This is a genomic window from Pseudomonas sp. GW458-11-26-14-LB4 (genome assembly GCF_059423925.1).
Genome location: NZ_JBWKYU010000003.1, coordinates 286,450 through 343,978, shown reverse-complemented (window position 1 = coordinate 343,978; position 57,529 = coordinate 286,450). Strand labels below are relative to the sequence as shown.

51 protein-coding genes (2 of these 51 running past the window's edge) are annotated in these 57,529 nt (G+C 60.6%); 4 read left to right on the top strand and 47 right to left on the bottom strand.

Going from position 1 to position 57,529, the window contains the following annotated elements; genetic code table 11:
- The 9 genes from AC07XZ_RS06595 to argH all read right to left on the bottom strand — a co-directional run.
- Positions 1–232, bottom strand: partial view of an HPP family protein gene (locus AC07XZ_RS06595; RefSeq protein WP_102686096.1) — the beginning only. The gene continues 455 nt to the left of window position 1, outside the view; only the first 232 of its 687 coding nucleotides appear in the window; the start codon lies at positions 230–232; its stop codon lies off the left edge, out of view.
- 157 nt (positions 233–389) lie between these two features.
- Positions 390–1,568 (bottom strand): MFS transporter, encoded by a 1,179-nt coding sequence (locus AC07XZ_RS06590; protein ID WP_102686097.1) that lies wholly within the window; start codon positions 1,566–1,568, stop codon positions 390–392.
- A gap of 16 nt (positions 1,569–1,584) precedes the next feature.
- Positions 1,585–2,937: an MmgE/PrpD family protein gene (locus AC07XZ_RS06585; protein ID WP_102686098.1), complete on the bottom strand. Its 1,353-nt coding sequence runs from the start codon at positions 2,935–2,937 to the stop codon at positions 1,585–1,587.
- The gene (locus AC07XZ_RS06580) at positions 2,934–3,824 is read right to left on the bottom strand and encodes a polysaccharide deacetylase family protein (protein ID WP_102686099.1); all 891 of its coding nucleotides are present in this window, start codon (positions 3,822–3,824) and stop codon (positions 2,934–2,936) included. The genes AC07XZ_RS06585 and AC07XZ_RS06580 overlap by 4 nt, the downstream gene beginning before the upstream one ends.
- Positions 3,817–4,662, bottom strand: coding sequence for a polysaccharide deacetylase family protein (locus AC07XZ_RS06575; RefSeq protein ID WP_102686100.1), 846 nt, complete (start codon positions 4,660–4,662; stop codon positions 3,817–3,819). The genes AC07XZ_RS06580 and AC07XZ_RS06575 overlap by 8 nt, the downstream gene beginning before the upstream one ends.
- A 310-nt stretch (positions 4,663–4,972) precedes the next feature.
- On the bottom strand, positions 4,973–5,797 hold the full coding sequence (locus AC07XZ_RS06570; protein WP_102686101.1) for an ABC transporter substrate-binding protein: 825 nt from the start codon (positions 5,795–5,797) through the stop codon (positions 4,973–4,975).
- A gap of 39 nt (positions 5,798–5,836) precedes the next feature.
- Positions 5,837–6,601, bottom strand: coding sequence for an amino acid ABC transporter ATP-binding protein (locus AC07XZ_RS06565; RefSeq protein ID WP_039768627.1), 765 nt, complete (start codon positions 6,599–6,601; stop codon positions 5,837–5,839).
- 10 nt (positions 6,602–6,611) lie between these two features.
- Positions 6,612–7,490: an amino acid ABC transporter permease gene (locus AC07XZ_RS06560; protein ID WP_085610364.1), complete on the bottom strand. Its 879-nt coding sequence runs from the start codon at positions 7,488–7,490 to the stop codon at positions 6,612–6,614.
- A gap of 61 nt (positions 7,491–7,551) precedes the next feature.
- On the bottom strand, positions 7,552–8,979 hold the full coding sequence (gene argH / locus AC07XZ_RS06555) for an argininosuccinate lyase (protein ID WP_085745592.1): 1,428 nt from the start codon (positions 8,977–8,979) through the stop codon (positions 7,552–7,554).
- A gap of 297 nt (positions 8,980–9,276) precedes the next feature.
- On the opposite strand from argH, the gene AC07XZ_RS06550 reads away from it, so the two are divergent.
- Complete coding sequence (locus tag AC07XZ_RS06550) at positions 9,277–10,242, top strand: LysR family transcriptional regulator (protein ID WP_102686102.1); 966 nt, start codon at positions 9,277–9,279, stop codon at positions 10,240–10,242.
- On the opposite strand, the gene AC07XZ_RS06545 is transcribed toward AC07XZ_RS06550, so the two are convergent.
- From AC07XZ_RS06545 to arnB, 10 genes are read right to left on the bottom strand one after another with little or no spacing between them, the layout of a single operon-like run.
- Positions 10,226–10,753, bottom strand: a complete 528-nt coding sequence (locus AC07XZ_RS06545) for a GNAT family N-acetyltransferase (RefSeq protein WP_102686103.1) — start codon at positions 10,751–10,753, stop codon at positions 10,226–10,228. The two genes, AC07XZ_RS06550 and AC07XZ_RS06545, sit on opposite strands and share 17 nt — an antisense overlap.
- 36 nt (positions 10,754–10,789) lie before the next feature.
- Positions 10,790–12,409, bottom strand: coding sequence for an ArnT family glycosyltransferase (locus tag AC07XZ_RS06540; protein ID WP_173892697.1), 1,620 nt, complete (start codon positions 12,407–12,409; stop codon positions 10,790–10,792).
- Positions 12,382–13,761 carry a UDP-glucose dehydrogenase family protein gene (locus AC07XZ_RS06535; protein ID WP_102686104.1) on the bottom strand — a complete coding sequence of 460 codons (1,380 nt, stop codon included), beginning with the start codon at positions 13,759–13,761 and terminating at the stop codon, positions 12,382–12,384. Before AC07XZ_RS06535 ends, AC07XZ_RS06540 begins: the two co-directional genes overlap by 28 nt.
- A complete protein-coding gene (gene arnF, locus AC07XZ_RS06530; protein ID WP_085745596.1) occupies positions 13,758–14,162 on the bottom strand; it encodes a 4-amino-4-deoxy-L-arabinose-phosphoundecaprenol flippase subunit ArnF in 405 nt (134 codons plus the stop codon). Before arnF ends, AC07XZ_RS06535 begins: the two co-directional genes overlap by 4 nt.
- Positions 14,159–14,503, bottom strand: a complete 345-nt coding sequence (gene arnE / locus AC07XZ_RS06525; RefSeq protein ID WP_102686105.1) for a 4-amino-4-deoxy-L-arabinose-phosphoundecaprenol flippase subunit ArnE — start codon at positions 14,501–14,503, stop codon at positions 14,159–14,161. Before arnE ends, arnF begins: the two co-directional genes overlap by 4 nt.
- Positions 14,500–16,149, bottom strand: a complete 1,650-nt coding sequence (gene arnT / locus AC07XZ_RS06520; protein ID WP_102686106.1) for a lipid IV(A) 4-amino-4-deoxy-L-arabinosyltransferase — start codon at positions 16,147–16,149, stop codon at positions 14,500–14,502. Before arnT ends, arnE begins: the two co-directional genes overlap by 4 nt.
- Complete coding sequence (arnD, locus tag AC07XZ_RS06515; RefSeq protein ID WP_085745599.1) at positions 16,146–17,030, bottom strand: 4-deoxy-4-formamido-L-arabinose-phosphoundecaprenol deformylase; 885 nt, start codon at positions 17,028–17,030, stop codon at positions 16,146–16,148. The genes arnT and arnD overlap by 4 nt, the downstream gene beginning before the upstream one ends.
- Positions 17,030–19,021 (bottom strand): bifunctional UDP-4-amino-4-deoxy-L-arabinose formyltransferase/UDP-glucuronic acid oxidase ArnA, encoded by a 1,992-nt coding sequence (gene arnA / locus AC07XZ_RS06510; protein WP_102686107.1) that lies wholly within the window; start codon positions 19,019–19,021, stop codon positions 17,030–17,032. Before arnA ends, arnD begins: the two co-directional genes overlap by 1 nt.
- Positions 19,018–20,040, bottom strand: a complete 1,023-nt coding sequence (gene arnC, locus AC07XZ_RS06505) for an undecaprenyl-phosphate 4-deoxy-4-formamido-L-arabinose transferase (RefSeq protein WP_102686108.1) — start codon at positions 20,038–20,040, stop codon at positions 19,018–19,020. Before arnC ends, arnA begins: the two co-directional genes overlap by 4 nt.
- On the bottom strand, positions 20,037–21,185 hold the full coding sequence (gene arnB / locus AC07XZ_RS06500) for a UDP-4-amino-4-deoxy-L-arabinose aminotransferase (protein ID WP_102686109.1): 1,149 nt from the start codon (positions 21,183–21,185) through the stop codon (positions 20,037–20,039). The genes arnC and arnB overlap by 4 nt, the downstream gene beginning before the upstream one ends.
- Before the next feature lie 431 nt (positions 21,186–21,616).
- Here arnB and AC07XZ_RS06495 point away from each other — a divergent pair, with 431 nt between their 5' ends.
- Positions 21,617–22,507, top strand: coding sequence for a site-specific integrase (locus AC07XZ_RS06495; RefSeq protein ID WP_102686110.1), 891 nt, complete (start codon positions 21,617–21,619; stop codon positions 22,505–22,507).
- 14 nt (positions 22,508–22,521) lie between these two features.
- Here the strand turns inward: AC07XZ_RS06495 and AC07XZ_RS06490 are convergent, their stop codons facing one another.
- The 5 genes from AC07XZ_RS06490 to AC07XZ_RS06470 all read right to left on the bottom strand — a co-directional run bounded on the left by AC07XZ_RS06490 (position 22,522) and on the right by AC07XZ_RS06470 (position 28,704).
- Positions 22,522–23,073 (bottom strand): PqiC family protein, encoded by a 552-nt coding sequence (locus tag AC07XZ_RS06490; RefSeq protein WP_102686111.1) that lies wholly within the window; start codon positions 23,071–23,073, stop codon positions 22,522–22,524.
- A 16-nt stretch (positions 23,074–23,089) separates the two neighbouring features.
- On the bottom strand, positions 23,090–24,745 hold the full coding sequence (locus tag AC07XZ_RS06485; protein WP_102686112.1) for a PqiB family protein: 1,656 nt from the start codon (positions 24,743–24,745) through the stop codon (positions 23,090–23,092).
- Between the two features lie 113 nt (positions 24,746–24,858).
- A complete protein-coding gene (locus tag AC07XZ_RS06480; RefSeq protein WP_102686113.1) occupies positions 24,859–26,160 on the bottom strand; it encodes an NAD(P)/FAD-dependent oxidoreductase in 1,302 nt (433 codons plus the stop codon).
- Positions 26,157–27,245, bottom strand: a complete 1,089-nt coding sequence (locus tag AC07XZ_RS06475; protein ID WP_102686114.1) for a polyamine ABC transporter substrate-binding protein — start codon at positions 27,243–27,245, stop codon at positions 26,157–26,159. Before AC07XZ_RS06475 ends, AC07XZ_RS06480 begins: the two co-directional genes overlap by 4 nt.
- 100 nt (positions 27,246–27,345) lie before the next feature.
- Entirely contained in the window at positions 27,346–28,704 is a 1,359-nt protein-coding gene (locus tag AC07XZ_RS06470; RefSeq protein ID WP_102686282.1) for a glutamine synthetase family protein, read from the bottom strand.
- A 162-nt stretch (positions 28,705–28,866) separates the two neighbouring features.
- Here AC07XZ_RS06470 and AC07XZ_RS06465 point away from each other — a divergent pair, with 162 nt between their 5' ends.
- Positions 28,867–29,775: a helix-turn-helix domain-containing protein gene (locus AC07XZ_RS06465; RefSeq protein WP_085745609.1), complete on the top strand. Its 909-nt coding sequence runs from the start codon at positions 28,867–28,869 to the stop codon at positions 29,773–29,775.
- A 114-nt stretch (positions 29,776–29,889) separates the two neighbouring features.
- Here AC07XZ_RS06465 and AC07XZ_RS06460 read toward each other — a convergent pair whose 3' ends face one another.
- The 15 genes from AC07XZ_RS06460 to rfaH all read right to left on the bottom strand — a co-directional run bounded on the left by AC07XZ_RS06460 (position 29,890) and on the right by rfaH (position 47,754).
- Positions 29,890–30,939 carry an acyltransferase family protein gene (locus AC07XZ_RS06460; protein ID WP_102686115.1) on the bottom strand — a complete coding sequence of 350 codons (1,050 nt, stop codon included), beginning with the start codon at positions 30,937–30,939 and terminating at the stop codon, positions 29,890–29,892.
- Positions 30,940–31,029: 90 nt separating this feature from the next.
- Positions 31,030–32,508, bottom strand: coding sequence for a family 16 glycosylhydrolase (locus AC07XZ_RS06455; protein WP_102686116.1), 1,479 nt, complete (start codon positions 32,506–32,508; stop codon positions 31,030–31,032).
- A complete protein-coding gene (gene galE, locus AC07XZ_RS06450; protein ID WP_102686117.1) occupies positions 32,508–33,563 on the bottom strand; it encodes a UDP-glucose 4-epimerase GalE in 1,056 nt (351 codons plus the stop codon). Before galE ends, AC07XZ_RS06455 begins: the two co-directional genes overlap by 1 nt.
- 29 nt (positions 33,564–33,592) lie before the next feature.
- The gene (locus tag AC07XZ_RS06445; protein WP_102686118.1) at positions 33,593–35,011 is read right to left on the bottom strand and encodes an oligosaccharide flippase family protein; all 1,419 of its coding nucleotides are present in this window, start codon (positions 35,009–35,011) and stop codon (positions 33,593–33,595) included.
- A gap of 13 nt (positions 35,012–35,024) precedes the next feature.
- Positions 35,025–35,945, bottom strand: coding sequence for a glycosyltransferase family 2 protein (locus AC07XZ_RS06440; RefSeq protein ID WP_256590503.1), 921 nt, complete (start codon positions 35,943–35,945; stop codon positions 35,025–35,027).
- A 49-nt stretch (positions 35,946–35,994) separates the two neighbouring features.
- The gene (locus AC07XZ_RS06435; RefSeq protein ID WP_102686120.1) at positions 35,995–37,308 is read right to left on the bottom strand and encodes an O-antigen ligase family protein; all 1,314 of its coding nucleotides are present in this window, start codon (positions 37,306–37,308) and stop codon (positions 35,995–35,997) included.
- Positions 37,305–38,417 (bottom strand): glycosyltransferase, encoded by a 1,113-nt coding sequence (locus AC07XZ_RS06430; RefSeq protein ID WP_102686121.1) that lies wholly within the window; start codon positions 38,415–38,417, stop codon positions 37,305–37,307. The genes AC07XZ_RS06435 and AC07XZ_RS06430 overlap by 4 nt, the downstream gene beginning before the upstream one ends.
- Positions 38,414–39,490 carry a glycosyltransferase gene (locus AC07XZ_RS06425; protein ID WP_102686283.1) on the bottom strand — a complete coding sequence of 359 codons (1,077 nt, stop codon included), beginning with the start codon at positions 39,488–39,490 and terminating at the stop codon, positions 38,414–38,416. The genes AC07XZ_RS06430 and AC07XZ_RS06425 overlap by 4 nt, the downstream gene beginning before the upstream one ends.
- Positions 39,491–39,492: 2 nt before the next feature.
- Positions 39,493–40,197, bottom strand: coding sequence for a WecB/TagA/CpsF family glycosyltransferase (locus AC07XZ_RS06420; RefSeq protein ID WP_085745617.1), 705 nt, complete (start codon positions 40,195–40,197; stop codon positions 39,493–39,495).
- A 13-nt stretch (positions 40,198–40,210) separates the two neighbouring features.
- Positions 40,211–41,551 carry a UDP-glucose dehydrogenase family protein gene (locus tag AC07XZ_RS06415; protein ID WP_102686122.1) on the bottom strand — a complete coding sequence of 447 codons (1,341 nt, stop codon included), beginning with the start codon at positions 41,549–41,551 and terminating at the stop codon, positions 40,211–40,213.
- A gap of 67 nt (positions 41,552–41,618) precedes the next feature.
- Complete coding sequence (locus tag AC07XZ_RS06410; RefSeq protein WP_102686123.1) at positions 41,619–43,010, bottom strand: undecaprenyl-phosphate glucose phosphotransferase; 1,392 nt, start codon at positions 43,008–43,010, stop codon at positions 41,619–41,621.
- 148 nt (positions 43,011–43,158) lie between these two features.
- Positions 43,159–45,471 carry a GumC family protein gene (locus AC07XZ_RS06405; RefSeq protein WP_102686124.1) on the bottom strand — a complete coding sequence of 771 codons (2,313 nt, stop codon included), beginning with the start codon at positions 45,469–45,471 and terminating at the stop codon, positions 43,159–43,161.
- A 2-nt stretch (positions 45,472–45,473) separates the two neighbouring features.
- Positions 45,474–46,007, bottom strand: a complete 534-nt coding sequence (locus AC07XZ_RS06400) for a polysaccharide biosynthesis/export family protein (RefSeq protein WP_085745621.1) — start codon at positions 46,005–46,007, stop codon at positions 45,474–45,476.
- 12 nt (positions 46,008–46,019) lie between these two features.
- On the bottom strand, positions 46,020–47,180 hold the full coding sequence (locus AC07XZ_RS06395; RefSeq protein WP_039768571.1) for an outer membrane beta-barrel protein: 1,161 nt from the start codon (positions 47,178–47,180) through the stop codon (positions 46,020–46,022).
- A 37-nt stretch (positions 47,181–47,217) separates the two neighbouring features.
- The gene (gene rfaH / locus AC07XZ_RS06390; RefSeq protein WP_085745622.1) at positions 47,218–47,754 is read right to left on the bottom strand and encodes a transcription/translation regulatory transformer protein RfaH; all 537 of its coding nucleotides are present in this window, start codon (positions 47,752–47,754) and stop codon (positions 47,218–47,220) included.
- A 603-nt stretch (positions 47,755–48,357) separates the two neighbouring features.
- On the opposite strand from rfaH, the gene AC07XZ_RS06385 reads away from it, so the two are divergent.
- A complete protein-coding gene (locus AC07XZ_RS06385) occupies positions 48,358–49,335 on the top strand; it encodes an NAD-dependent epimerase (protein WP_102686125.1) in 978 nt (325 codons plus the stop codon).
- A gap of 27 nt (positions 49,336–49,362) precedes the next feature.
- Here AC07XZ_RS06385 and tspO read toward each other — a convergent pair whose 3' ends face one another.
- From tspO to AC07XZ_RS06345, 8 genes are all read right to left on the bottom strand, one after another.
- Positions 49,363–49,818 (bottom strand): tryptophan-rich sensory protein TspO, encoded by a 456-nt coding sequence (gene tspO / locus AC07XZ_RS06380; RefSeq protein ID WP_085745856.1) that lies wholly within the window; start codon positions 49,816–49,818, stop codon positions 49,363–49,365.
- Between the two features lie 58 nt (positions 49,819–49,876).
- The gene (locus AC07XZ_RS06375) at positions 49,877–52,822 is read right to left on the bottom strand and encodes a PAS domain-containing hybrid sensor histidine kinase/response regulator (RefSeq protein WP_102686126.1); all 2,946 of its coding nucleotides are present in this window, start codon (positions 52,820–52,822) and stop codon (positions 49,877–49,879) included.
- Positions 52,823–52,985: 163 nt separating this feature from the next.
- Positions 52,986–54,524, bottom strand: coding sequence for a cryptochrome/photolyase family protein (locus AC07XZ_RS06370; RefSeq protein WP_102686127.1), 1,539 nt, complete (start codon positions 54,522–54,524; stop codon positions 52,986–52,988).
- Between the two features lie 8 nt (positions 54,525–54,532).
- Positions 54,533–55,075: a DUF3833 domain-containing protein gene (locus AC07XZ_RS06365; protein ID WP_102686128.1), complete on the bottom strand. Its 543-nt coding sequence runs from the start codon at positions 55,073–55,075 to the stop codon at positions 54,533–54,535.
- Between the two features lie 376 nt (positions 55,076–55,451).
- Entirely contained in the window at positions 55,452–55,613 is a 162-nt protein-coding gene (locus AC07XZ_RS06360; protein ID WP_165369533.1) for a hypothetical protein, read from the bottom strand.
- Positions 55,614–55,714: 101 nt separating this feature from the next.
- Positions 55,715–56,716, bottom strand: coding sequence for an NAD(P)H-quinone oxidoreductase (locus tag AC07XZ_RS06355; protein ID WP_102686129.1), 1,002 nt, complete (start codon positions 56,714–56,716; stop codon positions 55,715–55,717).
- Positions 56,713–57,051 (bottom strand): carboxymuconolactone decarboxylase family protein, encoded by a 339-nt coding sequence (locus AC07XZ_RS06350; protein ID WP_102686130.1) that lies wholly within the window; start codon positions 57,049–57,051, stop codon positions 56,713–56,715. Before AC07XZ_RS06350 ends, AC07XZ_RS06355 begins: the two co-directional genes overlap by 4 nt.
- Before the next feature lie 10 nt (positions 57,052–57,061).
- Positions 57,062–57,529, bottom strand: partial view of an NAD-dependent succinate-semialdehyde dehydrogenase gene (locus tag AC07XZ_RS06345; RefSeq protein WP_102686131.1) — the 3' portion only. 969 nt of this gene lie beyond the right edge of the window; 468 of the gene's 1,437 nt are visible here — the last part of the coding sequence; its start codon lies beyond the right edge, outside the window; the stop codon is at positions 57,062–57,064.

Below are 57,529 nucleotides of genomic sequence, written 5' to 3'. Positions count from 1 at the left end.
ACAGGTAGCCGCCGATGATCGACCACGGCTGGGCGAGGGCGCCGGACGACACCGCGAATAGCAAAACCGCCGAAGCGCCCAGCGGGCCGATCAGGTGGTAGGCCACTTCAATGCCGAACACCTGACTGCATGCCCACACGCTGAACAACGTGCCCAGGGCCATGCCGATGGCGGCGCGGCTCCATTCGGTGGGGCGGGTGTTGATGGCGGCGGGCAACCAGCGAGCGAGCATGCAGAATCGATCCTTGGTGAAATTCAGGGCAAAAAAAAGGACTTGTCCGTAAACGCGGAAAGTCCTTCGAAGTGTTCCAACTATTGGGGGAGGAACGCGCACAGTGTGCCAAGCAATCACGATGCTGACAAATTCATATAAATGCAGTTTCAGTGCATTATTTATGCAGTAAAGCCACGCGTCGCCCGCTCATGAAACAAAGGAAACCGCCCATCGCCGTCAATGCGCTGAGGGCATAGAACATGGTCGGCGCCGGCGTGTGCATCAGCAGGAAGCCGCAAATTACCGGGCTCAGCGCGCCACCCAGCGCCGCCAGATTCTGCGCGCCGTAATAGCTGCCGCGCAGTTCTTCCGGGGCCAGGGTGTCGACGAACAGGAATTCCGACGGGTAAATGATCATCTCGCCGAGGGTGAAGATGAACATCGCGATGCACCACGTCACCAGGCTGTCGGCGAGGCTGAAGCCGATCAAACCGAGGATGAACAGGCTGGTGCCGGCGGCGATCCAGTAGCGCAGTTTTTCCCGGTTGAGGAAACGACCGATCTGGTATTGCAGCAGGATCACCGCGATGGCGTTGCAGGCGAGCAGGGCGGCCATGGTTTGCAACGCACGCTGCGAATCCTCGACCACCAGCAGGTATTGCGACAGGTACAGGGTGAAGCGGCCATGGACCACGGTGCTGAGCAGACAGCCGCAGGTGAACATGATCAGCGTGCGGTCGTTTTTCAGGGTGATCAGGGTCTTCAGGAAGCTTTGCGGCTGGCCGATGGCGGCGACCGGGCTGGCGTCCTTCGGGATGTCGATCATCAGGAAGATGCTGCCGAAAGCGATGCCCGCAGCAATCAGGAACGGCGCAATCGGGTAGACCCCGGCGATTACCACGCCGAGCATCGGGCCGGTGGCGTAGCCGATATTGGTCAGCGTATAGCGCAGGGAAAACGCCTTGGCCCGTTGGCCCATGGGCAGGTTTTCACTGAGAATTGCTTTTGAGCCGATCAGGAACAGCGCCGAGGCGGTTTCGGTGATGACCAGAGTCGCGGTGGTCAGGTACAGGTCTTTGGCGAAGGTCAGCAATACGAAACCAATGGAGCTGGAGAGCATCGCCAGAATCAGCAATCGACGCTTCTCGAGCCGGTCGATGATGTAGCCGCCGTACAGAGCGAGCAGGGTGGCGATGAACACCGCGATGCCCAGCAATAACCCGACATCCTGTTGGTTGAGGCCGAGCTTGTTGCTCAAAAACAGGGTGAGCAACGGACTGGTGATGGCGCGGCTGACGACGATGGTCAGCGAGACGATCATCAGGCGGCGGATAACGAGCGAGTAGGTGGCCACGGAAAATCAAATGTCCTTATTCGGTTAACAGGTGCTCGAGATCGCGCACGGAATCCAGCGTTTGCAGTTGCCGCAGCTGCGCCAGTAAAGGCTCAGCCTTGACCGGTGAAATGACCCGCAACGCCAGACTGAAAAACTTCTCCTCCAGCGCCGCCTCGCTCAGCGGATTGCCCGGCGCCCCCAGCGGCACATCGACACACATACTCGCCTCACGCCCGTCGCGGGTTCGTACAACGACCACTGGCTCGCCATCCTCCGACAGTCGCTCATCCACTTCAAGGCGAATGCGCGTCAGCCAGTAAGCGATGCGCGGATCGTTGCGTGGCTGTTCGTCGTAAGCCTCCAATCGGCAATGACCATGCACCAGTCGCGCGGCGAGGGCGTAGGGCAGGCTCATCTGCGCAGCGGCCAGACTGCGGGTGTCGCGACCGCCGCACATATCGAGCAGAAACCCGCACAGGTTCACCTGAACGTCTTCCACCTGATCCGCGCCGATCTGCAATTGCTCCAGCAACAACCCAAGCGCATCGATGGCCGAATGGGTGCCACGGCAGGCGGCGTAGGGTTTGATCGAGCAGCGCGCGAGTTTCCAGACCTGTCCCAATTCGGCATCCAGCGCATCCGGCTGCGCGCTGCCCGGCGCCAGGGTTTTGAGAAACCCGCCCCAGACATCCTCGAACAACACCGACGGCCCGCTGACGCCTTCACGGGCAAAACGCGCCGCGAGCAAACCACCCTCGGCCGCACGACCGCTGTGCAGTTTCTTGCTTTGCGAACCGTCATGGATGAACGCCCACAACCCGCCGCTGAAACTGCCGGCGATGCCCAGTGCCGACACGGTTTGCCCGACATCCAGCGCAAAGATCCGTGCACAGGCCGCCGCCGCGCCGAACACGCCGCAAGTGGCGGTCGAATGCCAACCGGCGCCGTTGTGCGCCGAATAACTGCCGCAGGCTTCCAGCACCCGCCGGCCTATTTCGTAGCCGATGACCACGGCGGTGATGAATTCGCGACCGTCCACCGGCCTATCCACCAGCGACAGCGCCGCCATCACCGCCGGCAACACCACCGCGCCGGAATGATCGCAACCGCCGGTGTCGTCCAGCTCCAGCGCATGGGCGGCGATGCCATTGAGCAATGCCGCATGCCCCGCGCCGACCCGCAACGATGAACCCCAGACCAACGCAGTGCCGGGTTCGGCGCCGAACACCTGCCGCGCCTGAAGCGCCACCGCGCTGTCGGCCCCGGCCAGTGCTGCGCCGAAGGTGTCGAGAATGTGTCGCTTGGCCTGTTCCACCAACGCTGGCGGCAGATCTTCAAACCGTGTATCGACGCAAAACTGCGCCAGCCGCTGCATGCGTTCGGTCATACGAGGTAGTCCCGATAATGGCGCTCATACACCGACGCCGGATGATCCTGCGCGACCGGCGCCGCCGTTTGCGCCCACCACTGCGCGACTTCGGCGCCGGTGGCGATCCACACGTCGTCATGCTGCTGAATGCCTTGCAGCAGTTCCCGCAGCACACCGATGCGCCCCGGCGTGGCGATGATTTCCGGGTGCAGGCGCAGCACGTAGCACAGGCCGAAACGGTGGAACCCGGCGAAGTCCATTTGCAGGTTGCCCAGGGTATGGCTGTAGGAGGCGATCCGCGATTGCGCCGGCGGCACGGCCGGGCTCAGATTGAAGGCGAAGTAAGGCTCGTCTTCCAGTTCGTAATGCAGCGGCAACTCGACCACTTCAGGCGCAGTTGGATGCAAGAACGGCAGGTCATCGCCACGCCAAGATGACGACCAGAGAATGCCGTGAGCTTTCAAGGCTTCGATGAATCCCGGCGCACCGTTGCCCGCTGGAATCCGGAAACCGGTTGGATGCACGCCGGTCAATGCTTCCAGCGCTGCACAGCCCTTGGCGACTTCCGCGCTTTGCGCCGCCAGATCCAGCGTGTCGTAATCCTGATGGCGGTAACCGGCGCAGGCGATTTCATGGCCGTCAGCCTGGATGGCCGCTATGTGCTGCGGATTTTCCTCGGCAACGATGCCGGGCACGAACCAGCTGCTGCGCACCCCGAGTTCCCTGAACAGGCCGAGCAAACGCTCGACGCCGCGTTGCGTGCCATAGCGCCATACCGAGAGCGTCTTGTCGCGCCCGGCGACTTCCGGGGCCTGGGTGAGAATGCCGTGGATGTCGTTGTAATCGACGGTCAGCACCACCGCGCAGCGTTTGCCGGCGGGCCAGAGGTTGTCAGCGTCAGCCATGGTGATGCTCCTTCAGCCACCAGCGGGCGACGTCGCGGCAGGTGGCGAACCACACGTCATCGCGCTGGCGCATGTGTTCGAAGAGTTTCTCCAGCAACAGGATGCGCCCCGGTTTGCCGGTGATTTTCGGGTGGAACAGGGTGGTCAGGCACAGGCCTTCGTCCATTGCGCCGTCGTACTCGCGTTGCCAGTTGTCGAGGGTCAGCTCGTAGCTGGCGGTGCGGTCGAGCCCGGACGGGAAGTTCGGTGCGCGGGTGTAGGCGAGGGAGGCGTAGTCGTCCATTTCCCAGCGGCCGGGGATTTCCACCAGTGGCGTGTCGTGGCCGGGGACGTTGACCAGATACGGGCGGTCGTCGCCGCGCATGCTGCTGGAATAGATGACGCCGTTGTCGGCCAGCATCGCCGGGGTTTCCGCGCGCCAGTCGCCGGACGGGGTGCGAAACCCCTCGGCGCGGATGTGCAGGTATTGCCAGAAGACGTCGCGGGATTTGTTCATCACGGCCTGCTGCTGGTCCAGCGTCAGGGCGTAGAAGGATTCGTGTTTGTAGCCGTGGTAGGCGACTTCATGACCGCGCTCGACGATGGCCTGGCATTGCTTCGGCCAGTTTTCCACGACCCACGCGGGGACGAAGAAGGTGGTCGGGATCTTGAAGGCGTCGAGCAGGTCCAGCAGGCGTGGCAGGGCGCGGTAGGGGCCGTAGCCGCCGAAGCCGAAGTATTCGGGTTTGTGCCAGATCGAGTTGTTGAGCATGGCATCGCCGGTCGGGCCGTCGAGGTCGAAGGCCAGGGCGAGGCAGGCTTTGTGCTGGTCGGGCCAGGTGGGTTGGGGGGCGGACATTGTTGTGACGCTCCGGGGCTTGGTCAGTTGGATCGTGGGCGGTGATCAGATCGAGCCCTCACCCCAGCCCTCTCCCGGAGGGAGAGGGAGCCGATCAGGGTGTTCTTCAGGGTTACATCGACCTGAAAAATCGAGTTGAACTCAGGCTCTAAAAAAACGAATCGAACTCAGGACCTGAAAAAATCAAGTCAAATTCAGATTCTGAAAAGCCAAGTCGTACGCAGGCTTTGAACAGCTTGAAGATCGGCTCCCTTTCCCCCTCGCCCCCCTTGGGGGAGAGGGCTGGGGTGAGGGGGAGCGATCTCGAGCCTTACTTGCCCGCGTTAATGGTCACATCCTTGATCGCACCCAACTCCAGATCCCACTTCTTCAGAATCGCGCCATAGCTGCCGTCATCCACCATGCTCTGCAACGCCACCTTCACCGCTTCACTCAGCTCAGGCTTCTTCTTGCTCACACCCAGGCCGGTGAACTGCACGGAGATCGGTTGGCCGACCGTCTTGTACATGTCCTTTTCCTGAGTCTTGAGGTACGACAGGGTTTCACTGCCCTGCATCGCCGCATCGATGCGGCTCTGGCGCAGTTGCGCACGGGCGTCGGCCGAGCCTTCGGTGCCGATCACGTTGATTGCAGGTTTGCCGGCGGCTTCACAGTTTTCCTTGCTCCACGCGGCGATTTCCGCCGGGAAGGTGGTGCGGCGGCTGGTACCGACTTTCTTGCCGCACAGGTCGATGATCTCGTTGGTCGCCGCATTCTTCTGCAAGGTGTAGAACTGCGGGCCGCTGGTGAAGTAGTCGACGAAGGTCACGCTGGCCTGACGCTCGGCGGTGTCGGTCATGCCTGACAGGACCATGTCCACGCGGTCGGTGGTCAGGGCGTTGATCATTTGCTCGAAGCCGGTTTCCTGCCACTTGATCTTCACCCCGAGGCGTTCGGCCAGGGCGTTGCCCAGGTCGTAGTCAAGGCCGGTGAGCTTGTTGGTGGCCGGGTCCTTGAAGTCCATCGGCGGATAGTTGGGCATGATCGCGACGACGATCTCGCCTTTCTCCTTGATGCTGGCCGGCAACTCGGCGGCCACGGCGAAACCGCAAGACATGAGGGAGGTGAGTACTGCTGGAATGACGAAGTTCTTCATGGACGTTCTCTTATGAGTGTTGTGAAGGCCAAAGGGGCCTCAGGTTCGAACGGCAGAAATGAAGCTTTGGGTGCGCGGGTTTTGCGGACTTATTAGTATTTCTTCGGGGCTTCCAGCCTCCACGATCTGCCCGCCGTCCATGAACACCATGCGGTTGGAAACCTCCCGGGCGAAGCCCAGTTCATGGGTGACGACGATCATGGTCATGCCGGTCTGCGCCAGATCGCGCATCACCGACAGCACCTCACCGACCAGTTCCGGGTCGAGTGCCGAAGTGGGTTCATCGAACAGCATCAGTTTGGGGCGCATGGCCAGGGCGCGGGCAATCGCCACCCGTTGCTGCTGACCGCCCGACAACTCGATCGGGTAGCTGTTGCGTTTGTCGGCCAGGCCGACCCGGGCCAGCAGTTCCAGGGCTTCTTCGTGCGCCTCCTTGGGCGAACGCTTGAGCACCTGGCACGGGCCTTCGATGATGTTTTGCAGCACGGTCATGTGCGGGAACAGGTTGAAGCGTTGGAACACCATGCCGGTGGCCAGGCGCTGACGGGCGATCTGCGACTCGTTGAGTTCGTGCAGCTTGTGCCCGACCACGCGGTAGCCGACCAGCTCGCCGTCGACCCAGAGGCCGCCCTTGTCGATCTTTTCCAGCTGATTGACGCAGCGCAGCAGGGTGCTCTTGCCCGAGCCGGACGGGCCGATGATGCACAGCACTTCGCCTTGCTCTACCTCGATGTTGATGTCCTTGAGCGCGTGGTACTGGTCGTAATATTTGTTCAGGCTCACGGCCTTGACGATGTTTCTCATGTTCGACTCCTCAAGAACGCTTGCCGGCGCCGCGAGCGAAACGACGCTCCAGACGGCTTTGACCGAAGGACAGGACGGTGACGGTGGCCAGGTACCAGATACCGGCGACGATCAGCAGCTCCATGACCCGGGCGTTGGCGTAGTAAATGTTCTGGGCGTTGTAGAGCAGTTCCGAGTACTGGATGACGCTCGCCAGCGAGGTCATTTTCACCATGCCGATGAATTCGTTGCCGACCGGCGGAATGATGATCCGCATGGCCTGGGGCAGGATGATCCGGCGCAGCGCCTGCAGGCGCGGCATGCCGATCGACTTGGCGGCTTCGTACTGGCCGGTGTCCACCGAGAGCAGGCCGGCGCGCACCACTTCAGCGGTATAGGCGCCCTGATTGATGCTCAAGCCGAGCAGGGCGGCCACGAACGGGGTCATCAGGCTCACGGTGTCGAGTTCGAACAGGCCGGGAATGCCGATGGTGGGGAAGATCAGCGCCAGGTTGAACCACAACAGCAGTTGCAGAATCAGCGGCGTACCGCGAAACAGCCAGGTGTAGGTCACGGCCACGTAACGCAGGATCGGGTTGGCCGACATGCGCATGATCGCGGTGATCACCCCGAACACGATGCCCAGCGCCATGGCGAGTACGGCCATGATGATCGTGTTGAACAGGCCCCACATGATTGCTTCGGAGGTGAGGAACTGGCCGATGTACGACCATTCGATCTTGCCTTCGGCGAAGGCGCGCACCAGGCCGATGATGGCGATCACAATCAACGTGGCGAAGAAGATCCGCCCGTAATAACGCCGTGGCACATGCTGGTACTGGGTAATGTCGAACTGGTTTTCCGCCAGTTTGCGCTCCGCCTGGAGTCGTTCTGCCTGAGTCTGGCTCATGGTGTTTCTCCGTACACTGTACTTTTCGATCAACCCCCTCCCGGTGGGAGGGGGACCCGGCTTAGAGGCGGAAGCCCTGGTAGTTTTCGGTCCACTGTTGCTGCGCGGCGAGGGCGGTTTTCAGGCGGCCGATCTGCTCGCGCACCTGTTGCGGTGCGGTGCCTCCCCAGCCGCTGCGGGCAGCGATGGCGGCTTCCAGGGTCAGGCTGTCACGCACGTCTGCCGTGAGGCGCGGGTCGATCTCGGCCAGCAGCGCCGGCGAGGCTTCCCACAATTCGAGGTCGTGTTTTTCGCAGGCCTGCACCAGTGCGCCGGTGATTTCGTGTGCCTCCTTGAACGGCACGCCGCGCACCGCCAGCCAGTCGGCAACTTCGGTGGCGAGGGTGAAACCCAGCGGTGCCTGACGGCGCAGTTCCTCGACGTTGACGGTCATGGTCGCGACCATCCCGGCCATCGCCGGCAGCACCAGCAGCAGGGTGTCGACGCTGTCGAGCACGCCGTTCTTGTCTTCGCTCAGGTCGCGGTTGTACGACAGCGGCAGGGATTTGAGCGTCGACAGCAGACCGGTCAGGTTGCCGATCAGACGGCCAGCCTTGCCCCGGGCCAGTTCGGCGATGTCCGGGTTTTTCTTCTGCGGCATGATCGAGCTGCCGGTGGCGTAGGCGTCATCCAGATCGACCCAGCGGAACTGGCGCGACGACCACAGGCAAAACTCTTCGGCCAGACGCGAGATGTTTATCCCGAGCATGCTGGCGATGAACAGGAATTCGGCGACGTGATCGCGGCTGGCCACGGCGTCGATGGAGTTTTCGCAGACCCCGGCGTAACCCATTTCCTTGGCTGACTGCTGCGGCTGACGAGCGATCGCGGAACCGGCCATGGCCGCAGCACCGAGGGGCGACAGCGAAGTGCGCGCGTCCCAATCCACCAGACGCTGTACGTCACGCAGCATCGATTGGGCGTGGGCCAGCAGGTGATGGGCGAACACGATCGGTTGCGCCTGCTGCAAGTGGGTGAAACCCGGGCAGATGCTCTCGACGTGCTGCTCGGCCTGATCCACCAGCGCTGTTTGCAGGGCCAGCACTTCCACGGCCAAGGTGCGGACGTGATCCCGCAGGAACAGGCGCAGGTCGTTGGCAGTCTGGTCATTGCGCGAACGGCCGGCGCGCAGCTTGCCGCCCAGTGCGCCGAGGCGCTCGGTCAGCAAGCGCTCGATAAAGGTGTGAACGTCTTCGTCGTCCAGGGTCGGGGCGATGCGCCCGGCAGCGAAATCGGCACCGATGCCGTCCAGGGCTTCGATCATCGTGCGGGTTTCCTGCTCGTCGAGCAGGCCGGCACGTTGCAGTTCCCCGGCGTGGGCCTTGGAGCCGGCCAGATCGTAAGGCGTCAGGCGGAAATAGCGCTCGGGGCAACGGGACAGGGCCGCCAGGGCTGCGGACGGGCCGCTTTTGAAACGGGCACCCCAGAGACGGTCGGTGGTTTGAGACATTTGTTGTTTTCCTCGTCGGTAACGCGAACTGAAATCGATGTGCCGGGCCTGTCGAGCACGCTGAAAAGTGAGCAGACGGAATCAGGCCAAAGCAGTTTTCAAGAGGGCAGTTGCAAAGAGACAAGAGCTGATCGAAGTGTCAGCTTTTAATATTTGGCGATCAGTGAGTTGGCACTGATGTTCGGAATTTTCTGGCGGTTGCCAAGGCTGGTTTTCTGTGATCATTATTATTAGCCGGCGATGTTTTTGTTGTTGGACACAGATTGTTGAACATTGCGCCAGAGGTAAATCAGCATTATGGAAACCCCACTTTCCAATTCCGGAAACCCACCGGTCAAAATCGCTCACCGGGCACCTTTGGCCCTCAGCGGACTGGATTTCAAACTGCTCAAGGTGTTCAAGGCGGTGGTCGAGGCCGGCGGCTTCAGCGCGGCGCAAAACGAGCTGAATGTGGGCCTGGCCGCGATCAGCAAGCAGATCTCCGACCTGGAAATCCGCATCGGCATGCGCCTGTGTACCCGGGGCCGCGAAGGGTTTCACCTGACCGAAGAAGGGCGTCTGGTGTATCAGGCGTCGATCGATCTGTTTGCTTCGGTCGACAACTTTCGGGATCGGCTTAGTTCGGCACAGAACGAACTTATCGGCGATCTCGGAGTAGGGGTGATCGACAATACGATTAGCGACGATAATTCGCCATTAGTTGCTGCGCTCAGAAAGATAAATGAACATTCGCCGAAAGTAAGATTTCAACTTCAAGCCACCCAGCTGGATGAAGTGGAAAGAGGCGTAGTTGAAGGGCGCTTGGTTGCCGGAATAGTCCCGGTTTATCAAAAGCGTGAAGAGTTCGATTATTACCCGCTCTATGAGGAACGCTCGCAGGCTTACTGCGCCGTCGGCCATCCGTTGTTCGAGATGCCGGCGGAGCAGATGGGTGGCAACGTGCTGCAGGATTACGAGTGCATCAACCACCGCTACGCGATCCATCGCGACAAGCTCAACTTTGCCCGCTACGACAGTTTTTCCGCGTCGGCGACCCAGGTCGAAGCCGTCGCGTTGCTGATCAAGACCGGGCGTTTCGTGGGCTTTCTGCCCCAACATTACGCCGCCACGCTGGTGGCCGCCGGGCAGTTTCGCGCGGTGTGCCCGGAGCTGATCCACTTCGACACGCCGTTCAATCTGATCCTGCGGCACAACACCGTGCGCAGTCCGTTGGTCAAGGCGTTCGCCCAGGCACTGGGGGTTGATCTCAAGCCGACGGCGTGAGTATCAGGCGCATGGCGCAACGTCGCTCACCGGGCAATCCGTGAGTGATTTCATCGCGCAATACATCGCGCAGACGTGCGTCCGTGTCTTCGGTGTTCAATAGCGCAAAACCCATGCGTTGATAGAACGGCGCATTCCACGGCAAATCGCGAAAGGTCGTCAGCGTCACCGTCCGAAGTTGCCACAGACGCGCCTGTTCAATCGCCGCCAACAGCAACTTGCGACCGACGCCCCGGCCCTGAAAGTGTTGGCTGACGGACAGTTCCTCAATGTGCAACTGTTGGTCGACAGTCACCGCCTTTAAAAAACCTGCAAGTTGCCCGTCGTTGTTTTCCGCCACCCACATTTCGCCCCGTTCAATGGCCGGTAAATGCGCCGACGCCTGCGGCACGGCAGCACCCGCCAGCCAGGCCAGTGAAGGGTCGAGGCGAAACAGCGCGGCGGCCGAGCGCTCGATGGCGGGGAGGGCGATGGCGTCGGCTGCATGGGCCTGTCGCACGGTAAAGGTCATCAGTCTGCGGTCCCTGTCGAAATCACGTCGCGCAGGTTAAGGCGTCAGCCACAGCAACACATAATCGTTTTTGTCGAAACGCCCGCTCAGCACCGGCTGCAGCGTTCCGAGCGGCGTGCCTTGCAGGGCTCGATAGTCGCTGCGATCCATCATCAGCCACGCCGGCCCCTTGAGCGCTTCGAGCGCTTGCGTGGTTTCAGTGAACAGCGGTTGCAGATCCTGCTCGACGTTGACCATGAACTTGATCGCCTTGGCGTCCTTGCCCATGCCGTGCAGCACCAGCGGCGCGGGTTGCTCGTGGATCCGCGCCAGTGCCGCTTGGCTGAAGGTCCGCGTGTCATAGAGCTGGCGCTCCACCGGCTCGAACACCAGCGCGTACGCCGACCAGACCGCCAACACGGCGCTGAACGCGAGGACTTCGGTTCGCCAGCGCGGTAGCCACAACCGCGACAACGCGGCCAGTTGCAGCAATCCCAGCACGCTGAGTACTGGCGTCAGGTCGGTCAAGGACTCGGGAAACCGTCGTTTCGCCACCCATAACAGGACGATCAACAATGCGGGAATCAACAACCACAATCCCTGCATGCCGACGCGCAGCCAGGCAAACACCCGACCATGCAACACCTGAAACGGATACGCCGCAATAATCGCCGCCATGGGCAGCATCGGCAGCAGATAACGGGCCTTTTTCGCCTGTGGAATCGACAGCCCGAGCATCGCGATCAACCCCGCCGCGGCGCAATATTGCACCAGGCGCAAGGCCGGGCCGCGTTGCCGGGGCTTGCTCAGCCAAGCGGCCGCGAGTGCCAGCAACGCCAGCGGATACGCCAGCGCGTAGTTGCCCAGTGAGCTGGTGAAGTAATACAGCGAACCGCTGACGCCTTCGCTGCCGTCCATGCGCCCCATGAACTGCATGCGGATCACGTCCTGACGAAACGCCGGCCCGCCGCTGACTTCCGCCAGCCACAACAACAGCCCGACGCAGGCCGCCAGCAACAGCGAAGCCAGCACACCGAAGGTCAACAGGCGCGACCATTGGCGATCCAGCAGGTAGTAACTGCACAGCATGCCGGTCGGCACCACCAGCCCGATCGGCCCGCGAATGCCGAACCCCAGCAGCAACAGAATGAACACTAGCGGCCAGCGTCGAGCGGCAGCGAAATGGTCGTGGGCATAGCCGAGGTAGAACACCGAAAACGCCACGGCGGCGAGCATCAGGTCCTGCGACACCGCGCGGGTTTCGCTGATGAAGGTGCTGGTGAGCATCAGCAGCGCGATGCTGACCACCGCCCAGCGCACGGATGCGGGCGCGAGCAAGCGATACATCAACGCCACGATCACCGCGCCGGCGACAGCGCTCGGCAGCCACGCCGTCAGGCTGTTGACCGTCCCGAACGGCAACGACAACAGCCAGATGAACAAGGTCGAGAGCGACGAATAATCGGCGTAAGGCTCACCATAAGTGGTGGGAAAAATACTGGGCCCGTGCCGGAGCATTTCCTGGGCGAACAACACGAAGCGCGAGTCGAAACCGATGGGCGCCTGCCCGTACACGCCGGCGGTGAACAGCAAAAACGCCAGCAGCCCTGCGATCAGGGACTGCCGGCGCAGGGCAGGGGTTAAACCGATCAAGCCACGTCCGAGGCGTGTGGCCATTGCTGCAACGGAATCGGCAGGGAGCGCGATTCGCCACGGCCCATCGGGAAGTAATGGAAGCCGTTGCGGGCCAGGCGTTCGGCGTCGTACAGGTTGCGGCCGTCGAAGATCACCGGGGCCTTGAGGCGTTGCTGGATCAGGTCGAAATCCGGCGCCTTGAACTGCTGCCATTCGGTGCAGATGATCAGCGCGTCGGAACCGGCGAGTACCGATTCCGGGGTGCCCATCAGCATCAGTTTCGATTCGTCCGGGTACAGATGCTGGGTTTCCTGCATCGCTTCCGGGTCGAACGCCCGCACACTGGCGCCAGCGGCCCACAGCGATTCCAGCAGAACCCGGCTCGGCGCATCGCGCATGTCGTCGGTGTTCGGCTTGAAGGCCAGCCCCCACAGGGCGAAAGTCTTGCCGCGCAGTTCGCCCTTGTAGAACGCGTTAATGCGTTCAAACAGCTTGTGCTTCTGCCGCTGGTTGATCGCTTCCACCGCTTGCAGCAAATCGCTGGAGCAGTGCGCCTCTTCGGCACTGTGGATCAGCGCGCGCATGTCTTTGGGGAAGCATGAACCGCCGTAACCGCAACCGGGGTAGATGAAGTGGTAGCCGATGCGGCTGTCGGCGCCGATGCCCTGGCGCACCGATTCGATGTCCGCGCCCAGGTGTTCGGCCAGCTCGGCGATCTGGTTGATGAAGCTGATCTTGGTCGCCAGCATGCAGTTGGCGGCGTACTTGGTCAGCTCGGCGCTGCGCAGGTCCATGAACATGATGCGGTCGTGGTTGCGGTTGAACGGCGAATACAGATCGCGCATCACGTCGCGCACTTCTTCGCGCTCGCAGCCGATGACGATCCGGTCCGGCCGGCGGCAATCGGCGACCGCCGAACCTTCCTTGAGAAATTCCGGGTTGGACACGATATCGAACTGCAACAGGCGCCCGGCCTTGATCAGCGCCTTGTCCAGGTGGGTGCGCAAGGTGTCGCCGGTGCCGACGGGTACGGTGGATTTCTCCACCAGAATCAGCGGTTGTTCACGATGCCGGGCCACGGCGTCGCCCACCGACAGCACGTAACGCAGGTCTGCCGAGCCGTCTTCTTTCGACGGGGTGCCGACTGCAATGAACGCGACCTTGCCGTGCTGCACCGCGAGTTTTTCATCGCAGGTGAATTGCAGGCGCCCGGCGTCCAGGCCCTCGCGGACCAGGCTGGCCAGCCCCGGCTCGAAGATGCTGACGTGACCCTGGTGCAGCAGCTCGACTTTCTTCTCGTCGATGTCCATGCACACCACGTCATGGCCGACTTCGGCCAGCACGGCGGCCTGCACCAGGCCGACATAACCGCTACCAAACACTGTGATTTTCATGGCGAACTCCTCAATTCGGGCGCACGGGCCGGACGAGTGTTGATGGTGATGACCCCGAGCATGACCAGCGCCACGCCCAGTGATTTGGAGAAACTGAAGGATTCGTTGAACAGCGGAAGGCTGGCCGCCAGCAGGTACACCAGCGCGTAGCTGATGCTCAGCAGCGAATAGGCCCGGCCCAGCGGCAGATCGCGCAGGGCGGCGAGCCAGCAGAGCATCGACAGCGCATAGGCGAAGATCGCCGCGAGCACCACGGCCAGCGCAACTGAATCGACGCTTTGTACGGACAGCCACTGATCCGGCCGGGGCAGACGCGTCATGCTCCAGCGCATGCTCAGTTGCGCCACGCTGACCAGCAGCACGCTGGCCAGGGCGAAGAAGATTCCACGACCCTGGTTCATGACTGTTGCCCCAAAAGCGCCACGCCACCGATTACCAGAAACACGCCGAACCAGTGTTGAACGTCGACGGGCTCCTTGAACACGAAGCGGGCGATCAGGGTGATGATCACGAAATTGAGGCTGAGCATCGGGTAGGCGATGCCGACGGGCAGGCGCTGCAACACCAGCAGCCACACCAGCAGACCGGTGCCGAGGGCAAACAGGGCCAGCCACAACCACGGCGAGCGCAGTTTGCGCGACCACGGCAAGCTCGCGCCGCGCCAGCGCTCGACGGCGAATTTCTGCGCGACCTGGCCCAGGCAGGTCAGCAGGCAGGCGAGCAACAGCAGCCACAGGCTCATGACGCCTCCTGCGGAAGAATCACGATCACCAGATTGCCTTGCTCATAACGAACGCCGTCCTTGGGCAGTCTGTCGAGTTCGTCCAGTTCGTCTTGCCCCTTGACCCGCATCACCACGCCGACCGAACCGGTCTTGCGGGCTTCGCGCATCCACTGTTGCACCTGATCGGTATCAACCCGCTGTTGAATGCCATCAGGATAGGCAAGGCCATATTTCAATTCGCCTATCGTGTTGTACATCGCCACCTGCGGGCGTTTGACTCGCCAGGACAGGGCCGACGCGGCGCCCAGGTCGTTGCTCAACAGGTGCGTGGTGGCCGCCAGTTCTGTTTGGTGGGCGAGCACGAACTGGTCAGGCATCTTGTTCGCCACCACCGATTTGGGCAGTGCCGCCGGCAGCAGCGCGATCAGCAGCAGGCTGCCCACCGCCGGTGCTGGCCAGCATTGCAACGGGCGGAAGGCTTGCAGCAGGTTGCTGATGATCCAGCCGGTCAGGGCGATGAACACCAGCACCAGACTGTGCAGTTCGTGGTCGTACAGCGGACGCTTGAGCTGCACGTAAACCAGCCCGATCAGCGTGACGATGCCCAGAAACAGGTTCAGCAGACCATTGAGGCCCAGCGCCCGGCCTTGCTCCACACGCAAGCGATCGGCCAGCGCGTGGCCCAGCAGCAACGCCAGCGGCAGCAGGCACGGCAGGATGTAGGTCGGCAGCTTGCCGTTGCTCAGGCTGAAGAACAGCAGCGGCATCAACAGCCACAGGCCGAGAAACGCGATGCCGGTTTCGCGGCGGGTCTGCCAGGCCTGCTTCAACGCCACCGGTAGCATCCCGACCCACGGCAGACTGAACGCCACCAGCAGCGGCAGATAGAACCACCACGGCGCGTCATGCTGGGCATCGTCGCCGGCAAACCGGCGGATGTGTTCGTGCCAGAAGAAGAACCGCCAGTAATCCGGTTCCTGACCGTGCACCGCCAGCACCCACGGCAGGCTGACGATGATCGCTACCGCGATGGCCACCGGGCCGTACAGCAGCAATTCTTTCCAGCGTTTTTGCCAGAGCATCCACGGCAAGGCGATCAGCACCGGCAGCAGCCAGGCGAGAAAACCCTTGGTCATGAAGCCCATGCCGCACGCCAGTCCCAGCACCGCCCAACCGGCGATGCGCTGACCATTGGAACGGCTGTCGAGGGCGAACCACAGCGCCACCAGACTCAGGTTGACCCAGAAGGTGAATTGCGGATCGAGGTTGGCGTAACCAGCCTGGCCGGCGACGATGACGAAACTCATGTAGAGCAGGGCGCAGACGAAGCTTTTGCGCGGGTCATTCCACAAACGGCGGGCGATGAGGAAGCACAGCAGCACGCTCAGCCCGGTGCTCAGGGCCGAGGCAAACCGCACGCCGAACAGGTTCTGGCCGAACACGGCCTGCCCGAGGGCAATCATCCAATAACCGGCCGCCGGTTTTTCGAAGTAACGCAGGTTCATGAAATGCGGCGACACCCAGTTGCCGCTCAGCAGCATTTCCTGGCTGATTTGCGCATAACGGGTTTCATCGGGAATCCACAGACCATGACTGCCCAGCGGCAGCAGATACGCCAGCAGGAAAATCCCCAGCAACAGCGGCAATGCCCAGCGTTTGCTCATGCGCCTTGCACTCCCAACCAGCCTTCGCGGCCTTCGAGGGCACCGCGTTGCACACGGCCGACGGGCAGGGTGTTGAGAAACTCGGGCAGCAAGTCGCCCAGCGGTTGAAAGTTGATGTTTCGCTGGCGTGCGTCGGCCAGCAGTCGACGAAAATCTTCGGCCATCAGAATCCCTTCTACTTCGGCGTGAATGGTGTAGACGTTGAGGTTGTCCGGGCGGAACCGGTCGAGGATGAAGGCGTTGAAATCCTTCGCCGCCACACTCGGCCCGACCACTTCATCGAAGGTCGGCAAGTCCACCGGAATCTGCGGCGCACCGACCGAACCGTCAGACAGCAACGGTCGGAACAACCGCTGCCCACGGCAATCGCTGTTGTAGCGAAAGCCGAAGGCCTGTTTGGCTTCGATCACACGCTCGTCCGCACGCCAACCGGCGGCGGCCGAACACATGACTTTTTCGCCGAGGATGTCGCTCAAGGTGTCGACGCCCTGACGGATCTGCTCGACCAGTTGCGCATCGCTCCAGCGCCCGGCATTGGCCTGCCAGCCGTGGTGATCCCAGGCGTGCAGGCCGACTTCGTGGCCGGCGGCCCGGGCCTGACGCATCAGGTGCCCGAGGTCGCGGCCGATCGGTTTGCCCGGCCAGGCCGTGCCGGCCAGCAGGATGTCCCAGCCGTACAGGCCAGCGGCGTTGGAGCGCAGCATCTTCCACAGGAACTGCGGGCGGATCAGGCGCCACAGGTGCCGGCCCATGTTGTCCGGGCCGACACTGAAGAAAAACGTCGCCTTGATCTGCGCTTCATCGAGAATTTCCAGCAAGCGCGGCACGCCTTCGCGGGTGCCGCGAAAGGTGTCGACGTCGATGCGCAAACCGGCCTGCATCAGCGCTTGCTCTCGATTTCGGCCATGGCCTCACGCAGGAAGAAATCCAGCGTGTTGCCGATGGTCTCGCGCATTTCCACGGTCGGCGTCCAGTCCAGCAGGCGCTTGGCGTTGGCGATGCTCGGTTTGCGGTGCTCGACGTCCTGGTAACCGGCGCCGTAGAACGCCTTGCTTTCCACGTCGCGGAAACCGGCGAACGGCGGGAAGTTGGAACGCAGCGGATGAGCCTCGAACTGGCGCAACAGTTCTTCGCCCAACTGACGAATGCTCGCTTCGTTGTCCGGGTTGCCGATGTTGATGATCTGGCCGTTGCAGACGTCGTTGTCGTTATCGATGATCCGTGCCAGCGCCTCGACGCCGTCGGCGATGTCGGTGAAGCAGCGTTTCTGTTCGCCGCCGTCGAACAGGCGGATCGGCGTGCCTTCCACCAGATTGAGGATCAACTGGGTGATGGCCCGGGAGCTGCCGATGCGCGCCGAGTCGAGGCGATCAAGCCGTGGGCCCATCCAGTTGAAGGGGCGGAACAGGGTGAAGTTCAGGCCCTTGGCGCCGTAGGCCCAGATCACCCGGTCCAGCAGTTGCTTGGACACCGAGTAGATCCAGCGCTGCTTGTTGATCGGGCCGACGATCAGGTTCGAGCGGTCTTCGTCGAAGTGCTTGTCCTGGCACATGCCATAGACTTCCGAGGTCGACGGGAAGATCACGCGCTTGTTGTATTTGACGCAGTAGCGCACCAGTTTCAGGTTTTCTTCGAAGTCGAGCTCGAACACCCGCAGCGGGTTGCGCGTGTATTCGATCGGCGTGGCGATGGCCACCAGCGGCAGCACCACGTCGCATTTCTTGATGTGGTACTCGATCCACTCCGAGTGAATGCTGATGTCGCCTTCGACGAAGTGAAAACGCGGGTGGCTGCGCAGGCGGTCGATGGCGTCGGAGCCGATGTCCAGGCCATAGACTTCGTAGCGCTCGTCACGCAGCAGACGCTCGGACAAATGGTTGCCGATGAAGCCGTTGACGCCGAGGATCAGCACCCGTGTACGGCGCGGGCCACGACCGGATTCGGCGCCGCGCAGCAGCGAGCCGTCCACCAGACCGAGTTCATTGGCCAGTTGCGGGCCGCTAAGGTACAGGCCGTTGTCGTTGCGCTGGCCGGCGTTGATCACCAGCGAGTCTTCACCGCAGGCGATGCGCAGCGGATCGACACTGATGACGCGGCCCGGCGCCTGACCTTCGTTGCCCTTGACCACGTCGGCGTTCCACACGATCAGCTTGTGCTCGCCCACGGCGCAGAAGGCGCCCGGGTAAGGCTGAGTCACGGCCCGCACGAGGTTGAACAGTTTTTCGGCAGGTTGCGCCCAGACCAGTTTGCCGTCTGCCGGGGTGCGACGACCGAACACCGTGGCCTGGGATTCGTCCTGCGGGGTTTCCCGCAGTTTGCCGTGCAGCATCGCCGGCAGTGCATCGCGCAGCAGGTCGCTGGCGGCGATCCGCAGTTTGCCGTGCAGGCTCAGCGCGGTGTCGCTGCGTTCGATGGCCACGCGTTGCTGGGCGAGGATGGCGCCGGCGTCGGCACGCTTGACCATGCGATGCAGGGTGACGCCGGTTTCGGTTTCGCCGTTGACCAGCACCCAGTTGGCCGGGGCGCGGCCACGGTAGCGCGGCAGCAGGGAGCCGTGCAGGTTGAACGCGCCTTTTTTGGCGGTGGCCAGCAATGGCTCGCTCAGCAGGTTGCGATAGTAGAAGGAGAAGATGTAATCCGGATCGAGCTTGGCAATCCGCTCGATCCACAACGGGTGGTTGGCGTCTTCCGGTGCATGAACCGCGATGCCTTTGTTGGCGCACAGTTGCGCCACCGAGGCGTAGAACGCGTTTTCCTGCGGGTCATCGGCATGGGTGAACACCGCCGCAATGTCGTAGCCGCTGTCGAGCAGGGCTTGAATGCCGGCGCAGCCAATATCGTGGTAGGCGAAGACAACGGTTTTTGCGCTCATGAGAGAACCTGATCAGACGAGGAGTTGGAAGTAAGGCCGTCAACGGTGATGGCGGGGGCCGGCGTGGCGGGGTGCCCGCGCAGGACCTTTTCGATGAAGAATCGCGGGCGGGCGCGCACATCGCTGTACATGCGCCCCAGGTATTCGCCCAGCAGGCCCATGCCGATGAACTGGCCGCCGGTGAACACGAACAGCACGGCGAACAGCACGAACAGGCCATCGCCGGCCCATCCGGCACCAAAGGCCAGGCGCAGGACAATCAGCGCCGCCGCGAACAGCACGCCGAGCCCGGCCATGGCGAAGCCGACGATGCTCAGCAGGCGCAGGGGCGTGGTGGTCATGCAGGTGATCAAGTCGAACATCAGGTTGATCAGGCGCATCGGGCTGTATTTCGAATCGCCGTGTTCGCGCTCGGCGTGGGCCACGGTGATTTCCGTGGTGTGGCGGGCGAAGCTGTTGGCGAGGATCGGGATGAACGTGCTGCGTTCGCGGCAGGCGAGCATCGCGTCGATGATGGTGCGGCGGTAGGCGCGCAGCATGCAGCCGTAGTCGCTCATGGCGACGCCGGTGGAACGTTGCACGGCGAGGTTGATGAGTTTCGACGGATAGCGGCGCAGGGCCGAATCCTGACGGTTGCCGCGCACGGTACCGACCACGTCAAAGCCTTTTTCGGCCTCGGCCACCAGGCGCGGGATTTCTTCCGGCGGGTTCTGCAAGTCGGCGTCGAGGGTGATCACCACGTCGCCCTTGCACTGTTCGAAACCGGCCATGATCGCCGCGTGCTGGCCGTAGTTACGGTTGAGGATGACCGCCACGAACGGGCTGTCTTCGACTGACGCGGCGTCTTCGAGCAATTGTGCGGAGGCGTCGCGGCTGCCGTCGTCGACCAGCACGATTTCGTAGTCATGCCGCAATTGCTGGCAGGCGGCCTGGGTGCGGCGCAGCAGCTCCGGCAGGCTGTCTTCTTCGTTGTAGACCGGGATGACGATCGACACGCAATGAATCGGATAAGGTCTCACGGGCGTTTCCCCATCAGGTGTTCAATGGCCCCGACGACCCGGTCCAGATCCTGATCGGTCATATCGGGAAACAAGGGAATCGAGCACAGCCGCGCCGAGTTCCACTCGGTGTCGGGCAGGGACAGGTGCGGATCACGCTGGCGATACCAGGTGTGCAGGTGGGTGGCGATGAAGTGGATGCCGGTGCCGATGCCTTGCTCCTGCAAACCCTTCATGAAGGCTTCGCGGTCCATGCCGCAGCGCTCGCTGTCGATGCGCAGGATGAACAGGTGCCAGGCGTGGGTTTGCGCGTAGGCAGGCACCGCCAGCGGTTGCACCGGCAGGCCTTCGAGTTTTTGCAGGTATTGCGTGGCCAGTTCGGTGCGACGGGCGTTGATCGCGTCCAGACGCTCCAGCTGCACCAGGGCAATCGCGGCGTTGATATCGGCCAGGTTGTATTTGAAACCGGGCTCGATCACCTGGGCCTGGGGTTTGCGGCCGTGGGTCAGGCGGTCGTACGCATCGACGCCCAGACCATGAAACTTGAGCATGCGCACGCGGTTGGCCAAAGCTTCATCATCGGTGACGAACATCGCGCCTTCGGCGCAGGTCATATTCTTGATCGCGTGGAACGAGAAGACCGCGGTGCCTTGCGAACCCACGTGACGGCCCTTGTAGCGGGTGCCAGCGGCGTGGGCGGCGTCTTCGATCACGGTGATGCCGTGCTTGTCGGCCAGGGCGTAAAGCGGATCGAGATCGAAAGCAGCGCCGGCGTAATGCACGGGAATGATCGCTTTGGTGCGCGGGGTGATGGCGGCTTCGATGCGCGCGGCGTCGGTCATCAGGGTGTCGCGGTCGACATCGACGAACACCGGCGTGGCGCCGAGCAGGGAAATCATGTTGGCGGTCGAGACCCAGGTCTGTGACGGGGTGATGACTTCATCGCCGGGGCCGATACCCAGCGCCAGCAACGTTACATGCATGGCACCGGTGGCCGAGGAAAGTGCCACGGCATGGCGGCAACCGACGTACTGGGCAAACTGTTCTTCAAGAGCCTGGTTTTTCGGCCCGGTGGTGATCCAGCCGGAGCGCAGGACTTGCTCCACGGCGGCAATTTCTTCATCACCGATACTGGGGCGGGAGAAGGGGAGAAACGCCTGACTCATGCACACCTCATTGCAAAGAAAAAAGAAATAGATCCATTGAATAATTGGATCCAATCAAAGCGTAGACGCGAAAAAATCCTTTGCATCAATAAGTTGCCAAGACGACATAACGTCGGGTTCGGTTGACTTTTCAGGCATTGCCCGGCAGCTTGGGCAGCGCCGGCACAGGACTCAGTGGAATTAAGGTTATGCCCGTTTTTGTGAAAGGAACATGAAAAACCGGTCGGCGAATCGTTTATCTGAAACCCATACAGCCACTGTTCAGACTTCTACCGTTTATCGCGGTTTTTAGTAGAAAAGTCCTACGGAAGTGTTCCCCTTATATTAAGAATGTTGCAGTTGTTAGTTGCTGTGTTGAACTGCTTTTACTCAAGGCCCGACGTTTGATTGACTTACCCGTTGCATCCCCCGACACCCTGAAAACCAACCCGATGACCGTGTATCTGGCGCGTCTGGCTCCCTCCAGCCAACTCACCATGCGTTACGTTTTGCAAGATGCCGCCGACCGACTCGGTTTCGAAGACATGAACGTCGAAGACATTCCGTGGCACGCGCTGCAACCGGAAGATGTCGTTGCGTTAGTCGCTGCATTGCGCGCCGACAATTACGCACCGAATACTTCTTCGCTGTATGTAAACGCCATTCGCGGTGTAATGAATGAAGCCTGGCGCATGAGTCTTATCAGCCAGGAACATCTATTGAAGATGCGCTCGGTCAAAGGCATTGCCGGCACGCGACTGTCTCAGGGGCGCAATCTGAAGCGCACGCTGATTCATGAATTGATGGAAGTCTGCGCCGCTGATCCACGGCCACAAGGTTTGCGCGATGCAGCGGTGATTGCGTTGTTGTACGGCACTGGCATGCGCAAGTCGGAGTCGGTGGATCTGGACCTCAATCAGGTCGATTTCAACGAGCGCAGTTTGTGTGTCACCGCCAAGGGCAATAAACAACTGATCAAGTACGCACCGGCCTGGGCGTTTGCCAAACTCAATGCCTGGCTGGAGTTCCGTCGTTCGGAACTCAAGGAAGGCGAGAGCGACGACGCGTTTCTGTTCAACCGTATTCGCCGTGGCAGCCACATCACCCGCGAGCGCATCACCAAGCACGCGATCTATTACATCGCCCGCCAGCGCGGCACCCAGGTCGGGGTGAAGATCATGCCCCATGATTTCCGGCGTTCGTTCATCACCCGGGTGATCGAGGAGCATGACCTGTCGATCGCCCAGAAACTGGCCCATCACAGCAATATCCAGACGACTGCCAACTACGACGTGCGCGACGACAACGAGCGGCGCCGCGCGGTGGATCGTTTCGACTTGTAGGCATTGCGTTTCGCTCAGGAGGCGGGCGGGCAGCCGCGTGAGCCGGTGGAAGCCTGACCGATCAACGCAGCCAGGCGCTTGACGTTGTTCTGCTGGGCCACCACCAGATCATCGATGGTCGGCCCGGACGGGGTTCGCAGCAGCGAGCGGCAGGCGAGCAGGGCGTCGTCGCCGGTGTTGGCCTGGCGCAGGCGCCATTTGACGTCGATCAGCCCGTATTGGCCGGGTATCGAATCGAAGCGTTGCACATCAATGCGCACCGAGGTCTTGCGCGGGCCGCCGGCATTGCTCAGTTGATCCACCAGTGCGCTGCGCAATTCATCACTGAGGCTCGCGCCCCACCATTCGGTCTCGAGAATCGCGAGGCCGCTGTTGCCCTGGCGGATGACGATCTGCGGCCGGTCGACCTGCGGCGGCACGTTGATGCCTTCGATGGCGATTTCCGAACCGGCGCGGCCGGTCATCGGTTGCGTCGGTGTCAGGGTGTGAAAGCTGATCGGGGCGCTTTTACAGGCGCCCAGCAGCAGGCCAATGGCGAGCACGGTGAACTTCAGCGGTAAAGCCATGGGACAGCTCCTGTGCTCAATTGCGCGGCGGCCCTTTGAGGTCCAGCGGCGCGGCGTTGTCGGGGCGGCCGCGAATCAACGATTCCGGATGACGGCCCAGATAATCGGACAGTTCACGCAACGAACGCGACATGCGCCCAAGCTCGTCGAGAGTCTCGGTCAGTTGTTCGCGTTGCGGCGAATCTTCGGCCAGGGTCGAGCTGGCCGAATGCAGGGTCTTGCTCAGGTCGGCGAGGGTGTTCTGCACGCCGGGCAGGGTCCTGGCATTGAACTGGGTCAGGCCTTTGCGCAATTCCACGAGGTTGCTGTCGAGGTTGCCGGCAATCCGTTCCACCGGCAGTTTGTTGAGTTTGTCGATCATCGCTTCGAGTTTTTCCTGCAACTGTTCGAGGCTGCCGGGGACGGTCGGAACGCTGATCGGGCGGGCGGTGGGGTCGAACGCGACTTTTTCGGCTTTGGGGAAGAAATCCAGCGCGATATACAGCTGCCCGGTCAGCAGGTTGCCGCTGCGGGCCTGGGCGCGCAGGCCGTTGTCGATAAAGGTGCCGATCAGGCGCACGGCGGCGGCTTCGTCGTCCGGATTGTGTTCGAGTACCTTAAGCATCTTGACGTGAGCCTGACCGAGGCGTTGCGGGTAGATCACGATGCCGACGTTGAGCGGGAAGCTGCGTTTTTTCGGATCGAAGTCCAGGTTGACGCTCACTACCCGGCCGATTTCGATGCCGAGAAACTCCACCGGCGCGCCGACTTTCAACCCGCGCAGGGCCTGATCGAAACGCAGGGTCAGGTATTGCGCCTTGCCGTTGGGTGGGGCGAGGGCGGTTTGCTGGTCGTCGAACAGGTCGTAAGTCTTTTCTTCGGCGGCGGCGACATCGTTGGGGCTGTACTCCGGCGCGCGGAAGGCAATTCCGCCCACCAGCAAGGTCGACAACGATTCGGTTTTCACCGCAAAACCGTTGGCGCCGACGTTGACGTCAATCCCGCTGGCGTTCCAGAACCGGGTGTTTTCCGTGACGTAGGCGTCGTTCGGCGCGTGGATGAACACCTCGATGTTCACCCCTTTACCATCGGCGTCCAGCGCATAGGCCACGACCTGGCCGACCGGGATCTTGCGGTAGTAGACCGGCGAGCCGATGTCCAGCGAGCCGAGGTCCGAGGCGTGCAGGTTGAAGCGTTTGCCCGGTTCGCCGTAGGTGATCGGCGGCGGGTTTTCCAGGCCTTTGAAGTTCTTCGAACGTGAGTTGGACTGACCGATGTCGGCGCCGATGTAGTCACCTGACAGCAGCGTGTCGATGCCCGAGACGCCGCCTGCACCGATGCGCGGGCGTACGACCCAGAACTGCGAGTCTTCGCGGGTAAAGGTTTCGGCCTGCTTGGCCAGTTTGATCGTGGCGTTGACGCTTTTCTGATCGTCGCTCAGCTCGACGTCCGTGACCTGGCCGATCACCACGTTGCGGTATTTGACTTCGGTCTTGTTGGCGGTCAAGCCGCTGCCGGTTTTAAAGGTGACGATGATGCTGGGGCCTTCCTGCATCAGGTTGTGCACCACCAGCGAGAGGCCCACCAGCACCGCGATGATCGGCACGATCCACACCAGCGAGATGCTGAAACGCCGGGTCTTGACCGGCGCCTGGCCGGGCGCTCGCGGTTGATCGGCGGCTGACGACTCCATCCATGACCTCCAGGGTGTGTTGGGCACTGAGCGTCAGGAACGCAAAAGCACTTCATCAATATAGAAGTGCTTCGCGATAGAGCAAATGTGCAGGGCGCTTTAACCGGCAGGCCTCATCCCAGCAGTTCCCGCAGGCGATACCAGAACATCCCCAGTGCCAGCAGCGGCGAGCGCAGCGCCGGGCCGCCGGGGAAGGTCATGTGCGGCACGCCGCTGAACACATCCATGCCCTGACTGTGGCCGGCATGAATCGCCTCGCCCAGCAGCTTGGCGCACCAGTGGGTGACGTTCAGGCCGTGGCCGGAATAGCCCTGGGCGTAGAACACGTTCGGGTGCTGCTTCAAACGGCCGACCTGCGGGAAGCGGTTGGCGGTGATGCCGATTTTGCCGCCCCATTGATAGTCAATGCGCACATCCGCCAGTTGTGGGAACACCTTGAGCATCTTCGGTCGCATGTAGGCGGCGATGTCCGCCGGATCCCGTCCCGAGTAATGGCAGGCGCCGCCGAACAGCAAGCGCCGGTCCGCCGAAAGCCGATAGTAGTCGAGGCCGACTTTCTGGTCGCACAGCGCCAGATTTTGCGGAATCAGCTCGGCGGCGCGTTCCGGCGACAGCGGTTCGGTGGCGATGATGTAACTGCCGGCGGGCAGGACCTTGCCGCTGAGTTGCTGTTCGAGTTCTTCCAGGTGCGCGTTGCAGCCGAGCACCAGACTGCCGGCGCGCACGGTGCCGCTTGGGGTGCGTACTTGAACGGTCGCGCCATGGACTATTTCCAGCACCGGGCTCTGTTCGAAAATCCGCACCCCGAGGGACGCCGCCAGCCGCGCTTCACCCTGCACCAGGTCGAGCGGGTGCAAGTGGCCCGAACCCATGTCGATCAGGCCGCCCTTGTAGACACCCGCGTTCACCACTTGCTGACGAATCAGCTCAGGGGCAACCAGCCGCGTTTCATGGCGGTAACCCAGCTGCGCCAGGCTGTCCTGCTCGGCCTTGAAGGCGTCGAACTGCGCCGGCGTGTTCGCCAGCTCACAGAAACCCCAGCGCAGGTCGCACTCGATGGCGTTGTCGCTGATGCGCTGGCGCACCAGCTCCACCGAGTCGATCCCGGCCCGGTGCAGGTAGCGCACGCCTTCGGCGCCAACATGCCGCGAGAAACCTTCGACGTCATGACCGATTCCGCGAATCAGTTGCCCGCCATTGCGCCCGCTGGCGCCCCAGCCGATGCGCCGGGCTTCGAGCAGAATTACCGAAAGCCCGCGCTGCGCCAATTCAATGGCCGTGTTGACGCCGGTGAAACCACCGCCGATTACGCAGACATCGGCGATCAGGTCACCCGCCAGTTCCGGATAAGGTGTGCTGGCCCGGGCCGACGCGGCGTAATAGGAGTGGGCGTGTTCCTGGGTGTACTGATTCATTTGTTCGACTTCACTTTGCTCCAGGACCGGGTCATCAGACGCATGATCGACTGGGGCGGGGTAGATGAGATGTAGAGCTTGTCGAGGACTTCCTGGGACGGATAGACCTCGGGATTGTTGACCAGCTCTGGATCCATGTATTGCTTGGCCGCCGGGTTCGGGTTGGCGTAGCCCACCGAGGCGCTGACCTTGGCGATCACTTGCGGATCGAGCAGGTAATTGATGAAGGCGTGGGCTTCCTTGGTGTTGCCGGCATCGGCGGGAATCGCCAACAGGTCGAACCACAGGTTCGCGCCTTCCTTGGGAATCGAGTAAGCGATGTTCACGCCGTTCTTGGCTTCCTTGGCGCGGTTGGCGGCCTGGAACACGTCGCCGGAATAACCGAAGGCCACGCAGATGTCGCCGTTGGCCAGATCGGACACGTATTTCGAGGAGTGGAAATAGGTGATGTACGGCCGGATGCTCAGCAGTTTCTCTTCGGCCTTCTTGTAGTCCTCGGGTTTCTCGCTGCGCGGGTCCATGCCCATGTAGTTGAGGATCGCCGGGAACACTTCATCGGCCGAGTCCATCATCGACACGCCGCACTGGGTGAGTTTCTTCAGGTTTTCCGGTTCGAACAGCACGGCCCAGGAGTCGATGTGATCGATGCCCAGCACTTGCTTGACCTTTTCGACGTTGTAGCCGATGCCGTTGGTGCCCCACAGGTACGGCACCGAGTGCTCGTTGCCCGGATCGTTTTTCTCAAGCAGGGCCAGCAGTTTCGGGTCGAGGTTTTTCCAGTTCGGCAGTTGCGAGCGGTCCAGTTTGAGGAACGCACCGGCCTTTACCTGACGGGCGAGGAAGTGGTTGGACGGCACCACCACGTCGTAACCGGTGCGACCGGCGAGCAGTTTGCCTTCTAGGGTTTCGTTGGAGTCGAAGACGTCGTAGATCACCTTGATCCCGCTGGAGGACTGGAAGTCGCCGAGGGTGGTTTCGCCAATGTAATCGGTCCAGTTGTAGACGCTGACCTGGGGTTGGGCGAGGGCACCGGCACTGCACGCCAGGGCCAGCGCGGCGGGGATCATGGATTTCAACAGACGCATATCGACACCTCTTCGAATTATTGGATTTTTCAGGCGACTCTTGCTGATCGTTCCCACGCTCCGCGTGGGAACGATCGTGGGTTGGTTTTTGTTGTTTTAATCAGACGCTCAGCAACAGGAACTCCCGCTCCCAGGAGCTGATCACGCGCTTGAAGTTTTCATGCTCGGCGCGTTTCACCGCGACGTAGCCGCGCACGAACTTGCTGCCCAGGTATTGCGCGACGGTGTCGCACTCTTCCATCTGGGTCAGGGCTTCTTCGATGGTGATCGGCAGGCGCAGGTTGCGGCGCTCGTAAGCCCGGCCTTCGACGGCGGCGCTCGGATCGATGCCTTCGACCATGCCGATGTAGCCGCACAGCAGGCTCGCGGCGATGGCCAGATACGGGTTGGCGTCGGCGCCGGGCAGACGGTTTTCAACCCGCATCGCCTCAGGGCCGGAGGTCGGCACCCGCAGGCCGACGGTGCGGTTTTCTTCGCCCCATTCGACGTTGACCGGTGCCGAGGTGTCCGGCAGGAAGCGGCGGAACGAGTTCACGTTCGGCGCGAACATCGGCAGCACCTTCGGAATGTACTTCTGCAGGCCGCCGATGTGATGGCGGAACAGATCGCTCATGCTGCCGTCGGCATTGGCGAAAATTGGCTGGCCGCTGGCGATCTCGACCACGCTCTGATGCAGGTGCATGGCGCTGCCGGGCTCGTCGCCGATCGGCTTGGCCATGAAAGTCGCGGTCACGTTGTGCTTGAGGGCGGCTTCACGCAGGGTACGCTTGAACACGGTGATCTGGTCGGCCAGATCGAGCGCGTCGCCGTGGCGGAAGTTGATTTCCATCTGCGCCGGGCCGTCTTCGTGGATCAGCGTGTCCAGGTCCAGGCCTTGCAGTTCGCACCAGTCGTAGACGTCTTCGAACAGCGGATCGAATTCGTTGGCCGCGTCGATGGAGAACGACTGACGACCGCTTTCGGCGCGACCGGAACGGCCCAGCGGTGCCTTCAATGGCAAGTCCGGGTCTTCGCAGCGCTGGGTCAGGTAGAACTCCATTTCCGGCGCCACGATCGGCTTCCAGCCTTTGTCGGTGTACAGCTGCAGGACTTTCTTCAGCACGTTGCGCGGCGACAGTTCGATCGGGTTGCCGAACTTGTCGAAGGTGTCGTGAATGACGATGGCGGTCGGCTCGATGGCCCACGGGATCACGTACACCGCGTCGCTCACCGGCTTGCAGACCATGTCGATGTCGGCCGGGTCGAGCAGGTCGTAGTAGATGTCGTCGTCGACAAAATCCCCGGTTACCGTTTGCAGCAGCACACTTTCCGGCAGGCGCATGCCTCGCTCATGCAGGAACTTGTTGGTCGGTGCAATTTTGCCGCGGGCGATGCCGGTCAGGTCGCTGACCACGCATTCCACTTCGGTAATCTTGTGATCTTTCAGCCATGTAAACAGCTGATCGAAAGGGGCATTCATAAAGACCTCGTCGTTGGTTTTGTTGACGCGGGGGAAAAGCGATTTCATCTTTCGCAGACTTCCCCTGTGGCGCGTTGACGACTATCTTGGGCGGGCCTTGACGTTCCATCTATCCACTTTCAGCAGCACCAAAGCGCACCAAAAGAGTGCGCAAGGTCTCCCATGACAACGTGTAATCCACTACAGGTTCAAGCGTTCAATACCGCCGATGTCACCGAACAGATCCGCGCCACGCCGGGTTGGGTTCAGCATTACCAGCAGATGTCGCCGGGGCATTTCGCCGGGCAGATCCGTTATCTGGATTTGCAGGGTGTGGAGGTTTACGAAGAACAGATGAACACCCGGGTCGAGCAGAATTTCAGCGCGCCGGAAGGCTCGCTGGCGTTCTGTTTCGATCGCAGCGACAACGCGCTCTATCTGCTCAATGAAGAGAGCCGCAACATCTGGATCACCCCGGAGAACTATCAGGAAATCGCCGTGGTGTTCGGCCCGGAATTCGTCCAGCGCAACGGCCTGGACGTGGCCAGGCTGGAAGGTCTGTTCATGGCTCCGCTCAATGGCGCGCAGAATGGATTGTTCAGCCGCTGGTTAAGCTCCACTCTCACGAAGTTGTCGCAAACCCTTGATCAGCCAAGCAAAGAAGCGCTGACCCAGCAATTGCTCGAGGACTGCCTGTTCATACTCGACAACGCGAGCGTGTGCCTGGACGGTGGTGGCTTGCAGCGTCGCGCCGAAGAGCGAATCACCCTCAAACGCGTAGGGGAGTGGGCGGCGGATTCACCGGAAGAAACCCTCAATCTGCTGGAGCTGTCGCGGGTGGCCGGGGTTTCCCTGCGCCAATTGCAGCAGACCTTCAAGGCGTACACGGGGATGTCGCCGAGCCATTGGCTGCGTTTGCGCAGGCTCAACAGTGCGCGGCGGGAATTGCTCAAACGCTCGCCGGCAGATACGACGGTGGCGGAGGTCGCAATGAACTGGTCGTTCTGGCATTTGGGCCGTTTTTCAAGCAGTTACCGGGCGATGTTCAAGGAGTTGCCGAGCGAGACCTTGAAGCGCTCATCGTCGATGTGACGGGCACTCTGCACCACAAAAAAAAGACGGGAGAGGTTTCGGTATTCGCCGAAATCTCTCCCGTCTTTTTCATTTATCGATAGGCCGATGTTGCCAAGCCTGTTGCGCTGCCGACTAACCAACTCTGAGACGTTTGAAGGAGGATGAAAGGGATCTTTTCATCAGTCTGGCCATCGGGGTTTCTATTTCTTTATGGATGACATGGGAGGCACCTATCATCAAAGCGAGGGTGCCCCACAGCAGCACGTGAGGATTCACAGCCGGATAAGCCATATTGAAGATCATGAAGCCGATCATTTGATGCAGCAGGTAAAGCGGGTAAGTCAGGGCGCCCAACGCTGTCCAGTCGAACCTCCCGATGGCTGACGTTTTATGCGTCGAGATAAAAAGAAACGTCATGAAAAACAGGGCAATGACACCGCAGATAATCAAGGAATCGTATTCGGTCGAATATTTCAGTTCAATCGACTCGGCCCACTTGATCGCGTTGAAGCTGGCCAATGCCTGCGCGGCTGCCAGCAGGGAAATACGGGATTTGGTAAAACCCTTGTCCCAGATGATGTAGAACGTCGCGCCAGCGATGAAATAGGCCGCGTAGTCGGTGATCAGGACCGAGCGCAGTTTTTCGAAAGCAAAGACTTCCGCTGCGGCCGAGATCAGCAGCCAGAGCACAAGGAAGTTTTCTATTTTCTCTATCTTCTTGAAGGCCAACAGGACGGCGATCATCAGGTAGAACTTTATTTCGACGAACAGTGACCAGTAGACCCCGTCGATGGGTGGGACACCGATCAGGTCGCCGAGGAATGTCATGTTGATCATGTATTGATAAAAATCAGCCGAAAATCTTGGCTGACCAATGGCCAGCGTGACGAGAAAAGTGATCGTGCAGCAAACCCAGAAAGCCGGGCAGAGGCGGATGACGCGGGAAATGAAAAACGCTTTGAGATCGTTGTTCGAAGCCGTCATCAGGATCACGAATCCGCTGATCATGAAAAACAGTTCGACGCCCAGGTAACCGTATTTGGCAACGTCAGCCAATAGCGGATAGGGCATTACCGACATATCGCCCCTCGCATAGCCGCGAAACGCATAGTGAAAAAACACCACGGCGATCGCGGCGAGGAAGCGCAGCAAGTCCAGTTCGTTCAGTCGTCGCTTGTTCATGTACAGGCGCTCCAGACTCGTCAGCGCGGATCGATCACTGAGGACTGTGTCGTGTGACATCCGACTCAAGGCCAAAGCGGCGTAGGGTGCTCAAGGACTGCGTAGCCACATGCGGATGTAATCGACTTCGAACGTGGAGGGCAGGTCAGCATCGTCGACCACGCCGAACCATTTCCACATGGCCTCACTGTCAAAGACGATCTGCATGGGGTAGAAAAAGTGGTTGTTCTTCGACTCCCTGACCAGTACGCCATCGACGTACCAGCGCAGGGTGTCGGGCTGCCAGTCGAAGCCGTAGACATGAAAGTCACTGGCCAGCCGCCAGGGGCTGGTCCAGGTGCTGCCGTTGGCGATATGTTCGGTGCTCTGTGGCGTGGCCCAGAGGTGGGCGTTCATGTTGTAGGCGCGGTCCGAGGCCGCCTCTTTGGTCTTGCCGCCGATTTCAAAGATATCGATTTCGGTGGCGTTGTCGGCCATGCCTGTCCACGCCAGCCAGAACGCGCTGGAAGCCGCAGAGTTCATGGGTTTGGCTCGTGTTTCGTAATAGCCGTAGAAGCCACGTTCGAGGGTACGAACCATCGCCGAGGTGTAATCCTTGAAACCTAGCTGCACGTATTTCGGCGGCAGGGTTTCCTTGCGAAAGACAATCTTCAGATAGCCGTTGCTGACGCTGGCATTGCGCTCGGTGAACAACGCCGGCTTGCGTCCCAGCGATTCGTTCCCGATAGCATTGTTGACGTGCCAGCGCGTGCGGTCGAGGGTGGTGCCATCGAACTCGTCGGACAGCGTGGTGTTGAGCAACCACCGGCCGGCATTGGCCTGATCGGACAACGGCAGATCGGCATGGATGTGGGACGGCAGAGCGTCCAGCGGGCCGACACGTGTCCAGGTATCGGCCTGAACCGGTATGGCCACGGACCACTTGTCCGCCAGGTACCGAAATACGCGCTGGCGCTCCGCGAGCGAGGCAAACGGCCGGTCATACACCAGGACTTCGGCGATGTCGCCGCGAAAGTTTTCGGCATTGCCGACGGCATTGCGCCCCACGCCATACGGTCCCAGCGGGACGTCCTGCAGCTCAAGGACAGAAACCGTCGGCTCATAAGCACCGGTTTGCGGAAGGCTCACGGCGAAATTCGGCAGCACGTTATCGTTGCTGGCGGCCTGCGGTCGTGAACTGAACAAACGTTGCCAGGGATCGACCCCGGCCTGTTCCGGCAACCGCCGGGACACGATCAGTACAGTCGCAGGCCCTTTCGCCGTGCGCAGGGTCCGGCCGAGCAATCCAGAGTTGCCGCTCAAGCGCACCACCGAATGGCCATTGAGGCTGTTCTCCATCCGTTGTGGCGGCGAAGAAGCGCCATCGACGGTCGCGTCATTGGCCTTGCCTGACTTGTCGCTCCAGCGCTGGAGACGGTTCTGCGCATCCAGAGTCACTGTTGACGCATCCGCCGCGTCCAGCCACAACATGAGCCCGGTGGTCGGCACCGCAGGAGGTGCCTGCGCGGCGTTGCTGATCAGCGAAACTGAAAACAGCACGGCCAACAGACATTCTTTGAACATCGGCATCACTTCACCGCAATGGGTGCCGGAATCTTGAATGAAGATTGATATCCCTGCGGATTGCACGACTGCCAGCGCCAGGTATCGGTGATCATTTGTTCCAGGCCACGCAGCGCGCTCCAGCCCAGTTCGCGTCCTGCCTTGGCGGGATCGGCCCAGCACTTGGCGATGTCACCCGCGCGTCGAGGGACGAAACGGTAGGGAATGCTGATGCCGGTGATGTCTTCGAAGCTGTGGATGATTTGCAACACGCTGTAGCCAACGCCCGTTCCGAGGTTCCAGTAGTGAATGCCGTTGGCGTGCTGCAGCACCTGCAGGGCCTTGAGGTGACCGATGGCCAGGTCGACCACGTGGATGTAGTCGCGCACGCAGGTCCCGTCCACCGTGGGATAGTCGCTGCCGTACACCGTGAGTTCGGGTATCCGGCCTATGGCAACCTGGGTCAGGCACGGCAACAGGTTGTTGGGGCGGCCCCGCGGGTCTTCGCCGATCATTCCGCTTTCGTGGGCGCCGATCGGGTTGAAGTAACGCAACAATCCAATGCTCCAGCGCGGATCGGAGTTGCACAGATCCGTCAGCAACTCTTCGATCATCAGCTTGGTGCGGCCATAGGGATTGACCGGTTTGCCGGTGCCAAAATCTTCGGCAATCGGCGTGCGCGTCGGCTCCCCGTACACCGTGGCTGACGAGCTGAACACCAGCCGGAATACGTTATTGCGGGCCATCGCCTGACACAGGCCAAGCGTGCCGGCAACGTTGTTGACGTAGTAATCCAGCGGCTTGCGCACGCTTTCTTCGACGGATTTGAGACTGGCAAAGTGCACCACGGCCTCGATGTCGTGCCGGCTGAAGATATCGTCGAGCAGGACCGGATCGCGAATATCGCCCTTGATGAAGTCGACGCGGGTCAGGGTCAGTTGCTCAAGGCGCCGGATGCACTCTCGACAGCTGTTGCACAGGTTGTCGAGCACCAGCACTTTGTGGCCGGCGTTAATCAGGGCTAGCACAGTATGCGAGCCGATGTAGCCGGCACCGCCAGTAATCAACGTGGTTTTGCGCATGGTGAGGCCTTCCTGTCTCAGGGCTGAACTCAGCGGGAGGTGAAAACCGATTTGAATTCCTGTGGCCAGTGTGGGTGCAGGGCGCTGTAACCCACGGCATAACTCAGTGCGCCGAGCACGACGCTGCCGGACAAATGCATGTAGCCCTGGAGACCCAGCTGCGGTAGCACCAGCAGCACGGTTGCAGCCATGACCAGGGAAGCGATCACGCTGCGGTAACTGGCTTCGAAAAAGCCACGCCAGCTGTAGCCGATCGCCGTGTTCAGGCCGCGGATTTGCAACGGCGTGATGACCAGCATGCGCGCCAGCAGAGCGACGGCTGCTGCCATGCCGCCGTACAGGTTGCCGAGGGTGTAGACCAGCGCCAAGGCCAGCGCGGTGGTCAGCACTTCGGCCTTGATCGTGAGGTGGCTGCGGTTGACCGCCACCAGTGCGGTGGTGGCGTACATGGCGCTGTTGCCGATGGCGGCCGTGCAAGCCAGTACTTGCAGCAGCGGGATGGCCTCTGCCCATTTGGCGCCGAAGATCAACAGGATCAGGTCGTTTGCCGTGAGTGCGAGTCCGATGAACAGGGGCGTCAACACAAACCCGCTGACGGCGGTAGAATCGCCAACGATCCCGATCAATCGTCTGGGCTCTGCGCTGCGCCGGGAGAACGCCGGCAGCGCGTAGCTCAGCAAGCCGTTGTAGATTGCGGTGCGTGGCAGTTCGATGATGCGCATCGCCATGTTGAACATGCCGACAGCGTTCGCCCCGGCGGTGATGCCCAGCACCACGTTGACCCCGCGCTGCAGGGTTTGCGAGCTCAGTGCGTTAATGGCCACCGGTGCGCCTGACCTCAACAATTCACGCAGGATCGGACCATCGATGTAAAAAGGGATACGTCGCGGGTCGGCGCGCATCAACACAATGATCGACATCAATTCCATGATCAGCGCCTGGGCAATGACCGCCCACGCACCCAGCCCCCAAAGCGCAACGGCAATGCCACCGACTCCCCCCGCCACTTTGCCCAGCAATGTGCGCGAAGCCAGCATCCTGAAGTTGCTGCTGCGGCGCATCTGCGCCACATAGACCCGCGCCATCATGGTGAACAGGATCTTTATCGAGGCTATCGCCGTCATCCATTGCAGCACCGGGTCGGGGGTGTACAGCATGACCGCGCCCGAAATGACGCCAATGCTCGCCAGACTGACCAGCACCGCCGCCCAGTAGGCGGTGCAGATGTGCTTGTCTTCCAGCCGCTCAAGCCGGACCAGCGGGTCTTCCAGCACCGACGAGTACACCAGGCCGATCAGTTCGACGATGGCAATGATGACCGTGCCCACACCCAGCTCGGCAGGTGACAGCAGCCTGGCGTAGGCGACAAAGGTAATCATCGACAGCAGGATCAGGCCGAATTTCTCGGTGAAGATCCAGGTCAATGTCGTCAGACGGTGGTTGGCCATGGCGGATACCGTATCAATGAGCCGTGGTTGACGCCGTTGCCTTGCGCAAGGTTCTGGCGCGGGCATAGAGGTAGCGCAAGGTCGGTTTGCCGCTGGCGAAGATCAGGGCCTGCCAGGAGCAATCCAGCATTCGCCGGTACACGCCGAGGACCTGGTCATGCTCGCCGCGTCGGGAAAACGCCTCGAGAAAATCGGTGTGGTTGCCCAGCACGAAATCGATCCGCTGCTGCCGGGTCAACTGCGCGCCGTAGCGGGCGAGGTACACCTCGATGAAGCGGATTTTGTTCTGGTAGTACTTTTTCGGATTCGCGGTCATGTTGCCGCCATTGACCGTGCGCTCCAGCAACACTTCCGGCACCGTGTGGATCTCCCAATGCTCGGCGATCCGGGTCCACATGAAACGGTCTTCGGAATAACGCAGGCTGGCATCGAAGCCGCCCAGTTGCATGATCACGTCACGTTTGACCAGCGCGGTAGAGACGCCATTGACGACGTTGGCATGGATGAAATCGTAGAAGTGCCTGCCGTTCTTCAACCGGTCGTCCAGCTGGCGCCTGCCATCGCTGTAATTGACTTGTGCATAGCAGTCGATCAGCCCCACCGGCCGGCCCTGGCGGGTGAGTTCGTCATACAGTGCCAGCTGTAACTCCAACTTTCGCGGATGCCATTGGTCATCGGCATCGAGCATTGCCACAAACGTTTCTTCGGAGTGCCGCATCCCATGATTACGGGCGCTGGCCTGGCCTTCGTTGGGTTGCTGTAACAGCGTCAAGCGAAACGGCGCGACAAAGTCTCTGACCCGCTGTGGTCCGTCATCGGTGGACCCGTCGTCGATGACGATGACGTGATCGGGCAGTCGGGTTTGCCGGGCCAGGGAGGTCAGTGTCTGCTCGATGCTGTCGGCGCCGTTGTACATCGGAATGATGACGCACACTGAATCTGCTGAACGGGGAGCTTGGTTTGGCACGGTGATTCTCCTTGGGTTACGCGCGGGCGGAATCGCGCGGCAGTGCGCTGCCCGACGAACGCTGACGCAGCGCTGCCGGTGAGGATTCGGGGTAGGTCGCGTGGTGGTGCCGGAAGGTCAGGGCCAGCGTGCAGAACACCAGAAACTCGGCGGAGCGGTAGTTGGGAATCACGTACGCCACATAATTGGTGACGACGAACAGGCCGATGATGACCAGCGCACTGGCACGAAACCGGGCTGCCTGATTCGCCGTCACGGCGCGGTATTGCTTGAACAGTGCTTCACCCAACATCAGCGCCAGCGCCGTCAGCTGGATGAGGCCACCGTTGAGCAGGGTCTCCATGTAGCCGCTGTGGGCGTTGCCGATGTAACCCCAGCGGGTGATGAACGCATCGGCATCGGGACTTGCCCAGAAGGCGCCGAAGCCGTAACCCTTGAGAAACTGGCTGTCGATGAAGGGCGCGAGCAGTTCCCAGATCAACGTCCGATCGGTCAGTGACGGGTCGCGACCGGCCATTTCCAGCAGCACCGCAAAGTTGCTGTACAGAAACAGGCAGACCAACAGGTATAGAAGGGTGCATCCGAGGAACAGCAGCTGTGAGCGATTGATGCCCAGGCGGATCATTGTGAGGAAGTACCAGTAGCTGATCGTGCCGGAAATGATCAGCGCCACGCCGGTGGCTGACTGGGCAAGCAGGATCGCGACCAGCGAAAAGAACGAACAGAAGAGCGCCCAGCGATTGCGCTGCCGGATCATCGGCAGCAACAGCACGATGGCGATCGCGTTGAGCCGGGCGCCGGCATTCTTTTCAGCGAAAACGCCTTTGAATGCGCCGTCGCGAATCCCCCCGGAGAGAAACGCCACTTCAGGCATGACCACAGCGAGCAACAACCCGATCAGCGCCGCTATGCCGATGGCGCAACCGAGCATGAAGGTGATTTTTTCGAGGGAGTAGTTATAGGCAAGAAAACCGGCGAAAAACACCACGCCGAGCAGGGCGATGAACCGCTTGAGGCTGAGCATCGGGTCGTGGGACCAGCCGATCGACGCGATGACGCAGAGCAGAAAAACCAGCAGGAAGAAGTTGGCGCGATAAAAGGTTTTGCTGAGGAATACCTTGTTGCGGATGAAAAAGAACAGCGGCACCAGCAGCGTGATAAGGCCGCAGACCTGATTGGCGACGTTGCCTTCGAGGTCTTTATTGATGTCGCCAAAGCTCGCGGCACTGCCCAGACCGAGCACAAAAGTGATCACCTGTATGTAAAACAGGATCCCGAACACGGTGAAGGCGTCGCGTAACGTCGAATACCTGATCGTCAATGTGCTCATGATGACGGGCTCCCGATCAACGCTTTAAGGTAGGTCTGCACCGCGCTGGCACTCATGAATCGCGCGGCTGCATCGAGGCGTGACTGACGCTGCAGATCGCGCGGAATGGACAGTTGCTCGGCGATGGCCTGGGCCAGGGCGATTGGATCATCGACAGCGACAAGCGGCGCCACCACGCCGCCGCCGAGAATCTCCTGAGGGCCATGGGGGCAGCGGGTCGCCACCACCGGCGTACCCGTGGATAACGCCTCGACCAGCGCGTTGGGGCTGCCCTCGAAACGCGACGAGAGTACGAAGCAGTCGGCTGCTGCCACTTCTGTCAGGGGATCATCGGCATAGCCCGGCAGATCGAAGCGCTCCGCCACCCCCAGCTGTTTCGCCTGTTCCAGCAATTCGGCCCGGAGGGCGCCTTCGCCAAAAATGATCAGGCGGGCATCGCGATCCGGCAGTGCGGCGAATGCTGTGATCAGCGTGTCGAAACCTTTTTGCGGTGCCAAGCGCCCCACGGCGACGATCACCGTGCCGGACTTTTCCAGCAGCCAGCGGTGGCGGGGCAGTCCCGGTGGCCTCTCGCGAAAGTCGTTGTCGAGCACGGGGTTGTCGGCAATGGTCACATCCTGGCGTCGGGCGAGGGTGGTATCGACCAGATCCTGAGCGACGCCGCGCGAAACGCAGATCACCGGATTGGGAATCAGCCGATACAGCAGCGGTGCCACCCGATATGCCATGCGCATCATGAAATCGGGGTTCACGTGCCGGTCATGGGAAAAGGCATTGCGCTCGCTGACGTGCAGTCGGGCCAGCGTGCCGGACAGTGCCGCCGCGATGATCGCCACCACGTTGACGTGGGTCAGGGCCGCCAACTGGGCGTCAAAGCGATTGTCACGCAAGAATCGCGTGAGTGCCGGCACCGCACGGACGCTGCGCGGGCTGTGCAATTCGACTTTTTTCACTCGCGGATCGAGATGCGCTGCGTGAATGCCGCCGCCGGTGAGCATCAGCAATGTCACGTCATTGCCCGCATCCACCAGTGCCTTGGCGAGACGCGCCATCATTTTTTCAGCACCGCCGGCGCTGAGGTCATGGAGGATGATCAGTAACTTTTTCATTGATTCCAGACCTGGTAATACGCCTGCGCCGCGTACTGACTGGTGTACGGGCGCAGGGTGGCAGTGAGCGTCTTTTCGCCGGGAGCGATGTGACCTGAGGTCAGGTTGCGCAGCATGCCGTCGGCCAGTGCCTGTACGTCGTTGACGATCACCAGTTCACCGAGTCGGCCATGGTCCAGCAGTTCTCTGGGCCCGGTCTCGCAATCGCAGGCCAGCACCGGCGTGCCCAGCGCCAAGGCCTCGATCAGCACGGTCGGCATGCCTTCTTGCAGGGAGCTCAGAATGAACAGTCGGGCCTGCCTGAGCACGGGATAGGGATTGCTCAGAAAACCACTGAAGTGCACCCGTTGTGCGATACCCAATTGCCTGGCCTGGGTGACCAAGGCTTCGCGCAATGGGCCATCGCCGACGATCACCAGATCCGGCAGCGCCGCGCTGCGCAGCGCCAACGCGTAGGCATCGAGCAGCAGATGAAACCCTTTGGGTTCGACCAGACGCCCCAGACTCAGCCAGTAGTTGCGGGGCAAGTCGGCAGGCCGGGGCGCCCGGGCGGCTTGAAACAGTTGATCGGTGACAACCGCGTTGGGGCAATAACGGATGCGTTGCCGCCCCCAGGGCACGGCATCGGCGAGGGTCTGGCGCAAAGCCGACGAAACCGTCACCACCTTGCCACTGCCACACAGGTACAAGGCGTAGAGCAGACGCAGGCTTGAGGGGCCGGTTTTCTGTTCGCTGCAGTCGAGGGTCGCATGGCGGCTGTAGATGACCTTGCAGGCACTGCCCAGGGTGGCGAACCACGTGCAGAGGTTGGCCTGCTCCTTGGCGGAAATGAGGTGGGTGACACCTTCACGCCGTATGAGCCGGCGCAGCAAAACGATGGACTTGAACAGGCCGACGAGGCCGCTGCCGCCACCGCTGAAGCATTGAATGTCCCGGGTGTCGGGCATGTCCGCGTTCATGACGAAAAAGCTCACGCGCCGGCCGTCCTTGAGAAACTGCTCGGACAACCGTTGCTGAACGCGCTCGACGCCACCGCCGGGCTTGAAATCCTTGAGGGTAAACAGGATGTGCATGGTCATTCCCCAACGCTGATGGCGACTTTGTGTCGAACGATCATGTTCAGCAGGTGCAGGAAGTTGCTCGGGTAATCGATGAGGTAGCGTTTGATCGTGTGGGGCTCGCGGTACATGCGATAGAACGCGCGCAAGTGCAGGCGATTGATCAGCGCCGGGTAGTACTGCCGCGTCGCCAGGGCTTCCTGGCGGATGAACCCGCCACAGCTGAAGGCGACCCCGCGAAAGCCGGCGCGCAGGGCATCCTGCTCGAACTGCTCTTGCCGTCCGGCGCCCAGGCCGACGATCAGAATGTCCGCTGCACTGCGACAGATGTCGTTCCGAATGCCTTCGGCCTGGGCGGCGTCGAAATAGCCGTTGTGATAGCCGGCGATGCTCAGTTGCGGATAAAGGCTTTTGATCTTGCTGATGAACAGGTCGAGTTCGGCTTGTCGGGCGCCGACGAAATAAACCCGTTTGCCCTGTTGCTCGGCGCTGCGCAGCACGACGTCGGCTATCGAGGTGAAGTCGAAACTGACCCGGCCAATCGGTCTGCCGGTGACGCGAGACATGAAGGTTGACATCAGCATGCCGTCGCAAAAATAGGCAACGCTGCTCGGGTTTTGCTCGAAAAAACTGCCGATCGAGGCAAAGTTGATGAAGGAATAGGCCTGGTTGGCCTCCAGCAATTTCGCCGAGTAGTGGCCGACTATCTCCAGTTTGAACATGGTGCGGCTCCTTTCAGAGAACTGAAGGGGTCTGCCGACCCACGGAGACGTAGGTGAAACCGCGTTTGCTCAAGCGCTGCGGATCGAACAGGTTGCGTCCGTCGAAAATCAACGGCTGTTTGAGCAACCGGCTGAGCTGGTCGAAGTCCGGTGCCCGAAACGATTGCCACTCGGTGACGATGATCAGGGCGTCGGCATTTTTCAGCGCCGCCTCCTTGGTGCCTGTCAGGGTCAGGTCATCACGCGAGCCGTAAAGGCGCTGGGCCTCTTCCATGGCTTTGGGATCAAACGCCTGCACGCTGGCGCCGGCTTGCCACAAGGCCTCCATCAGTACCCGGCTGGGGGCCTCGCGCATGTCGTCGGTATTGGGTTTGAAACTCAGCCCCCACAGCGCAAACGTCTTGCCGCGAAGGTGGCCGTCGAAGTGATCGAATACCTTGCGGTACAGGCTGGCTTTCTGCTCCTGATTGCGCGCTTCCACGGCCTTGAGCACCCGGGCGTCGATGTCGACACCGTCGGCCGCGTGTATCAGCGCCTTCACGTCCTTGGGAAAACACGAGCCGCCGTAGCCCAGACCTGGGTAGATAAACTGGTAACCGATGCGCGGGTCGGCGCCGATGCCGTGGCGCACCTTTTCGATGTCGGCGCCGAGCCTTTCGGCGAGGCAGGCCATTTCGTTCATGAAGCTGATCTTGGTCGCCAGCATGCAGTTGGCGGCGTATTTGGTCAGCTCGGCGCTGCGAACATCCATGACGATGATTTTTTCGCGGCTGCGATTGAACGGCTCATACAGTTCGCGCATGACTTCTTCGGCACGCGGGCTGTCGGTGCCGATGATGATCCGGTCCGGGCGCATGCAGTCTTCGACCGCACAGCCTTCCTTGAGAAATTCCGGGTTTGAAACCACGTCGAACGTCAGATCGCCGCGACCGTTGTCGGCCAGCACCTGCTCGATACACGCTCGAACTCGGTCCCCCGTACCGACGGGCACGGTGGATTTGTCGACGATGATCTGGTGCCGATCCATGTTCAGCGCGATGGTCTGCGCCACGCTCAGCACGTATTGGAGATCCGCCGAACCGTCTTCGTCGGGCGGTGTGCCGACGGCGATCAACAGCACATCGCCATGGTGAACGGCGTCCACCAGGTCTGTGCCGAACCGCAGCCGGCCGCTTTGGTAGTTGTCGCGCACCAGGCTTTTCAGGCCGGGTTCGTAGAGCGGCAGCGTGCCCTCTTTCAATGCCTCGACCCTGCCGGCATCGACGTCGACGCAGAGCACGTTGTGCCCGACCTCGGCCAATGCAGCACCCTGGACAAGGCCTACGTAACCAATACCGAATACGCTCACATTCATGGTCGAACCTCAGGTCGTCGTGACGGTTATCAACGGTCGGGCAGGGGACGGCAGAGTTGGGGCGGGCTTAGTAGATGTTTTTCGAGAACAGCGTGAAGGGGGTCTTGATTAGGATTTTGATGTCGAGCCACAGCGACCACTGGTTGATGTAGTTGAGGTCCTGGGCGACGCGCAGCTGCATCTTTTCCACGGTCTCGGTTTCGCCACGGTGGCCGGTGATCTGGGCCAGGCCGGTGATCCCCGGCTTGAGGCGATGCCGGGCCATGTAGGCGCGCACCTTGCCGGTGTAATAAAGGTTGTGGGTGACGGCATGCGGACGCGGGCCGACCAGGGCCATGCGGCCGGACAGCACATTGAACAGCTGTGGCAATTCGTCGATGGAACTGCGGCGCAGGAAACCACCGATCGGCGTCAGGCGGTCATCGTTGCGGGTGGCCTGCCGAACCTGCTGGTCGTCGTGGACGTGCATCGAGCGAAACTTCCAGACCTTGATCACTTCGCCGTTGCAACCGTGACGGTTCTGCTTGAACAGCACCGGGCCGGCGGAGGTCAGCTTGACGGCGATGGCCACCACCAGCAGCACCGGGCTGAGCAGAATAATCGCCAGGGCGGCGAGGCTTCGCTCAAACAGATCCTTGCAAAACAGGCTGGCAGGGTGCGAGCTGATCAGGCTCTCGTTGAGGTAGATGGCCGGCATCCGCTCGATTTCCGAGATCGAATGGTTGAGCAACACCATGCTGCCGAAATCCGGGATCCACACCACGTCGACGTTCATGTCCAGCAGGTCGATGTAGAGGGCTTCGATGGTGGCGGCATGGGCCATCGGCAGCACGATATAGACGCGGCGCACTTCCTGGCCCGTGATGATCTCGCGGATGGCGGAAACGTGGCCGAGCAACGGCAGAATGCTGGGGGCAGGGCCGCAGCTGTCCTCGGCGGCAATGAATCCCAGCACCAGCGCGCGGTTCGGTCGGGACAGTTTTTTCGCCAGTTCATGGGCCGTCGGGCAGGTACCGATGATGACCGAGCGGCGCCCGTTGCAGACCTTGCGCGAGTACAGGCGGGCCAGGTAATGCAGGGGCAGAAAGCTCAAGGCCTGAACCATGAAACCCAGCACCGCCCAGACCATGATCACCTGGCGTGAATAAATGGCGCTGGTCTGGGTGAAGAACGCAATTGCTGCCAGTACGGCCAGCAGGGTCAACCACCCGGCCAGCAACCTGCCAAGCCCGACCAGCAGGCCATGGCGTTTGTGGTAGACCTGCATCACGCTGTAGATCGGCACCGAGCCGAGCACCGTCAGAATGATCAGGATGCGGTATTCACTGGTCAGACTGCCGACGCGCCAGTGCACGAGCAACATCAACAGCGCCGTCACCAGCGACAGCGCGCACAGCCACTGGCCCCAGAACGTCAGGCCTCGGCGGTGTGTCATGTGAGCGGTATAGAGCGAAGTCATGGGCTTAACCTCAAGGCAGCATTCATGCATCAGCGCGAATCGAGCAGGCACGGCGTGCCTCCCGATGGCTTTTCCGTAGCTCGGCGGAGGTGAAGCGAGTAGTGCGTTGGCAGAAGAGGGCGTAGCGGCGGGCGTATGCGCCCGATGGTTACCTGGGCGCGAAATCGTAGTTATAGAACGCCCGGGAATGGTGGTAGCCGTACTTGCGCGCCTTGCGCAGGTCGACCTGGTTGAGCACCGTGCCAAAGACCGGCACATGGCTTTGTTGCAACATGGCAATCCCTCGCTGAACCTGGCTGATCGAGGTGCTGTCAGCCTTGACGACATAGATCACCGCATCGGAATGTCTGGCCAGCAACAGCGCGTCACTGATCATCTCCGCAGGGGGTGAGTCGATAATGATGTGGCGATACCTTGATCTGAGCGCCTCGAGCATGCGCGCCATGCGCGGCGAGCTGAGCAAATCCTGTGGCGGCGGCTGAACCGGGTTGAGCGGATCGCCAGGGGACGGCAGGCGTGGCGCAACGAACATATCCAGCGACGGTGGCAAGACCTTCCCGGCCGGCAGCATGTCCAGATTGCCCACTGAAACAATGCAGTCTTCAAGCCTGGCCGTGCCGGCAATGACATTCGCCAGTCCGGGGCTGTCCGGTGGGAAATCGAAGTTCAGCGACAGGGTTGGCTGACGCATGTCGGCATCGATCAGCAACACGCGTTCCAGCGGTGTCAGCGAACTTGCGAGGTTGGTGGCGATGGTGCTTTTGCCCTCGCCGGCAACCGTGGAGGTCACGAGCACCACCTGCGAGGGCTTTTCGCTGCTTTGCAGCATCAGCCAGGTACGCAGGTTGCGAATGGTCTCGGAAAAGCGCGGGTTGTCGTTGTCCTCGAACAGGCGCGCCAGTTGCCGGCGACTTTTCTTTATCACCAGCGGCACGACGCTGAGCAGTGGAACATTCAACACGCTCTCGATCGATTCGTCGGTTTTGAAGGTATTGCTCAGGCTGTCGAAAAGCAGTGCCAGCCCGACGCCGATGACCGCAGCGATCAGCCCGACGATCGCGACAATCAAAGTCTTGCGCGGTTTGCTCGCGTCGACAGGAACGATGGCCGGGTCGACGATGCGTACTTTCGTCGAATCCATGTCGGCGGTGGCCGTGGTTTCTTTCAGGCGGGTGACGAAGGTTTCATACAGCGCGCGCGTGCTGTCGACTTCACGCTGGAATTCGCGCAACTGAAACTCTTTGCGCGCGATATCCTGGATCTGCGCCTTGTTGCTGTTGAAGGATTGACGCAGCGACGCTTCACTCGCGGTGGCGAGCTGGTATTGCCGCTCGATACCGGCCACCACTTGCTGCACCTGCAATTGCAGACTGGTGGTGGCGGTACGCAGCTCGGTTTGTGCGGAAATCAGGCTGGGGTGCTTCGGACCATAGCGCCCGGCCAGTTCATCAACCTTGGCTTGGGCCACCGCGCGATCGGCCTGGAATTTCTGCACCAGAGGGTTGCTCAAGACCGCCGGTACGCTGGAGAGTCGGCTCAGATCGCCGTTGCCCAGCGCCTTCGCCTGCCGGTACTCGCTCTCGGCTTCAGCGCGGTTGCGTCGGGCATCGACCATGCGATTGCCGGTCATTTCCAGTTCGTTGGCGCTGATGGTGGCAACGCCGCCAACATCCACCAGACCTTGTTCTTCGCGGTAACCCTGGAGTTTTTTCTCGGCCGCCCGCAGGTTGTCGCGCAGCTTGATCAGACGTGTGTTCATCCAGGCCGTGGTGGTTTGCGACGATTTCTCGCTGGTATCGAGCTGGCTGTCGGTAAAGCCCTGAGCCAGCGCGTTGGCCGCCGCCGCTGCGAGAACAGGGTCTGGCAACTCGACTTCGATTTCGAGCAACTGGCTTTTGCCAACGAACTTGACGCTGGTGTGCAGCATGAGGTTCTGCGTGACCTGGTTGAAAACGTCTGCTTCAGTGAGTGGCTCTTTCTTTTGCGGTAGATATCGACCTAGCCCCGGGATCCATTGATCAAGGTCCAGATCGGCCAGCCATTGGCGCGGAGCAAACCAGGGCTTTGGCTGCTGGCGCGGGTCGGTGACCGGGTGGGTGGTGAGACCGAGTTTTTTCACCGCGCGTTCGGCAAGGTCCCGCGATTGCAGGAGTGCCTGCTGGGTCTGCAGGTAATCAGTGCCGCTGCTGCCTGATTCCTTGACTTGCTGGAAGGACATCAGCGGAGGTGTCTTGTCGTTGAACAGCAGGGTGGTGCTGCCGATGTATTGCGGCGTGATGCTGGAAACTACGGCGGCCGCCAGTGCGCAGCTCAGCAGAACCAGCCAGCCGATGCTCCATTTGGCGCGCCAGATGACCCTCCACAGATTGAGCAGATCCAGGGTGTCCTTGTCTTCGCCGTGCTGAGGATGCAGATGCGCTTGAAGAGGACGTTCGACGTAGTTGCTTGGGCTGTTGTCCATGATCAGAAAAAGCCTTGTGCAATGGAAATGGTATCGCCGGGGGCGATCGTGGTGCTTCGCGTGATGTTGTCGGTCACGGTGGCGCCACCATCGCCGCGCAAGATGGTCACTCGCTTCATCGAGGCCCGTTCGGTCAGGCCACCGCCCAGCGCGATGGCCTTTTCCAGTGTCAGTCCGGGCACGAACGGATAGCTGCCGGGCTTTTTCACTTCGCCATTGATGTAGAACGAGCGGTATTCGATCTGGCTGAGACTGACTTTCGGGTCTATCAGATAACCCTGCTTGAGCCCGTCGACGATGATTTTCTCGACCTGACCGGGGGTCAGTCCCTTGGCGGATATTTCGCCGAGGAACGGGTAAGAAAAGGTGCCGGCATCACTGAGCCGGATCTTTTTCATGCTCAATTCCGGCTCACCGAAAACGATGATTCGCAACACGTCGCCGGCAGCGAGTTTGTATTGCGTATCGGGATCTGCCGCATAGGTGTGGGGCAAGAGAAACAACGCGAACAAAAGGACCAGTGTGCGAGTGTTCATGTCGAGACCCTCTTAAAGGCTGACGTTGAAGCTGATCTGGAACACGTTGCGGGTAAAGCTTTCGTTGTCGGCATCGGAATCGTTGTCGCGATATCGATAACCCAGTTCGATATCCAGCCAACGGCGCATGGCGTACACCACGGCCAGGTTGTAGTCCTGAAGATTGTCGGTACGGCTTTGGCCTTCGTAGACATAACGCCCGTAACCGGCCTGGGCCACGGTAGTAATCCGTTCAGTCCAGCCGTGACGCCAGCCGACCTGGGTAAACGTCGATTTCACGGCATCCGCGCCGTCGTCACCCTCGGCGAGGGCCTGGCGAGCGACGAAGGTGAACGTCGAATAGGTCCGCGGTTTCCATTGCAGATCGACTTGCCAGGTCGGGTTGTCGAGGTCTTTGGATTCGCTGTTGTCGAAGTTCTTTTTCTCGTAACCGACGCGGACTTTACCCGTCGTGCGTGCCGTGAAATCCCATACGGCACCGGCCATGACGGCGTCGGATTTACTGCTGCGTGGGCTGTTGGCCTGCTGGTAATCAAAGTCGGTGTGGTTATATTCCACCAGACCCCGCGTGTTGCTGCCGATGCGGTGATACCAGGTGCTCGTCAGGGCAGTGGTATTGCGTTCCTTGTCGTCGTTGATGCCATCGGCGTTGTCGTAGCGCAGTTGTGCGTAACTGGCCCCGAGATCGATTTGGTTGTCAGCGCTTTTCGCCCCGAAGGTGTAGAGACCGCCCACCCGTTTGTTGTTGAGTTTGTCGTTGATGCCTTCGACTGCCGTCGATTCCGTGCGCTCCCATTTGCGGTATTCAGCGTCGAGCTTCAGACGATGCCGGTCAGTGAACTCCATGATGCTGTCCGCACGCACGCGTTGTGCCGTGTTCGAGGCATCCGACTCGTCGTGATAAATGTAGCGAGTGGGTTGCCAGATCAGTCGCGTGGCACTGTTGCGATCCTCGGCCTTGAGCTCGAAAGAAGGCGCCAGTTTGGTGACCATGGAGGACTGTTTGCTGTTTTCCAGTTCGCGAAAGTTGTCGTCATAACTTTCCGAAAACAGGAACGATGGCGTGAAGTCGAATCCATACACATCAATGGCTTGCGGATTGATGCTCCAGGCCATTTCGGGATAGAGACAGGCCATCATCAGTGCGACGGGGCATCGTGACTTCAAAGCCATGTTATAGCTCCTGAGCAAGGGCATATAAGGCAAGTCGTTAGTTGTAGGGGTGAAAACCGGCTTGTTGTCGTTCAATCACGCTGAGTGGCAGGCAGACCGGCTGCTCACGGTTGAGAAACTGCAGGAGGATCATCACGCGGTCGGTTCCGTGCAATCCGAGGAACACGCCCTCCAGTGGCGCGAGCGGGCCGCTGACGATCTGCAGATTCTCTCCGGGTTTCAGCGCTTCATCCGGCTCCGACAACGTTGATTCGAGGCAACGTGCACGCAGGTGTTCGATGACGTGCTCGGCCACTGTTGCGGGACCATGGTTGAATTCGACGAAACGACTGACTCCCCGAGTAGAGCGCAAGGGTGCCCAGTTGTCGTCACGACTGAGTTGGATGAACAGATACCCGGGAAAGAGGGATTCCTGGACTCGCTGTCGTTTCCCGCGAATGACGCGTTCACTGACGAGTTGGGGGTGAAAGACCACGTAATTCTGTTGCAGCAGGTTGAGGTGGGCACGCTCATCCTGACGTGGCTTGCATTGTAAAAGGTACCAATTAGGTTGGTCCGAGCTGATGACTGGCATGCTTGTAAACTCTTAGATGATCGAAAGTTTATGGCAGGCAGAAGCTCTATTGATGGCTAAGTAAGGGCAGTCAGCGAAAGTATTTTTTTATTATGGGTTTGTGGAGTGTTTCAATGTTGAATCACAAAGTGTTTCATTGGTGTGCATCGAGCAGTGAAGTTTCGCTCTATTATGCGGCACCTCTGGAGGAATCATCGGTTCAACTTTTTAGAAGGCAAAGCTACCGCACGGTCTGTTCATGCAGGCTTAAGGTTAGGTAACTAAGTAGTTGTCCCTGAAGCGACAGGGCGCGAGTAAGTGATTGCTCGCGCCCTGTAAAAAATCAACCTTGGTAGTTATCGGCCAGACTTTACGGTCTGTCAAACGTTAGCAGTCAAAAAACACGCCATCCATCCAGTAATGGTTCTACCGATGGATAACCAACTGTTTTTTAATGACTTATTCTTTTGGCTGAACGGTAGAAACTTTTTCTGCCTGTTATGGTCGCGACTATTATTTAGATCGAAAGCTTTCCCCACTATTGGGTGCTGTTATAAAGCCTGGACTGAATAAGTCATCCAGCGCTATAACTTATCGCCTGTCGGCTTGTGTGGAGCAGGGATTATGACCGTTCTTGTTACAGGCGCTGCGGGCTTTATCGGGTATCACGCGGTCAAACGATTGGTGCAGCAAGGCCAGGAAGTTGTCGGTATCGACAACCTTAACGATTACTACAGTGTGGATCTCAAACAGGCGCGGCTTGAACAGTTGAGCGGTCTGCAGAGTTTCAGTTTTGAAACACTGGATATTGTCGACAAGCCTGCCTTGATGGCGTTATTCAAAGCGCACGATTTCACCGAGGTGGTGCATTTGGCCGCTCAGGCGGGTGTGCGCTATTCGCTCGACAACCCGGATGCCTATGCGCAATCGAACCTGGTGGGGTTTCTGAATGTGCTGGAAGCCTGCCGACATTATCCGCCCGCGCATCTGGTCTACGCGTCGAGCAGCTCGGTATATGGGGCCAACAGCAAGTTGCCATACAGCGTCGATGATGCGGTCGAGCACCCTGTATCGCTTTATGCCGCCACCAAGCGAGCCAATGAGCTTCTCGCCGACAGCTACTGCCATCTTTACGGCTTGAAGGCCAGCGGCCTGCGCTTTTTCACGGTTTACGGGCCCTGGGGCAGGCCGGATATGGCGCTGTTCAAATTTACCGAAGCCATTCTTCAGGGACGACCGATCGACATCTACAACCAGGGTCAGATGGCGCGGGACTTTACTTACGTCGATGACGTTGTCGAAAGCATCGTCCGCCTGTGTCCGAAACCGCCAACGCCGGAGAAGGAGGCAAGTGGCGTGAACCGGATTTTCAACCTGGGGCGCGGCAAACCGGTCGCGTTACTGGATTTCGTCGACTGCCTCGAGCAGGCACTGGGCATAAAAGCCCAGCGCAATCTGTTGCCGATGCAGGCTGGCGATGTCATCAAGACCTGGGCTGATGTTTCGGCATTGGAACAATGGATCGGGTTTTCTCCACGAATGGAAGTTGCAGAGGGTGTGGCGCAGTTTGTGAGTTGGTATCGCCAGTACTATCGGATTTGAGCGGCGCTTTATGCTCCTGGACTACGGTCATGAGCCGAGACCCACCCGGTTGTTGCGCATGATCGAAAAATTAAGCGCCGCAGCGACACACAGCCAGGCCAGATAAGGAAACAGGATCAACCCGGTGATCACATCCAGGCGCAGGGCCAGGACCACCATCACGGCGACGACCAACCACAACAGCACGAGAATGATCATCGCGGCAACGATCCGCTGCGCACCGAAAAACACCGGCGTCCACAGCGTGTTCAGGGCAATCTGCGCCGCCCACAACGCCAGGACCATTTCGCTGCCGGGAATCATCGTCAAACGGTAACCGACCCAGGCCAGCAGTAGATAGATCGTCGTCCACGCCACCGGAAACACCCAGTTGGGTGGGGTGAACTTCGGTTTGTTGAGCTGCGCGTACCATTGGCCGGGCTTGAAAACCATGCCGGTGGTGGCCGCTGCACCGCAGGCGATCAGAAAAATCAGGAAATTCACCATTTATCACTCCTTGGCCGCAGCCAGTCTGCCTGGTTTATTCCGCCGCAGCGGTCGTTCATTCAGATCTTGAGCACATCAGTTCACTGACCCGCGCCACCAGCGTGTCGACCGCGAAAGGCTTGGTCAGCACCTGCATGCCGGGCCCCAACTGGCCGGCGCCGATCACTGCGTTTTCTGCGTATCCGGTAATGAAAAGTGTCGTCAGATTCGGCCGGATCTCTCTCCCGGCGTCTGCCAGCTGTCGGCCATTCATGCCACCCGGCAGGCCGACGTCGGTGATCAGCAAGTCGATATGCACATTCGATTGCAGCACCTTCAGCCCGGCAACGCTGTCGCCTGCTTCGAGCAAGTTGTAGCCGAGATCGCCAAGCACTTCGGTCAACAAGGCGCGCACGGTCGGTTCATCGTCCACCACCAGAATGGTCTCGCTGGCCTTGGGTACTACCGCCGGCGCGATATGCTTGTCATCGTGATTCTGCACGGGATCGCCACGGTGACGAGGCAGGTAGATGCACATCGTGGTGCCCCGGTCGACCTGCGAGTGCACGCGCACCTGGCCGCCGGACTGTTTGGCGAACCCGTAGATCATCGACAAGCCCAGCCCCGTGCCCTGGCCCAGCGGCTTGGTGGTAAAGAACGGGTCGAAGGCCTTGGCGATCACATCCGCCGACATGCCGGTGCCGGTATCGCTGACGCACAGGCACACATATTCACCCTCGGGCATATCCAGCGCGCCGGCGGTCTCGGCGTCCATGATGCGATTGGCCGTTTCGATGGTAATGCGTCCGCCGTCGGGCATCGCATCGCGGGCATTGATGCACAGGTTGAGCAATGCGTTTTCCAGCTGACTGGCATCCACCAGTGTCGGCCAGAGCACAGGCGAACCAATGGTTTCCAGAAGAATGCTCGGGCCCACGGTGCGCTGGATCAGTTCGGTCATGCCGGTCATCAGCATGTTGACGTCGGTGGGTCGCGGATCGAGGGTCTGGCGTCTGGAGAACGCCAGCAGGCGGTGGGTGAGGGCGGCGGCACGCTTGACCGCGCCCTGTGCGGTGACCATGTATTTGTCGACTTCGCTCAACCGGCCCTGACTGATCCGCGTACTCATCAATTCCAGTGCACCGGAAACGCCGGCCAGCAAATTGTTGAAGTCATGAGCCAGGCCTCCGGTCAGTTGGCCGACCGCTTCCATCTTTTGCGACTGACGCAGTTTTTCCTCCGCTTGCATCAACTCGGCGGTGCGCGCTGACACCCGTTGTTCGAGTGTGTCGTTGAGCGCACGCAAGGCGGCGATAGCCCCGTCGCGCTCTGCCTCGACGGTGCGGCGTTCCTCGACGTCGATCAGTACGCCGGGGAAGCGCAGTGGTTTGTTGTCATCGGCACACTCAACGCGACCGTTGGCTTCGATCCACTGGTATCTGCCGTCCGCGCGGCGCACACGGTACTGATGGGAATAGGCGCCACCGCGGCCAATGGCTTCGTCGATCGCCGTGGTCAGTCCATCCCGATCGTCGGGGTGCACGCTGGTGATCACCTGTTCGAGGCTGAGGCCTTCGCGCCCCAGACTCGGGTCGAGGTTGAACACCTGGGCGAAGCCTTCGTCGATGGCAAAACGGTCGGTCAGCAGATCCCAGTGCCAGGTGCCGATAATGGCGCCGGCCGCGAGCGCCAGTTGCACGCGCTCGACGTTCTCCCGGGCGATCGCCTCACTGGCGCGCAAGCGCTCCTCGGCGTCGCGCCGTTCGGTGACGTCGTTGAACAGGATCGCGATCTGCCGGTCGGCCGGATCGCCGACCCGCACGGCACGCACATCGAACCAGCGTTCGAAGGTATTGGCGTAATTCTCGAAGTTCGCCGGCTCCCCGGTCTTGGCCACATGGCCGTAGGTTTCGAACCAGAAGCGCTCAAGATTGGGCGCGAATTCGGTCACCCATTTACCGCGCAGGTTGACCCCGCACTGGCGCTCGAACGCCGGGTTGGCTTCAACGAAGTAGTAGTCGACAGGCTCGTCGTTGGCGTCGAATTTGACTTTGACGATGGCAAACGCCGATTCGATGGTTTCCAGAATGGTGCTGAAACGCTCTTCACTCTCGCGCAACGCCGTTTCGGCACTGCGCGAGCGCGTGAGGTCAAGCATCGCGCCGATCATGCGTTCGGCCTTGCCGGATTGATTGCGGATCAAGTGACCTCGATCGAGCACCTCGGCATAGGAACCATCCTGACAGCAGAATCGATACTCCGCGCTCCATGTCGTGCCGTCGCCATCGATGGCGGCGCGGATCGATGTCAGCACCCGCGTCTGATCTTGAGGATGGATCCGCGCGAACCGCCAGTCGCCACTGGGATCAACGTTCTCCAGCGCGAAACCGTACGCCTGTTGCAACGCCTGGTTCCAGATGATCTGGTTGGTTTGCAGGTCCCAGTCCCACACCGCATCGCTGGTGGCCATTACGGCCAGTCGATAGCGTTCCTTGGTTTCGATTATGGCGCGCCCGAACAGATGTTCCTGAGTACGGTCGCGGAGAATTTTCACGAAGCCCAAATGAGTCTGGTCTTCATCGTAGAGCGGCATCAGCTCGCCAGAGGCCCAGAATCGCTCGCCGTCCTTACGCAAATGCCATCGCTCATCGTAGGCACGGCCTTCGACAAGGGCGCGCTGCATTTCCTGTTCGACGCGGCCGGCGGCGCGGTCTTCAGGGGTGAAAAAGCAGGATGCGCTCTGACCGCGAACTTCATCGGCGGACCAGCCCAGCACGTTGGTCGCGCCGCAGTTCCATTCCGTGATGTATCCGCCAAGGTCAGTGACGACCATCGCGAAATCCACTGCACTCTCGAAAACCGCCCGCTGCCGCGCCTCACTACGAGCGAGCGCGGCCTGACTGGCTTGCAGTCGCGCCGTGATGTCGCGCTCATCGTCGGCTTCAGTGCTCTGCAAGGCGGCGCGTAATCGCTTGACCTCGGACTCGAGCGCTTCGCGACTAAGGTGTTTGAGGGTGTCCATCTCGCCTTCTTGGTTGAATTTTTCAGGGGCCGATTCAGAGTGTTGGGCATGCCCGACAGGTGCCGTCAATATCGGGAAGCGTTGTGGCTGCTGATCCGTTGACAGGTTGCTTCGTCGTTAAGTTTCACTGATGGAGCAAGGTCGTTTTGGGTGAACGCTGATTTCAAATCGATTCGCTGTCATCCAGGCGGGCCAGCAACGACTGGCCGCGTTGCCACAGTGCCTCTTGCTTGGCCTGCGGCATGCGGTCGAGGTTCCTGTACATCATGGCCATGCGCTGATTGCCGCGCAGCAGTTCGCCGTGGCGCATCAGGAAATGCCAATACAGCGAGTTGAACGGGCAGGCATTGTCCGCCGTGCTTTCGCTGACCTTGTACGCGCAACCGCGGCAGTAATCCGACATGCGATTGATGTACTGGCCGCTGGCGCAATAGGGTTTGGAACCGAGATAACCGCCATCGGCGTGCATGACCATGCCCAGCGTGTTGGGCAGCTCGACCCAATCAAAGGCGTCCATGTAGATCGCCAGATACCACTCGCAGATCTGGCTCGGCGCGATGCCGGCGAGCAGGGCGAAGTTGCCGGTGACCATCAGCCGCTGAATGTGATGCGCGTAGGCGTGCTGCAAGCTTTGCCCGATGGCGTGGCGCATGCAGTTCATTTGCGTGTCGCCGGTCCAGTAGAACTCGGGCAATGCCCGGGTGTTGCCGAACGAGTTGCCCTGCGCGTAATCAGGCATCTTCAGCCAGTACACGCCGCGCACGTATTCACGCCAGCCAATCAGTTGCCGAATGAAGCCTTCGGCGGCATTGAGCGCAACGCTGCCGGACCAGTACGCCGACTCCACGTCGCTGCACAATTGGCGCAGATCCAGCAGGCCGATGTTGAGTGCTGCGCTGACGCGTGCGTGGAACAGGAACGGCTCATCACTGGCCATGGCGTCCTGGTAATCGCCAAACCCGGCCAGACCGTAATCGAGAAAGTACGCCCAAAGAGCCTGCGCATCGGCATGGGTGACGGGATAGTTGAAGTCATCGAGCGCACCGTAGTGCTGGCTGAAACGCGCCTTGACCAGTGCCAGTACTTCGCTGGTGATTGCGTCGTTGCTGAAGCGCGCCGGGTAGGGTGCCTTCACGCTTTTGGGCAGGGCCTTGCGATTCTCGGCATCGAAGTTCCATGCGCCACCCACCGGCGAGCCGTCGCCATTGAGCAACAACCGGCTCTTGCGACGCATCTCCCGGTAGAAAAACTCCATTCGCAGTTGTCTCTTGCCCTTGGCCCAGGCGGCGAACTCTTCGCGACCGCACAGAAAACGCGTATCGGCGTGCCAGTGAATTGGCAAACCGCATTCCTTCATCGATTGCTCCAGCCGCCAGTCGCCACACTCGGTGACGTGCACTTCTTCGGCCTGCAACAGCGCTTGCCAGCGATGCAATTCACCCGGCACCGAACCGCTGTTTTCCGGATCATCCAGCCTGATGTATTCAACGCGTACACCCTGATCTTGCAACGCCTGGGCGAAATGGCGCATGGCGCTGAAGATCAGGGCAATCTTCTGTGGGTGGTGGGGCACGTGGCTGGCTTCTTCCATGACCTCAACCAGCAACACCGTGTCGCGCTCGGCATCGAGTCCCTGTAAGGAAGCCAGGTCGAACGATAACTGGTCGCCCAGTACCAGGCACAAGCGGCGGGTAGTGTTCATTTTACGGTTCATTGGCTTGCTTCGGCGCCCTGGCGGCGGAAGAACAAAGTCACCTGACCGACTTCCACCCCGAACTTGGACATGCTGGTGCGGTTGATCAACGTGTCCTCGTCCATCAGGTACATCCAGTCGTCCATGCTCATTTCATAGGTCGAGTCGTCGACCGGTACGTTCAGCCGATAACGCCAGTGAAATGTGTTGCCGGCCACCTGGCCTTGGGCAACCCCTACGACATCACCGGCGCGACCACTCCACCGTCCCTGGCCCTCGGGCGTCAATGTCCATACGCGGTGTTGGCGAGTACCGTCGCTATACAGAAAACGCTCGTCGAGAATCAGGTTGTTGCCTTCGCGACGGCTGACGATGTTGACTTCAAAGCGCTTGGTCACTTCGCCGCCGCGCTTCTGAAACATTCCCCAGGCCTTGACGGGCTGGCTGAAAAAACGCTGCAGATCGAGGGCTGGTTGTTGATCGGCATAACGGCTGACATCCACGCTGGTGCAGCTTGCGATGCTGAGTAGCAGTGTCAATAACAGCACTAATCGAGTCATTGCTTTACTCCCTGATGGCAGAGGGGGTCGAGGGACCGCGCTGGAGATGCTTTCTTGTACGCCATGAAGCGCGCGTACAGGGTTGCGGCCGTCTAATTTCGCTTTCCCGCTGCAGTGTTGCGCGACATGGCGGATCAGCACCCCAAATAATTGTACGAGTACGGTATTTCTGTATAGGTTTTGTTCACGATAGGCGGAAAAAAGCCACCTGACAATCAAGCGGCAATTTTTTCGCGCAAATGCGCAGAACCGACATCACAAGCTGAAGGCTTGCCTGGGTAGCGGGGAGAGGGCGCGAATAGTGTTCACTGTGGTTTGCGGTGCTGTCGCCAGCAGGCGGAAAAAGGCCCGGATTCCTCCGGGCCAGTCATGCGCATCAGTGCGAATCCGCCTCGCTCGCAGCCTCGGCAGCGGATCTTTCCCTGCGCCTCTGGAGCCAACTGTAGAACGCATGCACGGGATGAAGGACGGCGGTGAGTACGCCGAGCAGCAGGATGGTGAAAAGGATGATCAGTGGGATGCTTTCGTGCGAGAACATGGTGGGTTACTCCTGTAGTCACTATGTCGTAACCCGCAGACTAGACGCATCGAATCCTGTTTTCGATGAATGAATGTTCATCCTTGAACGCTTCGGGTGTGTTACGGCGAATCCTCCGGACGCATGGTCAGGATAATTTTTCCGACATTCTCTGAAGACTCCATTCGCCGGTGAGCATCGGCAGCCCGCGCCAGCGCAAATGTGCTGTCCACCACCGGTTCCAGGCTCCCTGCGCCGTCGAAACGATCGAGCCAATGCTCACGGAAGCGCTGGATCATGGCGTGCTTTTCCGGTTGTGTGCGGGATTTCATCACCGTGCCGATGATTTGCAGATGCCGATAGAGGATGTGTTCGAGCTCTACGCTTACCTGGCCGCCACCGCCGAGAATCCCGACCTGCACCAGTCGGCCACCGTGAGCAAGCGAGGCAATGTTGCGTGCGAAGTAGGGTTCGCCGATGAAGTCGATGACAACATCGACCCCTCGACCATCGGTCTTATCGGCAATGACTTGGGCGAAGTCCTGGGTCTTGTAGTCAATCGCGACGTCAGCCCCCAGATGTTCGACACGCGATAACTTGCTGCCCTCTGTGGTGGCATACACCGTGGCGCCGGTGGCGTAGGCCAGTTGCACGGCTGCGGAGCCGACACCGCCGGCCGCCGCATGAATCAACACCGAGTCGCCGGACTTGAGGCGAGCCAGGTGCATCATCGCTTCATGGGCGGTGACGAACACCTCCGGGATAGCCGCTGCGTGTACATAATCCAGTTGCGCGGGGATCGGCATGGCCATGCGGTAGTCGATGCGCGCCAGTTCGGCATAGGCGCCACCGCCAACGACGCCCATCACTCGGTCTCCTGCGGCGTAGCCGGTCACTTCGCTGCCTGTCTGGATCACCTCGCCAGCGATCTCCAGTCCGATGATCAGCGAGTCACCGAAATTCGGATGCCCATAACCACCGGTGCGATGGGTCAGGTCGGCACGGTTCACGCCAGCGGCGTAAACCCGCACCAGAAGGTCGGTGGGGCGGACTTCGGGGTCGGGCGCATCGACGAGCTCCAGGACATCTGCGGCGCCGAATTCTCTGATGTTGATCGCTTTCATAGCGGGTTCTTCTCCGAGTCGGAAAACGTGGCATCGGCGATGGCCGATGCAGTGATGGCGCCGGGAAAACCCACATAAAACGCCAGGTGGGTAATCGCTGCGGCAATTTCGTCCAGGCTGACGCCGTTGGTGATTGCCCGGCGCAAGTGAGCGGGCAATTCTTCTGAGTGCCCCCCGGCAATCAATGCAGCGACGGTAATCAGGCTGCGGTCGCGAAGTGACAATCCAGGATCGGCCCAGATCTGCGGATAAAGCGTTGCGTCGACGAAATCCGACAGCTTGGGTGTGAACGCCCGGGCCGCTTCGCGAGGACTGCTGAAATTGATCGTGGACATGGGAGCTCCGTTAAACCTGGCTGATGAATTTGTGGGTGAGGTAGTGTTCGATGCCTTCAACGCCGCCTTCCGAGCCGTGACCGCTTTCTTTCATGCCGCCGAACGGAAGCTCGGTGGTGACGATGCGGTACTGGTTTATCCCGATCATTCCGGCTTCCAGTCCGTCGGCCACGTCGATGGCTGTTCGTGCATTGGAAGTGAACGCATAGGCCGAAAGGCCATACGGCAATCGATTCGCTTCTTGCAGGCCGTCGGCCAGCTCGTCGAAAGGCATCAACACGGCGATGGGGCCGAAAGGTTCTTCGTGCATGATGCGGGCGTTCATGGGCACGTCTGCCAAAACGGTGGGCTGGAAGAAAAAGCCGTCTCCGGGAAGCGCCTCGCCACCGACCAATACCCGTGCGCCTTTCTCGACGGCATCGGCTATCAATTGCTCCATCTTGACCAACTGCCTTGGGTTGGCGAGCGGTCCGACCTG

Bases quoted from the DNA above. Each gene is read 5' to 3' on its own strand.
- AC07XZ_RS06585 (WP_102686098.1), bottom strand. From the start codon at position 2,937: ATGACCGAACGCATGCAGCGGCTGGCGCAGTTTTGCGTCGATACACGG.
- AC07XZ_RS06580 (WP_102686099.1), bottom strand. From the start codon at position 3,824: ATGGCTGACGCTGACAACCTCTGGCCCGCCGGCAAACGCTGCGCGGTG.
- AC07XZ_RS06575 (WP_102686100.1), bottom strand. From the start codon at position 4,662: ATGTCCGCCCCCCAACCCACCTGGCCCGACCAGCACAAAGCCTGCCTC.
- AC07XZ_RS06570 (WP_102686101.1), bottom strand. From the start codon at position 5,797: ATGAAGAACTTCGTCATTCCAGCAGTACTCACCTCCCTCATGTCTTGC.
- AC07XZ_RS06565 (WP_039768627.1), bottom strand. From the start codon at position 6,601: ATGAGAAACATCGTCAAGGCCGTGAGCCTGAACAAATATTACGACCAG.
- AC07XZ_RS06560 (WP_085610364.1), bottom strand. From the start codon at position 7,490: ATGAGCCAGACTCAGGCAGAACGACTCCAGGCGGAGCGCAAACTGGCG.
- argH (WP_085745592.1), bottom strand. From the start codon at position 8,979: ATGTCTCAAACCACCGACCGTCTCTGGGGTGCCCGTTTCAAAAGCGGC.
- AC07XZ_RS06550 (WP_102686102.1), top strand. From the start codon at position 9,277: ATGGAAACCCCACTTTCCAATTCCGGAAACCCACCGGTCAAAATCGCT.
- AC07XZ_RS06545 (WP_102686103.1), bottom strand. From the start codon at position 10,753: ATGACCTTTACCGTGCGACAGGCCCATGCAGCCGACGCCATCGCCCTC.
- AC07XZ_RS06540 (WP_173892697.1), bottom strand. From the start codon at position 12,409: ATGGCCACACGCCTCGGACGTGGCTTGATCGGTTTAACCCCTGCCCTG.
- AC07XZ_RS06535 (WP_102686104.1), bottom strand. From the start codon at position 13,761: ATGAAAATCACAGTGTTTGGTAGCGGTTATGTCGGCCTGGTGCAGGCC.
- arnF (WP_085745596.1), bottom strand. From the start codon at position 14,162: ATGAACCAGGGTCGTGGAATCTTCTTCGCCCTGGCCAGCGTGCTGCTG.
- arnE (WP_102686105.1), bottom strand. From the start codon at position 14,503: ATGAGCCTGTGGCTGCTGTTGCTCGCCTGCCTGCTGACCTGCCTGGGC.
- arnT (WP_102686106.1), bottom strand. From the start codon at position 16,149: ATGAGCAAACGCTGGGCATTGCCGCTGTTGCTGGGGATTTTCCTGCTG.
- arnD (WP_085745599.1), bottom strand. From the start codon at position 17,030: ATGCAGGCCGGTTTGCGCATCGACGTCGACACCTTTCGCGGCACCCGC.
- arnA (WP_102686107.1), bottom strand. From the start codon at position 19,021: ATGAGCGCAAAAACCGTTGTCTTCGCCTACCACGATATTGGCTGCGCC.
- arnB (WP_102686109.1), bottom strand. From the start codon at position 21,185: ATGAGTCAGGCGTTTCTCCCCTTCTCCCGCCCCAGTATCGGTGATGAA.
- AC07XZ_RS06495 (WP_102686110.1), top strand. From the start codon at position 21,617: ATGACCGTGTATCTGGCGCGTCTGGCTCCCTCCAGCCAACTCACCATG.
- AC07XZ_RS06490 (WP_102686111.1), bottom strand. From the start codon at position 23,073: ATGGCTTTACCGCTGAAGTTCACCGTGCTCGCCATTGGCCTGCTGCTG.
- AC07XZ_RS06485 (WP_102686112.1), bottom strand. From the start codon at position 24,745: ATGGAGTCGTCAGCCGCCGATCAACCGCGAGCGCCCGGCCAGGCGCCG.
- AC07XZ_RS06480 (WP_102686113.1), bottom strand. From the start codon at position 26,160: ATGAATCAGTACACCCAGGAACACGCCCACTCCTATTACGCCGCGTCG.
- AC07XZ_RS06475 (WP_102686114.1), bottom strand. From the start codon at position 27,245: ATGCGTCTGTTGAAATCCATGATCCCCGCCGCGCTGGCCCTGGCGTGC.
- AC07XZ_RS06470 (WP_102686282.1), bottom strand. From the start codon at position 28,704: ATGAATGCCCCTTTCGATCAGCTGTTTACATGGCTGAAAGATCACAAG.
- AC07XZ_RS06465 (WP_085745609.1), top strand. From the start codon at position 28,867: ATGACAACGTGTAATCCACTACAGGTTCAAGCGTTCAATACCGCCGAT.
- AC07XZ_RS06460 (WP_102686115.1), bottom strand. From the start codon at position 30,939: ATGAACAAGCGACGACTGAACGAACTGGACTTGCTGCGCTTCCTCGCC.
- AC07XZ_RS06455 (WP_102686116.1), bottom strand. From the start codon at position 32,508: ATGCCGATGTTCAAAGAATGTCTGTTGGCCGTGCTGTTTTCAGTTTCG.
- galE (WP_102686117.1), bottom strand. From the start codon at position 33,563: ATGCGCAAAACCACGTTGATTACTGGCGGTGCCGGCTACATCGGCTCG.
- AC07XZ_RS06445 (WP_102686118.1), bottom strand. From the start codon at position 35,011: ATGGCCAACCACCGTCTGACGACATTGACCTGGATCTTCACCGAGAAA.
- AC07XZ_RS06435 (WP_102686120.1), bottom strand. From the start codon at position 37,308: ATGAGCACATTGACGATCAGGTATTCGACGTTACGCGACGCCTTCACC.
- AC07XZ_RS06430 (WP_102686121.1), bottom strand. From the start codon at position 38,417: ATGAAAAAGTTACTGATCATCCTCCATGACCTCAGCGCCGGCGGTGCT.
- AC07XZ_RS06425 (WP_102686283.1), bottom strand. From the start codon at position 39,490: ATGCACATCCTGTTTACCCTCAAGGATTTCAAGCCCGGCGGTGGCGTC.
- AC07XZ_RS06420 (WP_085745617.1), bottom strand. From the start codon at position 40,197: ATGTTCAAACTGGAGATAGTCGGCCACTACTCGGCGAAATTGCTGGAG.
- AC07XZ_RS06415 (WP_102686122.1), bottom strand. From the start codon at position 41,551: ATGAATGTGAGCGTATTCGGTATTGGTTACGTAGGCCTTGTCCAGGGT.
- AC07XZ_RS06410 (WP_102686123.1), bottom strand. From the start codon at position 43,010: ATGACTTCGCTCTATACCGCTCACATGACACACCGCCGAGGCCTGACG.
- AC07XZ_RS06405 (WP_102686124.1), bottom strand. From the start codon at position 45,471: ATGGACAACAGCCCAAGCAACTACGTCGAACGTCCTCTTCAAGCGCAT.
- AC07XZ_RS06400 (WP_085745621.1), bottom strand. From the start codon at position 46,007: ATGAACACTCGCACACTGGTCCTTTTGTTCGCGTTGTTTCTCTTGCCC.
- AC07XZ_RS06395 (WP_039768571.1), bottom strand. From the start codon at position 47,180: ATGGCTTTGAAGTCACGATGCCCCGTCGCACTGATGATGGCCTGTCTC.
- rfaH (WP_085745622.1), bottom strand. From the start codon at position 47,754: ATGCCAGTCATCAGCTCGGACCAACCTAATTGGTACCTTTTACAATGC.
- AC07XZ_RS06385 (WP_102686125.1), top strand. From the start codon at position 48,358: ATGACCGTTCTTGTTACAGGCGCTGCGGGCTTTATCGGGTATCACGCG.
- AC07XZ_RS06375 (WP_102686126.1), bottom strand. From the start codon at position 52,822: ATGGACACCCTCAAACACCTTAGTCGCGAAGCGCTCGAGTCCGAGGTC.
- AC07XZ_RS06370 (WP_102686127.1), bottom strand. From the start codon at position 54,524: ATGAACACTACCCGCCGCTTGTGCCTGGTACTGGGCGACCAGTTATCG.
- AC07XZ_RS06365 (WP_102686128.1), bottom strand. From the start codon at position 55,075: ATGACTCGATTAGTGCTGTTATTGACACTGCTACTCAGCATCGCAAGC.
- AC07XZ_RS06360 (WP_165369533.1), bottom strand. From the start codon at position 55,613: ATGTTCTCGCACGAAAGCATCCCACTGATCATCCTTTTCACCATCCTG.
- AC07XZ_RS06355 (WP_102686129.1), bottom strand. From the start codon at position 56,716: ATGAAAGCGATCAACATCAGAGAATTCGGCGCCGCAGATGTCCTGGAG.
- AC07XZ_RS06350 (WP_102686130.1), bottom strand. From the start codon at position 57,051: ATGTCCACGATCAATTTCAGCAGTCCTCGCGAAGCGGCCCGGGCGTTC.